Raw genomic sequence first — 57,671 nt, forward strand, 5'->3', positions numbered from 1 at the left:
ATTGAATCAGATGCATGGTCCGCTGACGATCAGTCTGCATGTCAAATAACCGTAAAAGCTGTTGAACAGGGGATGGGCATTTGTTTTTAGGCGTTGATATAGGCGGCACCAATCTACGAGTGGGCGTGGTGCAGCACCACGCATTGATTCATGAGCAGCGCGCACTGGCTGACTTTTCTGGTCTGTGTGCCCGGCACCCCCCGGACGAGGCATGGCGGCAGATTATTGCGACTACGGCGGCTACCTTGCGCCAGTGCCTCATGCAATATCCCCAGGCAAAGGCCGTTGGTATTGGTTTCCCAGGCTTTATTGATCCGGTGCACGGTACCGTAGCGCAGTCGCCCAACCTGCCTGGCTTGCGCAATGTGGACCTGGCTGGTGATCTGTCGGCCGCCATTGGTCTGCCAGTCGTGGTGGAAAACGATGCCCTGGCTGCGGCCTATGGCGAATATGTACTGTGTGATCCCAAGCCACACAGTCTTCTTTATGCCGGGCTCGGTACTGGTGTGGGTGGCGGCATGATCTATGCTGGCCGCCCATTTACCGGCGAGCACGGAGTTGCCATGGAAATCGGTCATTTGATTGTGGAGCCTGGTGGACGGTCATGCGGCTGCGGCAATCATGGCTGCATGGAGCAATATGCATCAGCCAGTGGCATAGCGCAGAGCTACCACATGGCGACCGGTCAGCGCGTGGAGGTCAATGCCATTGCCCAGGCCGCGCGCGAAGGCGGTCAGGCGGCGGTGGAGGCTTTTTCCCTTGCCGGTGCCGCACTGGCACAAGCGCTGGCGCATGTCGTCAAGAGCGTAGACGTCGGGCTTATCGTGATTGGTGGTGGCGTTAGTCAGGCCTGGGACTTGATGGCGCCTGCCTTTTTTACCCGACTGGAGCGCGACATGATTCCGGTGCTCCGCGACAGACTGCGCGTCCAGCCTTCCGCCAGTGGCGATCGCGCTGGCATTATCGGAGCGGCTGCGCTGGCTGAGATCATTCTCGCGTCATCTTCCTGACAAGGGTTTGCCTCAAAACTGCCAGCCAAACTCCGCAAATCTGCCACAAAACTGTCATCTACCGCTGTTAAGCTCGCCTCCGAAAAGGGGGCATCATGAGACAAGTTCATGTACAACAATCGCATTTAAGTGGCTGGGGCGCCAGGGTAGTACTGCAACCCGCACTTGCCGTTCGGGCGGCAGCGCAGGATGAAACAGCCATTTCATCACTGGAATTGCACAAGATACTCAAGCACCGCCAGCTAACGGCGGTCTTTCAGCCTATTGCAGATTTGCGCAGTGCCAGCATTTTTGGACATGAAGGCTTGATTCGTGGGCCTGCCGATACCCGCTTACACATGCCACTTGCCTTGTTTGAAGAGGCGGAGCAGCACCATCTGCTGCTTGAGGTGGAACATCTCAGCCGCCAGGTGGTGCTTGAGTCCTTTGCCCAGCAGGGGGCCAATGTCAAACTGTTCCTGAATGTCAGCCCGGCCTCTCTGCTACAGCCGCACGTCGCACGTGGCGCCACGCTCTCTTACATACATCAGCTTGGGCTGGATCCGCACGATGTGATTATCGAACTCACCGAAAACTCGCCTACCTTTGATTACGATACCCTGCGCCATGCCGCCGAGCACTACCGCAGCATGGGCTTTGAAATCGCCATGGATGACCTGGGCGAGGGCTTCTCCAGCCTGCGTTTGTGGTCCGAGCTGCGTCCGGATTACGTCAAGATAGACAAGCATTTCATTCGCAATATAGACCGGGATCAGGTGAAGCTCGACTTTGTGCGCTCCATTCAGCAGATTGCGCTCAACTCGGGCACCAAGGTGATAGCCGAGGGCATAGAAACCGAAGCCGAACTCATGATCGTGAAAGATCTGAAAATCCCGTATGGGCAGGGCTATCTGATCAATCGACCGCAAGCCTCCTTGCACACCGCATTAAGCCCTGTGGCAGCAGAGCTGATGCAGCGTAATGCCGTGCATGTCTACCAAAGCGCTGCCGTACCCGTGCAGGCGCGTTCCAACATCAGCAAGCTGATACGCTATGTGTCGCCTGTGAGCCCGCAGACCAGCAATGATGATGTGTATCAGATATTTGAAAAGCAACCCTCACTCTATTCGCTGCCCGTGGTGGCGCAAGGGCGCCCAGTGGGGCTGATCAGCCGCTACAACATGATTGATCATCTGGCGCGGCCATATACCCGTGAGCTCTACGGCAAGCGCTATTGCAGCATTTTCATGGATAACCAGCCCCTGATCGTGGACAACAGCCTGAGCCTGCAGGCCCTGAGTGACCTCATCATCAATATGGAGCCACATCACTTATCCAATGGCTTCATCATTACGGAGTCGGGCAATTACCTGGGCATGGGCAGTGGTCACGACCTGCTGCGCGAGATCACCCAGATGCAGATCAATGCCGCGCGCTATGCCAACCCCTTGACCATGCTGCCGGGCAATGTCCCGATCAACGAGCACATGGACAGGCTGCTGCAGGCAGGTATTACCTTTCACGCCTGTTATTGCGATCTTGATTCTTTCAAGCCGTTTAATGATGTGTATGGCTTCCGGCGCGGCGACGAGCTGATCCAGTACACGGGCAAACTTTTGAATGAACAGATAGCCAATGAGCTGGATTTTGTCGGCCATGTTGGCGGTGATGACTTCATCCTGATTTTTCAGAGTGAGGATTGGGAAGAGCGCTGCCTGCACGTTCTGAATACTCTGGCGCAGGCTATACCGGCTTTCTATGATGAGGCAGACCGGCAGCGTGGGGGTATTGCCGCCGAAGACCGGCAGGGGAATCCGCTGTTTTACCCTTTTGTCAGCATGTCTGTCGGCAGCGTCAAGGCGGACCCGGTGGGATTCAGAAGCCATCATGAAGTGGCGGCGGCCATGACAATTGCCAAGAAGCAGGCGAAAAAGATCAGTGGTAATAGCCTGTTTCTGGAGCGCCGTGGCAAATAGCCCATCGCCTGTTGGCGGCTGAGTACACAAAAGACCAACGCCCGGGAGATAATCTTCCCGGGCGTTGCTTTATCCATACCTTTGCCTGCGCGGCTTACACCGTAGAGCAGGCGAGGGGATTAATAACGGGTAGTGGTCGTCACTACCGTGCGGTTTGCACGGCAATTGCTACCGGCAATACCGCCCAGTGTTGCAGCCACAGCACCGAGCAGGAAGGCCAGAAAGCCCCACAAGGTCAGGTGTGCACCAACGCGTGCAGTCTTGTCTGCCGCTACGGCAGCTTTGTCACCCGCTACTTCAGCGGTGTGGTTAATGGCAGCCTGAGCATCCTTGGCAGACTTTTCCCATGCATCCAGCTTTTGCGCAGCTTCTTCCTTGCTGATGCCGGTTTTTTCGGCCATCAGGTCAACCACGGCTTGGCGATCTTCCGGAGTCGCATTGCTGCCTTTATCGACCAGGGTTTTTACCTTGGCATATATTTCGGCTGACTCGCTTTGATTGGCGGCATCCTGATTGGCAGCGGCCTGACCACTTTGATTGGCCGCGTGTGCCAACAGACCTTGCAACTCACGTTCTGCGGTTTCCCAGGAGAAATTGCTGTTGGCAGCTTCTTGCTTGCCTTTGTTGATCAGTTCAGGGGCTGCCGCAGCGGCACCATGTGCTGCACCGCTGACTGCCGAGCTGGCAAGATTACCAACACCCGCCAGCGTTCCGCCGATCAGGCTGCCAACCAGATAAACGCCAAGCAGGGTAGCGGTTGCCCAGGTAACGATGCCATGCAGTGCGCCATCCATTCTGGCCGGCAGGCCTGCCATTTCGCCCGCTACAATACCGCCGACGACCAGGGACAGGAAGAAGGACACGACCCACCATAAGCCAGCGCCCAGGCCAAATGCCTCAGCCGTTGGTGTGCCATTGGCTTGCAGGGGATCAAGCGTGCTGAGGCCGATACCGGCACCCAGCATGCTCAATAAAAACTGGACAGTCAGTGTTACGGCCACGCCTGCAAAAATGGCGGACCAGGAAATAGTTTTAAGGGTAGGTGCGTAGGGGTAGGGCCCGCTTCGTACCGTTGTGGTTTCATCATAGGTTTGTGTCGTTGCCATGGTATTCCTCCAGCTGAATATTGTTGATCTTGGAAAGCACGATCAGCATGGCATGCTGACACGTACCTCATGCAAGGCACTGATGACTCGGTGTTTGCAGTGGGATCATTCTATGATCAGCGCCCAATAACGCCTGTCAGCGTGCTGCTTGAAATCGGCTAGGCAATCTGGAGCCTGGCTATAAGCTGATTCTGACAGGCGCGTAGGTGAATATTGAGTCAAGGCGGGCACACCCCCATGAAAAAAGGCCCCGAAGGGCCTTGGGTGTAGCTAGTTTGCCGGAAGGGCTTCGGCTGGCGGTTCCGCCTTGTCTTTGCGATCAGGCATTTGCGCCAGAATCTGGCAGGCAACCGTGCTGAGGTAAGGCAGGGATTGCAGCGCCAGCATGGTGACCCATAGCTGGGCATCTGCATTTTCGATGCCACGCGAGTAAATCATGGCGGCAGCGGCGACAATCAGCGCCAGCAACAGCAGGATTTCTTCACGGATGGGGGTGATCAGGCTGCGCTTGCCGGTGCCCTTGCCTTTGGCGGTTGTCTTGAAAACGCCACGTTTTTGTACCAGCCCCGCAATAATGCCGCGGGCAATGGCATGCGAAAGACCCAGGCTAGCAAGCGAAGCGCCAAAAATATCCATCCATTTGCATTCCTTCATGGTCTTGCGATAAAGCACCGGCCCCAAGGCGCCCTTGACCACGAGGAAGCACAAGATCGGCGTCAGCATGATAGGCACCGGCAGACTGAAGGATTTGGGGAAGGCCAGCATGGCCATGGTCCAGCCGATGGAGCTCAGCGTGAATACCAATTGCAATGCATCGCCCAGCCAGCCAAACCAGCCGGTCAGGAAGTGATAGCGCTGACCAAAATTGAGGGTAGAGGATCCCAGCAACTTGGGCATGTGACGTTTCAGGATCTGCATGGCGCCAAACGCCCAGCGGAAACGCTGCGATTTCAGGGCGTTAAAATCGGAAGGTGTCAGGCCGCGACCAAAGGTTTCATCGATGTAGCGCAGCTCATATTGCTCTTCAAGCAGGCGCAGGCCGAGCTCGGTATCTTCACAAATGCACCACTCGGACCAGCCGCCCACGTCCACCAATGCCTGATGGCGCACCAGTGTCATGGTGCCATGCTGAATAAGGGCGTTACGCTCGTGACGATGGTGCATGCCAATGCGGAAGAAGCCTTCGAACTCCCAGTTGCTCATGCGGCGGAAGAAATTGTTTTCCCATTCACGGTGGGCTTGTGGCGCCTGTACCACGGCCACTTTTTCTTCGCTGAAATGCGGCACCAGCGCACCCAGCCAGTCGGGGGTGACGACGTAGTCAGCATCCACCACGCCGATGACTTCGGTGCGTGGATCGGTCTGTTGCAGGGCAAAGTTGAGTGCGCCTGCCTTGAACCCAGGCCATTGCGGCAGATGGAAGAACTTGAAGTTGTCCGGCATGTTCGCCATGTAGGCTTCCACCGGCTTCCACTTGCTTTCATCCTTGGTATTGTTGTCGACCACAATCACTTCAAAATTGGTGTAATCGAGCTTGCCCAGGCTTTCAATGGTGGCAATCACCATCTCCGGCGGCTCGTTGTAGCAGGCCAGATGCACGGAGACGAATTTTTCCTGATCAGCCGGTAGCGGCTTGGCACGTTTGAATGCACGCAGCCAGCCACCCTTGAACATCACCTCGCTGAACTCGACGCCGTAGATCATCAATACGGCGGAGGTGAGCGCCATACCCACAATCAGACCAATCAGCACGATAAAGTCACGCAGGCTATAGTAGTAGTCGCTCGGCAGGTTGTAGGCGATGACCAGCGTCGTGATACACGCTTGCAGCAAGATCGCCATGGACAAGCGGCCACCCAGGCCCCAATGCCGGAAACGGTAGGCAATGAAGAGGATAGGCAGGAAGCCCAGGAAGGTAGCCCAGCTGGCTTTGATCAGCCAGCGCGTATCGGTAGGTACGGCACCTTGCAGCGAGTATTTCATCTGGCGCTTGCCATCAAACATGCCCCAGTACGCACCAGCCCAGCCTTCAACCTTGACTTTCCATGGCTGGTCGATGGCTTCCATCAGGTAGTAGTCGTAATTCTGGTAAGCGCTTTTTGCCAGGAACTCGCGGACAAACTGCGCCTGATTCACCTTGGAGGCTACCGCAGCGCCAATGGCTGGACCTTCGCTCGGCCAGCCGATTTCGCCAATGACAATCTTCTTGCGCGGGTACTTCTCCATCAGCTCCTGATAGCGTTGAAATGCATAGTCAACAGCTTTGTCCGCAGGCACGCCCTCGTGGTAGGGCAGCAAGTGCACCGTAATGAAATCGACATGGCGCACCAGCTCGGGGTTTTTCAGCCAGACGTGCCAGGGTTCGGCGGTGGATACCGGAACATTGACGTTTTCACGCACCTCATCCAGGTAGCCTATCATTTGCTCCACCGTGAGGTCGGCGCGCAGCAGCGCTTCGTTACCGATGATCACCCGTTCGATTTGCGGATAGGTGGCAACCTGTGTTTCCAGAGCAGCAATTTCGCGACGATTATCACCGTCGTTGCCTTGCAGCCATGCACCCGCTGTTACCTTCATGCCCAGACGCGAAGCCAGTGCCGGGATTTCAGCCAGTTCCAGGGAGCCATAGGTTCGGATGCGATTGGTGTAGTTGTGCAGCATGCGCAAGTCGCGCATCAACTCGGCACTGCTGGGGTACTTTTTATCCAGCGGGCTTTGGTCAAGCTGGTAACCACTGTAGGCGAAGCCACGTACCAGTGGTGGGGCATCAATCAGCTCAAGCGTGCCATTGGTGGCAGCCCATAATCCGAAATGCGCAGCGGCGATGGCGGCTGCAAACAGCAGCGGGGTGACAAAACGTTTGGCAATAGTCATTAGGCGTTCAGCGTTTTAAGTTTGTGTAAAAGGGTAGTCCGCGGCCAGGTGGCATACGTCGTCGCCAGCACCAGTAGCAACCAGGCAATGGCCTGACGGTTTTCTGTTTCGAAGGCAATGCAGGCCACCATGGCGGCCAGTGCCAGCAGATTGATCGCCTTGTAAGGCCGCCATGTATTGCTGCGGCTGATGTTCAATATGGTCAGGCCAATGGCCAGCTGGATAACCGGCAGCGCATACAGCGGCAGCGGGAAATCACGATAGCGACCATCAATCTCGAACAGCCAGCGCGTGGCAAATGGATCGGTCAGCCCAAAAATATTCACGATCTGCAATGTCGGCAGGCTCAACATGCAGCAGGTAAATACGCCAATGGCAATCAGCCACATGCACAGTTTGATCAGCTTGTTACCACTGTCCGACTGCCGTTTGAACTGGGTCGGGATCGCAATCAGCAGCAGTATGCCGGCGATGGTGATGCCGCCTAGCAAGCTCCACTCCAGAGTGTTGCGACAGGCCTCGATCAGGTATTGCCATTGCAGCTTGGCACTCAGCCCGGCAAGTGCACCCAATAGGCCAGAACCAATCAAGGCTGGCAGACGACGTTCGTCAGCCAGCAAGGTAAACAGGATCAGGATCACAGCGCCAGCTGCCAGCCAGATGGCAAGCTCGGCAGGCTGGTCATGACGCTCGCTGACCGGGCCGTTAAACGGGAACTTGGGCTCAAGATCCGTGGTGTAAAGCCCCCAGTAGCCGCCGACCGCGCCTTCCAGTTCGCGCTTCCAGGGTTGATCCATGGCTTCAATCACATTGTATTGCCAGCCATTGTGCTGGGCGGTGCTGACAAAGGCGCGGATGTATTCGGCCTGATTAAGCAGGCTGGGCACCGAGCCATTGCGCTGACGCCCAACAGAAGGCCAGCCAGTCTCGCCGATCAGCAGCGGCTTGGTGAAGCTCGCCTGCAGGCGCTGCATCACGCCAGTCGCATGGCTGATCGCACGCTCAATCGGTTGCGGATCATCTTCCCAGTAGGGCAGCACATGCACGGTGACAAAATCTACCGAGCTTTCCAGTTCCTTGTGCTTTAACCAGAATTCCCACACATCCGCGTAAGTAATCGGCACATGCGTGGCGGCTTTTACCTGGTCAAAGTAAGCCTTGAGCTGCTCGGCTGTTTGTTCTTTGCGCAGCAGTACTTCATTGCCAATGACCATGGCGCGGATCGCCTGTGGATACTCATTGGCAAGCTTGATGGCCAGTGCAACCTCGCGATCATTCTCTATCTTGTCGGCGCCTATCCAGGCCCCCATCAATACTTTAAGACCCAAACGCGCAGCCGCTTCAGGAACATAATCCAGGCCCTGGCTGACTGAATAAATGCGTACACATTCAGAGCGCTTTGCCAGCAACTCCAGATCACGGTCAATTTGTTGACGGCTGATCACGGTGCCTTTGATGAAAGGCGTCTGGTCTTTGCCATAATACGGAGCATAGGACACGCACTGCAGTTTGCCGCTTTCCGGCAGCGTGGCTTCCGTCAGGTTCACTGGCTTGTTTTGTGACCACAGCCATGCAGCGAGTAGAACAAGCAGGCTTAAATTGAATATACTGTATATCCACAATCGTGGAGTGCTGACGTTAGGCATAGGTTCCCGAGCGGTAGGTGTTGGACTCTTGGTGACATCTAAATAATGAATGACTGACGCAGGGCGTGCAAATCCTTCCGAATGATAATGCAGGAGCCCGCTTTAGACAAAATGAAACCTGCAAATACCTGCTGAAGCGCGTGGCTTCGCGGTACAATAGCAAAGAATTGTAAATGACTGGTAGAGAAAACAACCCAATGAAAAACCTCATTTTGGCCATCGCATTACTGGGCGTTGCCAGTGTTGCGCAAGCAAAAATCCCTTTTTCCGGCAAGAATTACAGTGGTGTGTATGAATGCAAAGGCAATAATGATCAAGTAGGCGATTACACGGTTACCGCCACCTTGCGCCTCAACAATGTCAGCAGCTCCGGCACGTTTGGCGCATACCATTACGAAGTTGAAACCGAGAACTCGGTAACGTATCGCGGGCAGGTGGCAGCAGACGGCAATCGCCTCGCCATCAGCTTCAATTTCTCCGAAAAGAAAAACCTGGATCACAGCACTGGCGTGGCCTTAGTTAAAAAGAACGCGCAGGGTCACTGGACTTTCCGCCGTCTGTATTACGAAGGTGATGATAACGGTGGCGTATACGGTAGCGAAAATTGCGTACTGAAAGCACCGCTGGCAACCATCGTAAAACCCAAGGATAAAAAGAAATAATCAGTTCAGCATTCCTGATGCATAAATAAGGCGCAAGTCAGGCGCATAAAAAAAGCCCGGTATATCCGGGCTTTTTTATTGGGTATCAGCTTTTGAAAACAAGTGAATTGCCAAGAGGCGAATTTGAATCTATGTGGATAGGTATGCACTTCCACGTAGCGGCCTGATCGCAAACTGCTGGAGCAAGGCGGCAAAGCCAGCGCCGCCCAGCGCGCTAAACTCGGCGCCACGCGCGTGGGCAATGGGGTCGCTCGCTGGGGCTTTACCATCTGGCAGGGCAGGGTGACACATCAGCACTGGCATGCCACCAGCGTCTTGCGCTTGTTGCAGGCAGATACGCAGCCGGTCGAGGTAAGGCATTGCGGTGTCATGGAAGTCATAAACACCCAGCAGGCGACTGCTGCAATGCAGGCCTTGCTTGGTGGCGTCGCGCTGCAGTGCCTGCGCACCCAGGCCGCGAATGATGTGGCCTTTCAGACCATCAGCCGATGGCGGGTTGGAAATACGCAACCAAGGGCCGTGCTGACCGTAGCGCTGCTGGATGATCTCAAGCAGCGATTGGCGTATCTGCGGAAGCTGATGTACATGCTGATGACCATCGATATAGTCGGGTCTGGTACCCAGCGCCTCTTCAAAACGGTCAAGTTGTGCCTGAATGTTCTGGCGAATTGCAGGGGCTGACAGGCTATGCAAAAAGGTACGCAGGATAAGTCGGGAAAGAGGCTGACGCACAGGCGCGCCGAATTCCGTAAAGTCGAGGTGCAGGCCGATATCCGCTTTCTGCCGGATATCAAGAGTCAGCGCTTTGGCGGCCTCTGGCCAGCGCGGGCTCATGACCATGCACGATGTGGCAGTCAGCCTGCCCTGGCGAATCAGTTCCAGAATGCCATCATCAACTGCCTGATGGTAAGCATAATCGTCGGCGCTGATAACCAGGGGATGCGTCACAGCTTACTCGCTCGTGCCTGCAGTTTCGTTCTCGGTGGGCGACGACTGCGCTTTTTGTGGGCTTATTACCTCGGCCACGATGTAAGGCGGACGCCCTTTGACTTCATCGTAGATGCGGGCCAGATACTCGCCCAGAATACCGATGAACAGCAGTTGCACGCCTGAGAAGAACATGATGCTGGCGATGGTCGTCGGCCAGCCAGGGATCGATTCATGCATAAATAGCTTGTCGATAACCACCGTCATACCGTAAATGAATGCCAGCAATGCCAGTATGCCACCTACCGCGCTCGCCAGCCGCAATGGAATGACCGAAAAACTGGTAATGCCTGTCCACGCCAGGCTCATCAGCCGCAGGCGCGAAAAGGCACTTTCACCATGCAGGCGAGGCAGGGGCGTGTATGGAATGCCAATGGATTTATAGCCCACCCAAGCATACATGCCTTTCATGAAGCGATTGCGCTCGGGCAGCGCACGCAAGGCGTCCACGACTTTGCGATCCATCAGGCGGAAGTCACCTGCATCGCGCGGGATATGAATCTGCCCACCCAGGCTGATGGCGCGATAAAACAGGCGTGACCCCCAGCGCTTGAAACGTGACTCCACGGCGCGATCATTGCGCACCGCATAGACCATGTCGTATCCCAGTCGCCATTGCGCCAGCATCTCCGTTACCAGCTCAGACGAATGCTGACCATCCGCATCCATGCACACCACAATGTCGCCCTTGGCATATTCCAGCCCCGCGCTGATGGCGTATTCCTTGCCAAAATTCCGCGAAAAACGCACCAGGGTGGTGTTCAGGAACGGCGGCATATTGCGCACGATCTGCGCGGTGCGATCCCGGCTACCATCATCGATCACGACGATATCCCAGTTAGGGCTTAGCTGGTTCAGCTGATTGGCAATGTTTTCCAGGGTCAGGTGTATCGCGGCCTCTTCATTGAAGGCCGGTACGATCACCGTAATGTGTGGGTTAGCGCAGGCGCGGTCTAGTACCATAATTGTCGACTCATGAGTCCGGGTTAATGAGGGGCAGGGCGAGGGAAACGATACTTGGGATGCAGGTTACGCCTGTCCTTGACCACCGCCAGAATAGCGCCCATGCGTTCCACCGTGCCAATAATCTTGCCTTGCAACACTTTATCGCAGTTCATATTGGTGCTGGAAATAAAAAAGTCCGCACTGACCCAGTCGCTTGTGATCTGGAAGCGATGATCCAGATAGGCATCACCCTGTATGGATTCCGCGCATACCGCCACTTTGTAAGGTGCATGATTGAGGCCATCTCCGGCCTGCTTGTCTACAGCCTGCAGTTCAGGGAGCTTGTCTTCCAGTATCTCCGCGGCCTCGCGCAGGCTGCTTGACCAATAATCGCCTTCCCAATGGCTTTCTGCATAGGGCATCGAACCGGCCAAACGGTTGTAGTAGATATATTCATACGGGTGAAGCTGCACCATGGTGACGGTCGTTGCCAGCGTAAGGGCAGTCACGACACCGGCACCCAGCCATCTCAGCTTGGGTGTTTTTGCCAGTGCATCCCAGCTCATGCTGAGACCCAGGCCCGACAGAATGGCAAGCGGGGGAATCAGGAAGGTGAAGTGGCGCACGCCGTTATACAGGGCAGGTTTGTCCAGCAAAATGAACACCAGCGGGAACAGGGCTGCCACCGCGACCAGCAGCCATGGCAGGAATTGCCGGGATTTTGGGCGCCATTCACGCAGATGGAACAAACCGATCACCAGCATGGCGAGCAAGCCCAATAAAAATACCTCCGGGAGCCGCACCAGCAAATAGGAAGGCAAGTATTCGCGCGGCACTTCGCCTATCTTCATGACCTCACCATCCATCACGGTCAGCATGTTGAAAGCAAAATGGGAAAATGCCTCTGCCGCTTGCAGTGGATGGTCGGGCGACATCACGCCCCAGGGCCAGAATAAAGCCATGAGCGCAAAGGCCGTGATACCTGCTGGTAACAGGCGCCAGGCGGAGGTCAGCCAGTAGCGCCATTTTTCGCCAAAGCCAGGTCCGGCGATCCAGCCGCCGATCAATACAGCCAGCAGCAGATAAAACACAGAGAACACGCCACCAATGCGTAACCCCAGCGCACAACCGACGGCAATGCCCAGCTTGATGCACAAACCCAGGCTGGGGGTGGGCAGTTGACGAGACAAGCGCATGGAGTAATACAGGGCCCACACCATGCAGGTGGCAAACGGAACATCCTTGGTGTGGGTAAACATGGCGCCTGTCCATGCACCCGTAATGGCAAGAAGTACCGCTACGATAAACCCGCTGCGCTCATTGCCCAGCAAGCGGGCTGCCTTGTAGGAAGCAATGATGCCGGACAAGCCGAATGCGGCCGAAAGCAGATGGCGCAGATCCCAGATCCAGATCGGCACGAATTTTTCCAGCACGGCAGCTACCAGATCAAAGAAGCCGCCATACAAATAGAGATTGCGATAGTGGAACGCATCCTGATCGGTAAACCCGGAGGTATAGAAATCCAGCAGCAGGCGCCCATAAATATGCTGGACCTCTTCATCATTACTGATGCCGTATTGTTCAAAGGTCAGCAGAATAAAAAGCCCAAGGGCAATCAGAAGAATAATCGTCAGGCGACGGAAAACCGATGGATTAAACAATTGAGTTTATGGCACTAGTTGAGGTGCGGCATTATAGCGCTGCCGCCGATAAATGTTCATGCTGTTTTAACGCCCAGCGCACATGCTCGTTGACCAGTGGGGATGGGTGATCCAGCCGTTTCTTTAAGGCGCTGATCACCTCCGGGCTGGAGGGCGCATTGCCCAGGCCCACGGCAATGTTGCGCAGCCATTGTTCGTGGCCAATACGGTAAATGGCGCTACCCGCCATGCGCTCCTTGAAGGTGGCCTCATCCCAACCGAACAGTTCTACCAGGCTGGCATTATCCAGGCCATGGCGCACATGAAAATCCTCCTGCGCGGTCAGCTGGCCAAACTTGTTCCATGGGCAGGCCAGCTGGCAGTCATCGCAGCCATAGACGCGATTGCCTATCAGCGGCCGCAAGCTTTCGGGAATGCTGTCCTTGAGCTCAATGGTCAGGTATGAAATGCAGCGGCGGGCATCCACTTCATAAGGTGCCACAATAGCCCGGGTTGGGCAGATATCCAGGCAGGCGTGGCAAGTGCCGCAATGGTTCTGCCCAGGCGTATCCACCGGCAAGGGCAGATTGGTATAAATCTCCCCCAGAAAAAACCAGGAACCCGCATCGCGCGACAGCAACAGGGTGTGCTTGCCGCGCCAGCCGAGCCCGGCTTTTTGTGCCAGCTCAACTTCGAGTACCGGCGCGCTATCGGTAAACACGCGATAGTCAAAACTGTCGTCTGTCAGCGGGGCAATATAGGCAGCAATACGATCGCACAGCTGCTGCAGCCGGCTGCGCAATACCTTGTGATAATCCCGCCCCAGGGCATAACGCGAGATAAAGGCGCTTTCTCCATCGGCTATGACCTCCCAGCTGTCGCGCGTGGCGGGTGGCTGATAATTCATGCGGACTGACAAAATACGTAAGGTGCCCGGGACTAATTCCTGCGGGCGGGTACGTTTGCTGCCATGTTTTGCCATATAATCCATGGCACCATGAAATCCTTTTTCCAGCCAGGCCTGATGGGCAGGCTCAGCGGCGCTGAGATCGGTATCGGTAATGCCAAGCTGGCTGAACCCAAGCTCTTGCGCCCAGCGCTTGATATCCAGCGCCAACGCTGGCAGATCAATGGGCAACACAGGGCTGTCTGAAGTAAATTGCATATGGCACATGATATTACATTTGACCTGGCCGATGAGGCTGCCACCCTGCATTTCGGGGCGCAACTGGCAAAGGCCGTCACCCCAGGTTTAACCGTTTACCTGCATGGTGACCTCGGCGCCGGCAAAACCACGCTGGTGCGTGGCCTGCTGCATGCATTGGGCCATGCCGGCAAAGTCAAAAGTCCCACCTATACCCTGGTTGAACCTTATGTGCTGGATGCGCTAGCCGTATACCATTTTGACCTGTATCGTTTTGTTGATCCTGAGGAATGGGATGCGGCAGGCTTTCGCGATTACTTCAATCCGGCCACGATTTGCCTGGTGGAGTGGCCGGAAAAAGCCGGTGATCTCATTCCGCAACCCGATCTTGATATTCATCTCCAACCCAACGCTGGCGGCCGCAAGATAACCGTCAGCGCCAATAGTCAAACAGGGGAAGCAGTCGTTGAATCTCTTGCGCACGCTTAAACTGGCATGTTCATTCCTGCTGGTCTTTTTCAGTCTCCAGGCGGTAGCCGCGACTACCGTGACGGCAACTCGCGTCTGGCCCGCACCCGATTACACCCGTATCACCCTGGAGTCGAACAAGCCGATCAGCTATAACCTGTTGCGGCTCAAAGACCCGGAGCGGCTGGTCGTTGATCTGGTAGACGTGGACCTCGGCTCCAATCTCAAAAGTCTGAGCGATCGTGTATTGGCGTCGGATCCGTACATCCGCCAGATACGCGTTGGCAATTTCAAGCCTGGGGTGGTGCGCATGGTGATCGACCTGAAAACCGACATCCGCCCCGAGCTCGCCACGCTGTTGCCTGCCGGTGAATACCAGCATCGCCTGGTGCTGGATATTTATCCTGCGCTTGATCCCTTGATGGCAATGCTGGAGCAGCGTGAAACGCCAGCCTCCAGTGCGGAGCAGGTAATGAAACCGGATGTTAAGGTGCTGGCGCAACCAGAAACGGCGGCTCCACTGGATACCAGCAAGGCGCCAGAGATCAATCTGCCCGGCAAGCCTGAGCAGACCATGGCACAGTCCATGCCCGAAGCCGCCAAAGCGCCTGAGAGTGCCAAGGCGGCTCCCGTACTCAAGGCCGAACCCAACAAGAGTCGAGAGGGCGGGCGCGTGATTACCATCGCCATTGATGCAGGGCATGGTGGCGAAGACCCCGGTGCCAAGGGCGCCAATGGTTCCTACGAGAAAAACATCACGCTCGCCATTGCTAAAAAACTCAAGCAGGCAGTGGATGCTGAACCCAATATGCGAGGCGTGCTGACGCGCGATGGCGATTACTTTATTCCTTTGCATGGCCGCGTGGTCAAGGCGCGCAAGCTGCAAGCGGATCTTTTTGTCTCGATTCATGCCGATGCGGCACTCAGCTCTCAAGCCAAGGGATCGTCGGTATTTGCCTTGTCCGAGCATGGCGCCACCAGTGCCATGGCGCGCTTGCTGGCCCAGCGCGAAAACGAGTCTGACCTCATCGGCGGCGTGAGCTTTGATGTGAAAGATCCTTACCTTGCCCGTACCTTGCTGGATCTCTCACAAACCGCCACCATCAATGACAGCCTCAAGCTGGGTAAATCCGTGCTGGATAACGTGGGTAAAATCAACAACCTGCACAAGCAAAGCGTGGAGCAGGCTGGATTCGCTGTGCTGAAATCGCCGGACATCCCCTCTATCCTGGTGGAAACGGCCTTCATTACCAACCCGGAAGAGGAGCGCAAGCTCAATGATGAAAATCATCAGGACAAGCTCGTCGCCTCCATTCTGACCGGCATCAAAAAATACTTCGCCAGCAATCCAGCCCTGGCCAAGCCTAAAATGGCTGAAAAATAAGCACTAAAAAACAGGCTTCTGCTCATGAAAATAACCTTCCTCGGCGCCACTGGCACCGTGACCGGCTCAAAATACCTGATCACCAGTGGCAGCAAGCGCGTGCTGGTGGATTGCGGTCTGTTTCAGGGCTTAAAGCAATTGCGGCTGAAAAACTGGGCCAGGCTGCCGATAGACCCCGCCAGTATTGATGCCGTAGTACTGACGCATGCACACATCGACCACACCGGCTATCTGCCTTTGCTGGTAAAGAATGGCTTCAATGGCCGTGTGTATTGCAGCAGTGCCACGCGCGATTTGTGCGAAATCATGCTGCCAGATTCTGCGCACCTGCAGGAAGAGGAAGCCCGCTATGCCAACAAGCGCGGCTTTTCCAAGCATAATCCCGCCTTGCCCCTGTACACCCAGGAAGATGCTGCCCGCGCAGTAGCGCTGCTGACGCCGGTGGAGTTTGAAGAGACAGTGGAAGTGGTGCCCGGTGTGACCATCAAGCTGTCACCTGCAGGTCATATTCTGGGCGCAAGCTTGGTGCTGCTTAAGGATAGTGAGACTTCCATTCTGTTCTCTGGCGACCTGGGGCGCATGAATGATCCACTGATGCTGCCACCAACGCCGGTGGCTGAGGCGGATTATCTGGTGGTGGAGTCGACTTACGGGGATAGATTGCATGACCAATCCATGCCCGATGAGCGTCTGGCCGAGATCATAAACCGTACGGCGCGCCGGCGCGGTGTGCTGCTGGTGCCCGTATTTGCCGTGGGTCGTGCACAGGAGTTGCTGTATTACATCCACAAGCTGAAAAAGCAGGGGCTGATACCGGATATTCCGGTGTACCTGAACAGCCCGATGGCGGTGGATGCCACGGATATTTTCATGCGGCATGCAGGCGAACACAAACTCAATGCAACCGAGTGCCGCGAGATCATGCAGACCGCACGCATGGTCAACAGCGTGGAGGAGTCGCAGGCGCTGAATGAGATCAACCATCCAGTGATTATCCTGGCGGCCAGTGGCATGGCCTCAGGTGGGCGCGTGGTTCACCATATCAAGGCTTTCGGGCCAGACCCACGCAACACCATTCTGTTTGCTGGGTACCAGGCTGCTGGCACGCGCGGCGCAGCGATGATCAATGGCGCTACCAGCGTCAAGATTCATGGTGGCTATGTGCCCATAAATGCCGAGGTGGAATTCATTTCAAGCTTTTCTGCACACGCGGATTACAATGAGATATTGCACTGGCTGGATAATTTCAGCGCACCGCCCAAGCGCACCTTTATCACGCACGGCGAACCAATTGCGGCTGATGCCCTCAGACTTCGCATTGAGGAACGGTTTGCATGGAATGTGACCGTGCCTGAATATCTTGAGTCCGTGGATTTGTGATCCATAGCCACGACGCAAGCATGATGTCGATGTATCGTTAATTTGTAACACCTGACCAAGGATAGGAAATGAGTAAAACAGCGTTATACGTTCGTCTGGAGGCAAAACCGGAAAAGGCGAAAGAGGTAGAAGAGTTCCTGAAAAATGCGCTGCCTCTGGTGCTGGCCGAGAGCGAAACCATTACCTGGTATGCGCTCAAGTTCACTGATACCGCATTCGGTATTTTTGATAGCTTCAGCAGCGAGGATGGCCGTAACAGCCACCTGAAAGGCAAAGTGGCAGACGCCTTGTTTGCTGTGGCCGATGATCTGCTGGCGGAACAACCCGTGATCATCCCCGTAGATTTGCTGGCATCCAAAATTGGTGCTGAAAGCGAAGTAGCGGGTGCCCAGAGCGTGAACACCAAGAAATACGGCCTGCGCTTTATCGACGGTTTGTAAGCTCTAAGCTTTGTAAGCTGTTTGCACCCATGCGCTTGCTTGCTGCATGCTGAGCAAACCTCCCACCGATTTTGGCCACGCTTGATGGCTAAAATCGCATAGGTAATCATGGCCGGCTGCGGTTAAAATAGGCTTTCCATGATTACCCGGCCCCCTTTGTGCCCATGCATCCATGTCCCTGATTAAACTTCTGCCCGACCAGCTCATCAGTCAGATTGCGGCTGGCGAGGTAGTAGAGCGTCCCGCTTCTGCCTTGAAAGAACTGCTGGAAAACAGCCTGGACGCTGGCAGTTCGGATATCGCCGTGACGCTGGGGCAGGGCGGTGTGAAATTGCTGCGTGTGACGGACGATGGCAACGGTATTCCCCATGACGATCTCACCCTCGCGCTGACACGGCATGCCACCAGCAAAATTGCCTCGCTGGACGATCTTGAAAGCGTTGCCAGTCTGGGTTTCCGTGGCGAGGCGCTAGCCAGTATTGCCTCCATTTCGCGCACCTCCATTACCAGTCGCCACGCAGAAGCCAGCCACGCCTGGCGTATTGCCGCCGACGGCGGACTATTGGGTGATGCGGCACCCGCCGCGCTGGATCGCGGCACGATTGTGGAAGTGCAGGATATTTATTTCAACACGCCAGCCCGGCGCAAATTCCTCAAAACCGAGCAAACCGAATTCGGGCATTGTGAAGAAGCCTTCCGGCGCATTGCCTTGTCGCGCCCCGATGTCGGCTTCATGCTGCAGCACAATGGCCGCGCCCTGATGCGACTCGCGCCAGGCGAGGCCAAGCGCAGATTCACCGAAGTACTGGGGCCGGACTTCTCCGCTGAGGCGTTTGAACTCGATGAATCTGCCGGTGGTTTGCGCCTGTGGGGGATGGCCGCCAAGCCGACGTTTTCCCGCAGTGCGCGCGATACGCAATACGTATATGTCAACGGCCGTTTTGTGCGCGACAAGCTGATCAGCCACGCCATACGCCAGGCTTATCAGGATGTATTGCATCATGATCGCCACCCGGCTTTTGCCTTGTTCCTGGAGCTGGACCCTACGCTGGTGGATGTGAATGTGCATCCCAGCAAAACCGAGGTGCGTTTCCGCGAAGGGCAGGCGGTGCACCGGTTCATTTTCCATGCGCTGCACAAGGCGCTGGCGACCCCTGTTGGCTTGCCAGCCAATGGGCTGGTGCCACCGCCTGTTGCCGCACCGGCCACCAGCTATTCCTCCGGCATCCCGGCTGGTCAGCCTTATCCGCGCCAGCAGGGCAGCTTTGATCTGCGCGCCAATGAAGCGCCGGGGTTTTATCAGACCCTGTTCGGCGGCCTGCCTCGCGAGGCGGTTGATACGGCATCGTCATTTGTGCCCAGTGCTATTTCCTCTGCCGATTTGCAGGCAACCTTGTCGCCATCGCAGGCTTCTTCGAGTCTGAGTCCAGAGCAGGCAGCACAGGAGTACCCCCTGGGGTTTGCGCTGGCCCAGTTGCACGGGGTTTATGTGCTTGCACAAAACGCCCAGGGCTTGATTGTGGTGGATATGCATGCCGCCCATGAGCGCATCATGTACGAGCGCCTGAAAAACGCGCTGGATGGCGATAGCGTTCCCATGCAGCCATTATTGTTGCCCGTCAGTTTCAATGCCGACCGCTTTGAAGTCGCCACGGTGCAGGAGCAGCTGTCGACGCCAGAAGGCCAGCAAACCCTGCATCAGCTCGGGTTCGAAATTGTGCAATTATCACCATCGACCCTCGCGGTACGCGCCATTCCGGCTATGTTGCAAGACGCCGATGCGGTAGCACTGGCCCGCGATGTATTGCGCGACCTGCGCGAATACGGCGGCAGCCGCGTGTTGACCGAACGCCGCAACGAGCTGCTGGCCACCATGGCCTGCCATGCCGCCGTGCGCGCCAACCGTATTCTCAGCATCCAGGAAATGAACGCCTTGCTGCGCGACATGGAAGCGACCGAGCGTTCCGGCCAGTGCAATCACGGCCGTCCCACCTGGTTCCAGGCGACGATGGCCGACCTGGATAAAATGTTCATGCGCGGCAAGTAAGCATGCATCGCTTTCTCCGCGAGTTCTGGTTATTCGGCCTCAAGCAGGCATACGCATGCATGTTCGGGGGATATTTGCTCGGCTTGATTTTCCTTACCAATTACTGGTATCCATTTTCACTCCCTCGGTATGATTTCCTCTTTTTGGCTGCGGTAGCATTCCAGCTTTTCCTGCTTGCGTTCAAATTTGAAACGCCCAAAGAAGCTATTGTGATTGTGCTGTTTCATTGTGTGGCCACCGGCATGGAGTTATTTAAAACATCTGATGCCATAGGCTCATGGCATTATCCCGAAGCTTTTTATTTTGGGATCGGTAATTTCCCATTGTTTGCCGGGTTCATGTATAGCGCTGTAGGGAGTTATCTGGCGCGCATCTGGCGGATTTTTGAATTCAGATACTCGGCGTATCCTGAGGCATGGAAGCCTGTTGTTCTGGTTGTCCTGATTTATATTAATTTTTTCACCCATCATTATTTCTATGATCTTCGATGGATATTGCTGGCGGCCAGCGTGATTCTTTTTGGCAGAACTTACATTTATTTCAAGGTTGATCAGGTATACAGGCGCATGCCCTTATTGCTTGGCTGGCTATTGGTCGCTTTGTTCATTTGGTTTGGCGAAAATATCGGTACCTACAGCCGTGCCTGGGTTTATCCTGATCAATCCTCACAATGGCACATGGTGTCACCAAGCAAATTGCTGGCTTGGTATCTGCTGATGATGCTTAGTTTTGTGCTCGTTTCTTTTGTACATAAACCAAAATTTGTACGCTTAACAATACCGTCTGGGAAAGTTGAGCATGCAACGTCCATGGATACACCCCTGTGAAAACGCATTACACCTATCCCCGTATACTCTCCATCGCCGGCTCCGATAGCTGCGGCGGGGCGGGCATACAGGCGGACCTCAAGACTTTCTCGGCGCTGGGTTGTTATGGCATGACAGCCATCACCGCACTCACAGCGCAGAATACCTGTGGCGTGCGCGCGATTCATGGCGTGCCGCAGGATATCCTGCGCGCGCAAATTGACGCGGTGGTGGAGGATATAGGCGTGGATGCGGTGAAGATCGGCATGCTGCATGCGCCTGAAGTGGTCATCACAGTGGCGCAGGCGCTGGATGATCATGGCTTGTCGCAGATAGTGCTGGATCCTGTCATGGCGGCGGCGAATGGCGCCCGGCTGATTAGCGATGAAGCCGTGCAAACCCTGGTGCGTGAGTTATTCTCGCGTACCCGCGTGGTGACGCCCAATCTGGATGAGGCCGCCATGCTGCTGGGACGACCATTGCTGACGCAGGATGACATGCTGCAGGCTGCCTCCGATCTTTTGCAGCTGGGTGCACGCGCGGTGCTGGTCAAAGGTGGCCATATGCCGGGGCACGACGTGGTGGATATTTTTCAGGAAAAGGGTGGCGAGCCGCTGGTCATGCGCTCGCCCCGTATCATCACCTTGAATCTTCATGGCGCTGGTTGCACGCTGTCATCGGCGATTGCCGCCTTTCTGGGCTTGGGCGAAAGCTTGCCACAAGCGGTGGTTGCGGCCAGAGATTACGTAATGCAGGCCATTGCGGCCGGCGCAGCGGTGAAAATAGGCCAAGGCACCGGCCCCATGAACCATGGATACTCACCGGTTGAAATGAAAATAAAGTTAAATAAATAACAATAAGTTAAGAATTATTATTCATGTTGATTGTAATTAATAATCTGTCCTACATGGTTTTCTTTGATGCGCATGTACGCATGCGCAGATTGGCATGAGCGAGCCGCTCGTACTTCCGCCAGCCATCTTTCTGATGGGTCCCACCGCCAGCGGTAAAACCGGTCTGGCTGTTGCCCTTGCCCAGCAGCTGCCGGTGGAGTTGATCAGTGTGGATTCAGCGCTGGTTTATCAGGATATGGACATTGGCAGCGCCAAGCCGGATGCCGCGACTTTAAAGCAGGCGCCACACCATCTTCTTGACGTGATTAGTCCTTTGCAATCGTATTCCGCGGCGCATTTTCGCCATGATGCCCTGCAGTTGATGGCCGAGATTACGGCGCGTGGCCGCATACCGCTGCTGGTGGGTGGCACCATGTTGTATTTCAAGGCCTTGCAGGAAGGGCTTAACAACCTGCCGCAAGCGGATGCCGATCTCAGGCAACGCCTGGATGAAGAGGCCGCCGTGCTGGGCTGGCCTGCCATGCATGCGCGCCTGGCCGCCTTGGACCCGGAAACCGCCGCTAGATTGAAACCCACGGATTCGCAGCGCATACAGCGCGCCTTGGAAGTCTGCGAGTTAAGTGGTGGCCCCATGTCGGCCCTGTTTGTCGACGATAACGGCAGCACCTTCCCTTACCGCCTGCTCAAGCTGGCGCTGGTGCCGTCTGATCGGAGCGTGCTGCACGCGCGCATTGCCGAGCGTTTTGACCTGATGCTGCAACAGGGCCTGATTGCGGAAGTGGAGCATCTGCGCCAGAAGTATCCGGCTTTGCATCTCGGGCTGCCCTCCATGCGTTGCGTGGGTTATCGGCAGGTGTGGGAGTACCTGGATCAGCAGATCGACCATGCCACCATGCGTGAAAAGGGGATTGTGGCTACCCGGCAACTGGCCAAGCGCCAGCTTACCTGGTTACGTGGCATGCAGGATACGGTCGAGCTGGATTGCCTGGCCCCTGATCTTGAGGCCAAGGTATTTTCCACAATTAATCAGTTTCTTGCAGAGGGAACCTGATCCCGATTATACGGAATCAGGTAGGGTGCTTGGGGGCTAGCTGAGCGATTGTATGCGCTTGGCTGCGTCCAGGCACTCTTGCAAAGAGGCCACCAGCGCCATGCGAATGAAGCCCTTGCCGGGATTGATGCCATGCGCCTCGCGCGCCAGGAAGCTACCCGGTAGCACCGTGATATTCAGATCACGATACAAGCGAATAGCCAGGTCTGTATCGCTACCATCCGTTTTTGCCCACAGATAAAACGCGGCGTCTGGCCGCGAAGTTTCCATGACACCTTGCAGCAACGGGGTGACCTGATCAAACTTTTCGGCGTACAGGCGACGATTTTCCTTCACATGCACTTCGTCATTCCAGGCGGCAACGCTGGCGGCCTGCACCGCAGGGCTCATGGCGCAGCCATGGTAGGTGCGGTACAGCAGGAATTTCTCCAGAATGGTGGCATCGCCCGCTACGAAGCCCGAACGCATGCCCGGTACGTTGGAGCGCTTGGACAATGAGCTGAAAATCACCAGGCGGCTGAAATCACGCCCCAGCAGATGGGCGGCCTGCAAGGCTCCTAGTGGCGCCTCGCCTTCCGTGAAATAGATTTCCGAGTAGCATTCGTCGGCGGCAATGGTAAAGCCATAGCGATCCGAGAGCATGAAGGCCAGCTTCCATTGCTCCAGCGACATCACCTTGCCCGTGGGGTTGCCCGGCGAGCACAAGTACAAGAGCTGGGTACGCAGCCACACGCTTTCCGGCACGCTTTCCAGATCCATGGCAAAGTCGTTTTCGGGCAGCGTATTCAGGAAATACGGTTCGGCGCCTGCCAAAAAGGCGGCCCCTTCATAAATCTGGTAAAACGGGTTGGGGCAGACCACCACTGGCGCAGGCCGACTGTTATCGATCACCGCCTGGGCAAAGGCAAACAAGGCTTCGCGGCTACCGTTGACTGGCACGATTTCCGTTTCGGGATTCATCAGTGGGATGTCATAGCGACGGCTTAACCACGCCGCAATGGCTTCACGCAGGGCGGGCACCCCCAGAGTTGTGGGATAATTGGCCAGCCCGGCCAGATTGTCCACCAGGGCTTGCTGAATCAGCGCAGGCGTCGCGTGCTTGGGCTCGCCGATAGAAAGATTGACGGGGCTATAGTCCGGATTGGGCTTGATGCCGGCAAACAGGTCGCGCAGTCGCTGAAAAGGGTAGGGCTGTAATTTATTCAGGTTTGGATTCATTCGTATATTTTAACGCAAGTCCGCCGGGCTTGGGCTGCAGCAGCCAGCCAAATGGCGGGTTAACTTCAAGAAAAGACGTTCTGTGGTATCGCAAAAAACAACACAAACCATCGCCAGCGCAGGCTTGCTGTTTGGCGCTCTCTGCTGGGGCGTGGTCTGGTATCCCTATCGCCTCATGCAGGAGGCAGGCGTCTCTGGCGTGGCTTCCAGCTTTTATACCTATAGCCTGACGGTGTTGCTGGCGGCGCTCTTGTTCGGACGGCACTGGCGCGGGCTGTTCAAGCAGCCTGCCAGTATTTTCTGGTTATGCCTGGTCGCGGGCTGGACCAATCTGAGTTATGTATTGGCGGTCATTGATGGCGAAGTGATGCGCGTCATGCTGCTGTTTTATCTTTCCCCATTGTGGACGTTGATTCTGGCGCATTTCTGGTTAAAGGAGCGGGTGGATGCCAAGCGGCTGGCGGTGATAGCGGTATCGCTGACCGGTGCATTCATCATGCTCTGGCAGCCCGGAGAATGGCCGCTGCCGAGCAGTCGCGCTGACTGGCTGGGGCTGTCTTCCGGTATTGGCTTCGCGCTGACCAATGTCATCACGCGCAAGTCGGCACATTTGAGCATCGTCGCCAAGTCGATGGCGGTATGGGTGGGGGTGATCGGCATGTGTCTGGTGTTTCTGCCGTTTCAGCCGCTGGCATTCCCGACACCCGCAACATTCAGTCTCACCAGCTGGCTGATCATGGGCCTGATTTCGCTGTTGCTGATGGCGGCTACCCTGTTTGTGCAATATGGCATCACCCATATACCCGTTACCCGGGCGTCCGTGCTTTTCCTGTTTGAACTGGTAGTGGCGGCGGTGGCGTCGTATTACTGGGCTGGCGAAACCATGCAATGGAACGAGTGGCTGGGTGGCGGGCTGATTATCCTCGCTGCGGTGGCCGCAGCCCGGGCGGAGGCGGCATAGGGCGGCCATCGACACCCAGTGGCATGCTGAATCCATCGGGAGCGCCGACCTTGTCATCGCTCAAGTCTAGAGCCAAAGTGATGTTGGCGTGATAGCCATCCGCCTTTTCTATCGGCGACAACATTAGCTGGTTGCCATCTTTGCCATAATGTATGTCACGCGTATTGCGCGTGTCGCGTGGCTTGGGCCGTTTGTATGGCGCATGCTGAAAAACAGCATCGCTCAGCCTGTCATCAAAAAACAGTTGCGAAGTAAATTCGTAACTTGCCCCTGCGCTGTTCTGGGTACGTATCTTGAAGTGGACATGCACGGCCCGGCCAGAATACCAGCCGGGATAGATGGTTTTGAAGGTCACTCTCCCAGCTTGATCTGATACCTGATACCCACGCAAAAACTTCTTGCCCAGCGTATTCATGTCACTCACCCCTGAGTACACCCCCTGTGCGTCGCAATGCCACACATCGACGGTGGCACCCGCCAGCGGCTCGCAGCTGTGCTGGGCCAGATTCAGCAGGTCTATGCTCAATATCAGCGGTACACCGGGGCTGAACAGATGCGTGACAGGATCAAGGCGTATATCCCTGCGATTCAGCTGATGATCGACAAAATACGGGCCTTCCGTGCGCTCGGGCTTGGCGATGCAGGTGATATTGTTACTGGCGCTCGCCCATATGGCACGGCCTGCCATTGGCGCGGTCAGCAGAAAAGCAAGCAGTTTGCGGCGTAAGCCGGAGAAAGCGCGGGTAGTGGACATGCGTGGAATCGTCGGGGTAACAGAACGGCACCACTATAGCGCGCTCAGCGTGCCCCGATAGGGGCTCCACAGGCAAAAAAATGTAAAGGCTGATTAAGCTCAGGATTCCTCGGATTCATCCGCAAACCGGATGCGCAAGGACAAGTCATTGCGGGAATCGGCATTTGCCAGCGCATTTTCCTCGGTGATCCTGTCGTTGCTGTACAAGCGGAACAGCGACTGGTCGAAAGTGCACATGCCGATATCGTTGTTGTCCGCCATGACATCCTTGATCTCTTCCAGCTTGGATTTCTGGATCAGCTCGGAGATATAAGGCGTGTTGATCAACACCTCGATAGCCGCTGCGCGTTTGGTCAGCTTGCCCGGGATCAGGCGCTGCGAAACAATCGCCACCAGATTCATGGAAAGCCCCAGCAGCAAACCGGCTTTGCCCTCGGGCGGGAAAAAGGAAATGATGCGCTCAATGGCCTGGTTGGCGTTGTTGGCATGCAAGGTAGCCAGGCACAAGTGCCCGGTTTCGGAGTAGGCCATGGCGTGCTTCATGGTTTCCATGTCGCGAATTTCACCTATCAAAATCACATCCGGCGCCTGCCGCATGGCGTTTTTCAGGCCATTGTCAAAAGACAGCGTATCAATGCCGATTTCGCGCTGGTCCACGATGGATTTTTTGTGCTTGTGAATGAATTCGATCGGGTCTTCCAGCGTCAGGATATGGCCGGTGGTGTTTTCATTGCGGTAGTCGATCATGGATGCGAGTGTGGTGGATTTGCCAGACCCGGTAGAACCCACGACCAGCACCAGGCCGCGTGGCTTCATGATCAGCTCTTTCAGGATAGGTGGCAGCCCCAGCGCTTCAAATGTGGGAATCAGCGCCTTGATACAGCGAATGACGATGGCAACATCGCCACGCTGGCGAAAGATATTGACGCGGAAACGCGCATCTTCGATTTCATCCACGCTATAGGCAAAGTTCATTTCCAGCGTGGCTTCAAATTCCTTGATCTGCTCGGGGGACATCAGGGCATAGGCCACCTCTTTTACCATGCCCGGCGCCATCACTTGCGTGTTCACCGGCACGGTTTTGCCCTCAATCTCGATATGGATAGGGGTACCTGTGCTGAAGAAAAGATCTGATCCGTTTTTATCGACCATGAAACGCAAAACCGGCGTGATATCAATGGCTGCCATAGTCCTCCCCTGAGCGTGTAATCGGGCTACTTTACCATAAGGCGACGCCAGCGAAATTCGAGATGACAAAATGCAGTTGCGCGATAATGGTGCGCTATACTTCGCCATGCACGCGATGCTGGCAGACTGGCGATTCCCAGGGCCCATAAACGGGCATTCAGCACATGCCGGGGATGGCACAAGGCTTGCATTAACCAACCGGGATTTCACAACGACCTCATCTATGAAGCTTTATCTCAATACACATTATCAAACCCTGAATATCACGGGTGGCAAAGCCATTGCGTCCTTTGAATGTGCGGACGAAGCCGCCTTGCTGGCGCGGCTGGAAGCCATCACCAAGGAATACCCGGCCGCCGCACTGGATGAGGCGCTGGTTTACCTTGCCGAGAGCGATAATTCGGCCAGCCTGGAAGCTGCCTTGGCCGACATCATGCCGTTCCGCACCTTTTATGCGCGCCGGCGTTACCCCTGGTTGCTGGATGATCTTGAGCAGCATGTGCAGATGCATTTTCAGCCCATCGTCGACTTCAGCCAGAATGGCAAGATTTTTGGCTACGAAGCCCTGTGTCGGCTGCGTGATCCCGATGGGCACCTGCTGAATGGCGAAGAAGCCTTTCAGCTGGCACGGCAGGTGCGCCGCACCATGGAGCTGGATATTGTCTGCCAGCGTCTGGCACTGGCCGGCAAGGCAAATTCGATAGCCAAAGGCATCCCGGTATTCGTGAATGTACTCCCGCAAACCATCATGCGGGACGACTGGTTGCCACCTTTGCTGGAAACTCTGACACGGCTCGGCATCGAGCAGCGCGATGTGGTGGTGGAGATCGTGGAGAGCGAAGATGTTTCGCCCGAGCTTCTTGCCAAGTATTGCGACATTATCCGTACCCATGGCCTGCGCATTGCGCTGGATGACATGGGCTCAGGCTTTAACGGCCTGCGTGCGCTGGCTGCCGTGCGGGCCGACTTTATCAAGATCGACCGCGCCATTGTGCACGAGGCGCAGGGCAGCCGTGTACGCACGGTGCTGCTGGAAGCCATCATTTCCATGGCGCAGCGCCTGGGCTGCACGGTGGTGGCCGAGGGGCTGGAGCGGGTGGAAGACATTACCTACTGTCAGGATCTGGGGCTTACCTATGCCCAGGGCTATTATTTCGCCAAGCCGCAGCAACAGCCCGTCAGCACGGTAAATTCGCTGCCCACGCGCGATGAATCCCACCGCTCGCACATCCCGGATGAGTTCCGCATTACCGAATATGTGACGCGCGGCATGACCATGGACGTCAATACCCCGATAGACCAGGCCCGCCGGACCTTTCTTGAATTCCCGGATGTGGCTATGGCCGTGGTGCTGGATGGTCAGCGCCCGATTGGCCTGCTCAAGCGCGGCAAAGCTTTCAGTTATCGCAACCTGGCGCTCAGCAATTACTGTGATCCACTGCCGCGCATGGTGACCAACCGTATGCCAACCAGCATGCTGGCCCGCGGCTTGTATCTGGAGCGCGGTGAAGTCGAACCCTGGGTGATGGTGCACGAAGATGGCACCTACATCGGCATTCTGCAGCCGCTGGAAATCCTGTCGCAACTGATCAGTCGCAAGACCAGCACCGGCAGCCTGCACCCATTGAGCCAGCTCACCACCGGGCCTACGCTGCGCCAGTCGCTGGATATCAGCCTGCGTAACAATCCGACCACCGAGCTGGTATATATCGATCTTGATCACTTCAAGGCCTACAACGACCGCTATGGCTTTATCCGTGGCGATGCCATGATCCGCCTGCTGTCCGAAATCGTGCGCCAGGAATTCCAGGGCCGGGTTGGCATGCTGGTCGGCCATATTGGCGGCGATGACTTTGTGCTGATTCTGGATCACTACGATCCCGACTTGCCGCAAACGCTGCTGTCGGTCATCCATCATTTCCAGACCCTGGCGATACACCTTTACGACGAAAGCGACTTGCAGCGCGGCTTCTTCACGACCGAAGATGGCAAGGAGCATCCGGTGGCGAGTGTGTCGATTGCCGTGGTCAATGGCAAGCAGGGTCGCCTGTCCAACAGTGTGGCTGCCGCCGAGCGCGCGGCGACGCTTAAGAAAATCGGCAAGTCCAACATCGGCAGCATCATTGTGGTGGAAGATGAGCCGCCACAACTGATCCTGCCGGAAACCGAAGATTATTCCGACTGGCAGGGCCGGGCGCTGGAAGCCTTGCGTTCACTGCTGGCATGGCACCGCAGCGAAGATGCCCACTGCCTGGATAGCTGCTTCTCCGAATATCCGTTCTTTGAGGTGGTGTTTGAGCTGGATGACAAGGGCGTGCAACGCTATCCGAACTGGATCAACCCCAATATGTACGGCAAGATCAAGGCCGGTGGCGCCGGGGTAGACAGAAGCCCACAAGCCTACGCCAATGTCGTGCTGCAAAGCCTCAAGCCCTATATCTCGAGCATTTACCTGTCGACTGCCACTGAGGACTTCTGCCTGACGGTGTCGCTGCCCATGCTGGATGACACGGGCCGCTTGACCGGCATCCTGGTTGCCGACATCAGCATTGCCGCCATGGCCATGCTGAGCAGTACCTGATCGTTAAGTCATATCTGAATAAAAGCCGGGCGGACTCTGCATAAGGGCCGCCCGGCTTTTTACATCTTGAGGAATCGCTAGCGCTGCGCCCGCCAGATGTCCTGATATACCGCTTCCAGCTTCCGGGCAAAGTGGCGGGTGTCGAACAATGGCAAGTCTGCGGAGGCTTGCTGCAAGCGTTCGCGCAATCCCTCCAGGGTTGCAGCATCATGTCTCAGGCTGATCGCCATGGCCTCATAGGCCGCCATGTCAGGCGCAATCAGTTCGGGCAGATTCACCGCATGCAAAAGACTGCCCGCCACGCGCGAGGCAAAGGTATCGCCGCTGCAGGTCAGCACCGGCAGGCACATCCACAGAGCGTCGCTGGCGGTGGTGTGGGCGTTATAGGGCAAGGTATCCAGGAACAAATCGGCCAGCGCGTGGCGGGCCAGATGGTCGGCCATGGCAACGCGCGGAGCAAACACCAGCCGTGCCGGGTCTATGCCTGCCGTCTTGGCGGCCTGCTGCAGGTTGGCGGTAGCGGTGGCATTGCTCTCCAGCAGCCACAGCACGCTGTCGGGCACCTGCTGCAAGATACGCATCCAGCAGGCGAAAACTGTCGGGGTGATCTTGAAGCTCTGATTAAAGCAGCAATAAACGAAAGCCTCTTCAGGCAAGCCATAGTCAACCCGGGCAGGGGTTTTGCCGATAGGGCGGTTTCTGTCATTGGGCTGGTAGCTGCCCGGCAGCAACAGCAAGCGCTCGGCATAGTCCGGCTGGCTGGCGGCTGGGGTGATGTAGGCATCACTCAGCACATAGTCAAACAGCGGCTTGCCGTGCAGGCTGCCCATGCTGCCCGGGAAGCCCAGCCAGTTGATGCTGATGGGCGCAGGCCGCAAGGCGACAATGCCTGTGCGGCTGCTTTGGGTAAAGCCGGTAAGGTCAACCAGAATATCAATGCCATCGGCATGGATGCGCTTGGCAGCATCGACCAGCGAGAGTGCGCGAATGTCGACAAAGTGATCCACTGCATGCTGCAGGCGTTGCCGTTCAGGACTACTGTCATCCACGCCATACGAGTACGCAAACACCTCCAGCTGATCGCGATCATGCAGTTCCAGCAGCTCGGTCACCAGCGCCGCCAGTGGATGTCGCCGAAAATCTGCCGACAGATAACCGACGCGCAATGGCGTGTTCTCATGGCGGATATGGGTAAAGGCCAGCTCGCTGGCCTGGGCGGTCAGGCTGGCATAGCGATTCTCCAGCCAGCGCTCTGCGCAAAGGCGCTGCTCGGCGGCCGTGGTGCCCGGCATGGCCAGAAAGGCAAACGGCGAAATCTGCGCAGTGGGCGCGCTATGCAACCAGCCCCGCACTTCGTCTATCTGCTGCTCCAGCCCTCGCCAGTCGGCCGCATGTTGCTGCTGGTGTATCAGGTGAATCCGTGCATGGTAGAGATCAGGCTTTAGCGCCAGTGCGCGCTGGTAGCAGGCTATCGCCTCCGGCAGCTGGCCCAGCTCGCGCAAGGCGTTACCCAGATTGTTGTGGGCATCGGCATCGTCAGGAGATAGCGCAATGGCACGCTGATAGCTGGCGGCGGCCTGCGCGGTTTTGCCCAGCTCACGCCTGGCGTTGCCGAGGTTGAAATGCAGGGCTGCATCGTTGGGCGCCAGCGTCAGCGCTTCTTCGTAACAGCGCTCGGCCTCGGCATAGCGTCCAGCATCCTGGCAGGCATTGCCCCAGCCCAGCAGGCTATGGCCGAGGGCATCCCGCACTTCGGCTTCACCCGGATGCACACGCAATACGCGGCGGTAACAGGCGGCGGCGTCTTGAAAACGCCCCAGCTCCTGGTAGAGGTTACCCAGATTGTTTTGCAGCACCAGATCCTTGGGCGTCAGCAGCATGGCGCGCTCGTAGCTTTTCAGGGCCTCTTGCCGCTTGCCTGCCGCACGCAGGGTCAATCCATGGTTGATCAGCATATCGGCATTGCGCGGCTCCAATGCGACCGCTTGAGCGATCAGTTCGGCCGCCTCGGCGGCGCGTTCGGTCTGGTAGCAGAGGATGCCCAGCATATGCAGGCCATCGGCATGGCGCGGCGCATGTTGCAGCAATTGACGGTAGAGAAGTTCTGCCTGCTGAAAGCGGCCTTCACGATGGGCGCCGCTGGCCTGTTGGTAAAGTTGCGTGGGTGACATAAACCGATTTTACGAGGGATAGGCAGCGAGGCCAAGCACCAGGCGCTTCAAGCCCATGCTGCGCAGCAGAAAACGGTTGGGGTCCAATGCCGCGAGCAGTTTGCTATCGACCGGGGCAGGTTCACCCGCAATAGCACTCGCCAGCATCTCGGCGCACAGCGGGGCATTGATCAGGCCTTTGGAGCCGTGGCCGGTATTGACATACAAGCCCGGCAGCCAGGGCAAGTCCGCCGGGTTGGCGGTATGGCGCGGTGGCTGGGCTTGCAGGGCCTTCGCATCGAGTACCGGGCCTGCCATGGGCAGGTAATCCGGCGTGGCGGCACGAAATGCGGTGCGCCCCTCCAGGGTGTCAAGGTCCAGCGGTGGAAGGCTGGCGTGCATGGCGGGCAGAGTGCGCGCCAGCATGGCGAGATTGCTGGCATGGTCCTGTGCTTTGACGCTGGCATCGGCATCGTCCGCGTCAAAGGTGGCGCCCAGGCAATGGCGACCTTGCACGGCGGGGCTGATATAGCCATCGCTGCAGACGATATTATTCAGCGGGACATCCGTAGCGGTGGCTGGAAGCAGGGTAATCTGCCCGCGCACATTTTGCAGGGGCAAATGCGCTGTCAGGTCAAAGCGCGCGCTATCGGTGGCAGCGGCAATTACCAGCACCGGTGCAGTCTCCAGCAAGCCATCGACGCCGATGACCTGCCATTCATCGCCCACTCGCTGAATGTTGAGCGCCTGGGTGGACAGGCGCTGATGGATGTTTGCATGGTTCACCAATGCGCGACAAAAGGCCGGGGGATGCACCCAGCCGCCAGCGGGGAAATACAAGGCATCCTGCGCTACCGCCTGTCCGGCAAGCGCACTGGCTTCAGCACTGGATAACCATTGCACGAGATCTGGCGGCAAATCACGTGCGGCTATTGCCAGGCAGCGCTCGCGCTCACGTGCATCGTACGCCAGCTGCAGCAAACCGCAGCGCGCATGGTCCGCTGCGCTCAGTTGCAATTGTTGCAACAGGCGCAAACTGTGCAAAAACCCATGCTGGGCGAGGCGACTGAGAATGATGTCTTGCCCGGCCAGGCGCGGGTAAAGCACGCCCAGTGGATTGCCGGAGGCGGCCTCGGCAATCTGCGAGTGACGTTCGATCAGCGTGACCTGCCAGCCGCGTTGAGCCAAGGCGTGACTCGTTGCACACCCGGCAATGCCGCCGCCAATAACAATGGCCTTGCCTGAGGAGTGTGGGACAGGGCGCACAGGCGCTGCATGACGTTGCCTGGCGGTGGATGCTGGCCCAGAGATAGCGACGGATGCCGGAGCATCTTGCGCCGTTGCTTGATTAACGGATTCGCCAGGGCTTTGCTCAAGCGGCTTGCCGCCAACATGTCCAGCAAGCATCTCGCGCTTACGGCCATGGCCGGGCACCTTGCGCACCACAAAGCCTGCCGCCTGCAAACCGCGTTTGACGATACCGGCGCTGGTGAAGGTGGCAAAGGTGGTCTCGGCATGCGAGAGGCGGGCCATTTGCGTAAACAATGGTGCCTGCCACATCTCTGGATTGCGCGACGGCGCAAAGCCATCGAGAAACCAGGCGTCCACCGAGGCCCGCAGGCTGGGCAAGGTTTCAGCCACATCGCCAATCAGCAAGGTGAGTACCACGCGGCCATTCGCCAGCGAGAGCCTGTGCATGCCGGGCGCCAGCCATTGGTATTGGGCTAGCAGCTCCGCGCTGTAGCGGGAAAATTCCGGCCAGCTGGCCCAGGCCTGCTGCATGTCACTGAGGCTGAGCGGGTGTTTTTCGGTGCTGATGAAATGCAGGCGGGCATCATGCGGGGCGGTTTCTTCCCACAGTTGCCAGGCGCACAGCAGGTTGAGCCCGGTGCCAAAACCGGTTTCGGCGATGGTGAAATGGCGCGCCTGATGCACCTCATTTCCCTGGCCTGGCTGACTATGCATGGCAAGCCAGCGCTCGCGCAGCTGGTTGTGCTGCAGAAAGACATGGCGCGTTTCGTCCGGCCCGCTCTCACGCGAGAAATAGACATCCTGGTAGACCGTGGAGTAGGGCTCGCCATCGCGCCATTCAATCATGGGCGTACCTGCGTTTGGAGTATCTGACTTGGGCTTGCATGCTGAGGTATGAAATTCCGGATGGCTGTCTTGAACGCTGTCTTTAAAAGACTGCGCTGTATAATACGATATATGCGCACCCTGTACATCCCCATTCTCCCCGGCACGCTTGCCAGATGACGCCGCTACCGACCAATGAAGCCTCTGTCTGGCTGCGCCAGCATCTCACCGGCTTGCCAGCGGGTGCGCATGTGCTGGATGTGGCGGCGGGTTATGGCCGCAATACGCGCTGGCTGGCAGCCCAGGGCTTTCGCGTCGAGGCGGTGGATATTGATGCGACGGCTTGCATAGGCCTCAGCAAGCTCGCCAATGTAGAGGCGCTATGTGCTGACCTGGAGTCGGATCCATGGCCTTATGGCGTAGATCTTTTTGATGCCGTGGTGGTGTGCCGATATCTGCACCGGCCATTGTTTCCTTCGCTGTTATCCAGCATCAAGCCCGGCGGTCTCCTGATCTACGAAACCTTTATGCGCGGGCAGGAGCTGCTGGGACGACCGCAGAACCCGGATTTTCTGCTGGAGCCGGATGAACTGCGGCAAGTGGTGACGCCAGGGTTTGAGGTGCTCGCCTTTGAGCAGGGTTTGTTCAAGCAGCAGACACCCGCCATGATGCAGCGCATTTGCGCGCGCAAGCAGGCCAGCTGATTCAGGTTAAGCTACAGCCACCGGTGCCCGGCGGTTTTCCGGCTTGACCAGCAGCATGTGCACATCGCCCAGCGCACGCTCGGCAAAGCCACCCTCGCAATAGCACAGATAAAACTCCCACATCCGGATAAACTCATCGGGGTAACCCAGCGCCCGTATGGCGGCCTCATTGCGGAAGAAGTTATGGCGCCACTCGGCCAGGGTGCGGGCGTAATGCGGGCCTATGTCTTCCAGGTCAAACAGGCGCATATCAGTCGCCCGGGTAATGCTTTGCAGCATGGCGGTGACCGAAGGGATGCAACTGCCGGGGAAAATATAGCGCTGGATAAAATCCACCGAGCGGCGGGCCGCATCGTAGCGCTGGTCGGCAATGGTGATGGCTTGCAGCAGCATCATGCCTTCCGGCTTCAAAAGGCGGGCGCACTGTGCGAAGTAGGTATCGTAAAACTGATAGCCCACGGCCTCGATCATCTCGATCGACACCAGCTTGTCGTATTGGCCTTCCAGCTCACGATAATCCGTCAGCAGGATATTGATCTTGTCGCCCAACCCGGCTGTCGCCACGCGCTGTTGCGCCAGGTCATACTGCGCTTGCGAGATGGTGGTGGTGGTCACCTTGCAGCCATAGTGGCTGGCGGCATAGATGGCAAAACCGCCCCAGCCAGTACCAATCTCGACCACATGATCCGCCGGACTGAGCTGCAGCTTCTGGCAGATACGCTCCAGCTTGTGCAAAGAGGCTTGTTCCAGCGTCATGTCATCGCGCGCGAAGATGGCGGAGGAATACATCATGGTCGGGTCCAGAAACAGCTGGAACATGTCGTTGCCCAAATCATAATGCGCGGCAATATTCTTGCGGCTGCCTTGCTCGGTATTGCGGTTCAGCCAGTGCAGGCCTTTCAGCAAGGGCTTGAACAGGCTGGCAAAGCCGCCTTCCAGCGTGTCCATCACCGATTGGTTGATCGCCATGAGACGAATCAGCCCGGTGAGGTCATCGCACTGCCAGTAGCCTTGCATGTAAGCCTCGCCTGCGCCTATGGAGCCGGCAAAGGCAATGTCTGCATAGAAACGGGCATCCAGCACGGTGAGATGCACACGCAAGCCCGAGCCGGGTTGGCCAAAATGCAGCGTTTCCTGCTGCTCGCTCACGATCAGCTCGCCCCGGCTCAGGCGGGCCAGACGTTGCAGCACCAGTTTTCTGGCAAGCGATTGCAGCCAGCCGGCTTTTTGCGGCAAACGGGTGATCGGGCTAACGGTGGGCAGGGCAGGCTTGGATGTCATGGATTTCAGGCTCATGTTTTTCATGTGAAGACTCAGCGAGAGTTAAGGTTGCCGGGAGTCGGCGGGTTGCGGATGACTGAAAAAGGGCACACGCTTCAGCCACAGCCGTAGCGCTTGCCAGTAGATGGCACGAATCACGTTCAGCGTCATCAGTGGGTACTGGAACAGCAGCAGGTTAAGACGAACACCACTCAGAGGCTGTCGCTGCAATTGCAGGGTGGCATCAAACATCTTGCCGTCCGCATGCAGATTGCGCATATGCACATTCAACTCGGCGCCTGGCGTCGAAAAAAACCAGTCGTAGTCGATATCCATAGGCATGAACGGCGACACATGAAAATCCTTGCGCATGGCAAAGCGAAAGCCGCCTTTTTGCGGCTTATCGCAGTTCAATACATAGGCGTGGCGCTCGCCCCATGGCGTGTTGGTAATGTCGGCGACGATGGCGCGCAGGGTGGTGCCATCCGCATCAAAGCAATAGTAAAAACTGACCGGGTTGAAGCAATAGCCAAAATAGCGCATGTGCGTGAGCAGGCGGATGGGGCCGGTCAGCGTAATGCCGGTTTGCTCATGCACCAGTTGCTGCACCGCGGTCTTGAGCGACACACTCGGGTCGCCCAGATAATCACTGCGCTTGAACCAGGCCAGATTGCGCCGGCGCGATGACCAAAGCCAGCGCTGGCTGAACAGCGTAGGCAACTCGTCGAGATCGAGATACATCATGAACAGCCGATAGCGGAAGGCATGTAGCACAGGCATGAAGCGGCGATGCCGCACCACGCCGCTGTAGATCGCGCTCTTTGGCGTCTTCAGGCTGTTGCAGGTGTCAGAATGACGTGCGTCAGGCATGCTTGAAATGCTCCAGCGCACGCAGGGCGCTGACCACGCCATCTTCATGAAAACCATTGCGCCAGTAGGCGCCTGCATAAGCGGTGCGATTCACACCGCTGATTTCCGCATGGCGCAGCTGGGCTGCCGCCCCGGCAGTGGTGTATACCGGGTGATGATACGTGAGCTGCTTGATGATCTTGTCTTCGGCGATTCCAGCAGTGTGATTCAGCGTGACCAGCAATGGCTCGCGGGACTGCAGGCCCTGCAGGATGTTCATGTTGTAGGTGACCGCCACCCGGTCGGTCGGCGTTGGGGTTACGTGGTAATTCCAGGCGGCCCATGCCAGCTTGCGCTTGGGCAGCAGGCGCCGGTCGCTATGCAGGACTATGCTGTTTTCCTGATAGGGAATCGCCTCCAGCACTTCGCGCTCAGCGGGTGTTGCATCGGCCAGCAGGCGCAGAGCCTGATCGCTGTGGCAGGCAAAAAACACCCAGTCGTAGAGTTCTTCCGTGCCACCTGCCGGGGTAATGGCGACCGCGTGTTCCAGGCGACGCACCTGGCTCACCGGCGTGTTGAGGCGTATGCGATCTGCAAACCCGGCGGTCAGCGCCTCGGCATAGCTCGCCGAGCCGCCGCGTATCACGCGCCATTGTGGTCTGTCGTTAACCGTGAGCATGCCGTGGTGATGGAAAAACCGCACAAAAAACCGGGCTGGAAACGCCAGCATCTGGCGCGGTTCGGTTGACCAGATGGCCGAGCCCATGGGGATGATGTAGTAATCGATAAAATCCTGGCGGTAGCCGTGGCGCGCCAGATAATCACCCAGCGGGATTTCCTCGCCTTCTTCCAGCAGTTCCAGCGACTCGCGGTTAAAGCGCAGGATGTCATTGATCATGCGATAGAACGCGGGGCGCAGCAGATTGCGGCGCTGGGCAAACAGCGAGTTGAGCGTGGTGCCGTTGTACTCCAGCCCGGTTTTTTCGCAGCGCACGCTGAAGCTCATGTCGCTATCCTGCCAGCCCACGCCGATCTCATTCAGCAACTGGATGAAATTGGGGTAGGTGCGGTCGTTGAACACGATGAAGCCGGTATCCACCGCATAAGACTTGCCTTCGTGCTGGATGTCATGGGTATGCGTATGGCCGCCAATGTAGCTTCCCGCTTCAAAGACGGTGATGTCGTGTTCGCGATGCAGATGGTAAGCCAGGGTGTTGCCGGCGATACCGGCGCCGATAATGGCGATTTTCATAAGATGCTCTCGTTGCTATTCACGCGCCGGGCATTGCGTATGTCTGCGGGAATGCTGCGCAAGTCGCGAATCAAGCCCAGCGCCTGCAGGGCTTTCAGCCCATACCAGGTAATGTCGATTTCCCACCAGTAGAAGCCTTGGCGCGCGGCCCCGGGATAATGGTGATGGTTGTTGTGCCAGCCTTCGCCCAGGGTGAACAGGGCAATCAGCGCATTGTTGCGGCTCTGGTCGGCGGTCTGGTAGCGACGGCTGCCCCAGTGATGTGCCAGTGAATTGACGCTGAAGGTGGCGTGGTAAAGCAGCACGGTGGAGATGACAAAGCCCCACACCAGCATCTGCCAGCCATTGGTGCCCCATTCGGGCCGTATGCTCTCCAGCCATGCGCCCAGCGCATAAATGCCAGCAGCCAGCAGCAAGGGCACCACGACGTCAAAGCGGTCCAGAAAACGGAGTTCGGGAAAAGCGGCCAGCTCCTTCACACGCTCGGTGCGGGTGGCAAAATGTGCATCCGATAAAAACCAGCCCACATGGCTCCAGAAAAATCCATGATGGACGGGCGAGTGAGCGTCTTCCACCCGGTCTGAATTGGCGTGGTGATGGCGGTGCATGGAAGCCCACCACAACGGCCCGCGCTGCACAGCCGTCGCCCCCAGCAAGGCAAATACAAACTGCATGAAACGGCTGGTCTTGAAGGCGCGGTGCGAAAAATAGCGATGGTAAAACCCGGTAATGGCAAACATGCGCACCAGATAAAGCAGGCCCGCCACCAGCACGGCGACCGGGCTCCAGCCCACCCAGATCACCGCCAGGCAAGCGAGGTGCAAGGCCACAAAGGGCAGGGCGCGCAGCCAGTCCACTTGATTGCCAACATGGGCATCCACGTTTGCGGGCGCAATAGAGCTGTCTAGCCAGCGCAGCAGCCGTTGCTGTATCGGTCTTGCCTGCGGCATCAATCCGCCCCCTTGGCTGGCGTGGTCGGCAGGGCTTGCTGCGGCACCTTGCGCAAGGCGCGGCTATCGTAGCCCAGCGCAATCACCTCGGCGACCAGCTTCTGGTAGGTGTCTTCGCTGATCTGCGGCTGCCGCGCCATGATCCACACGTAATCGCGGGCATTGCGGGCAATGATGGTGTGCTGATAGTCGCTATCCAGATAGGCAATCAGATATTCCGCCTTGATCGGCCAGATAAACTGCATGCCCCATACGGCGTTATTGGTGCCCTCGCGGACAAAACCGCGTGGGTTATAGGTTTTGAGCGGGCCATCAAACGCCCCCTTGTTGAAGGTGAAGGTCGTGGCGATGGTGCCGTCTTTGTCCAGCTGGTATGACTCCACGGCGTTGTAGGCTTCGGTTTCAATCGCGGTGGGAATCACGGCGATGACATACCACGGCCCCATGAAACGGGCGAGATCAACCTCGGGTACCGGTGTTATGGGGGGCAGCTGTTGCGTCGCGCAACCGCCAAGCAGGCTGGCGACAAATGCGGCAACACACGCCAGGCTGCGGGATTTGAAACGGGAGTTTTGCATGATTAGCGTACCCTGTAGTTGATGATGTAGCCTTCCGGGGTGGTAGAGCGCAGTGCCAGCCATTGCTGATCACTGGAATACCACAGGTCTATCTTGAGTTTGGGCGCCTCCAGCCGGTAATGCTCGGCATCGGTGGGTTGGCCTTTCACGGTGATGCTTTCCTTGCCCAGGGCGGTAATTCGGGTGTCCAGGTACTCGCCGGTCTGCGGATTCAGCAAGCGCGTCTGCTTCAGCATGGCCGGATTCCAGTAGGCAAAGGTCATGACACAATCGCCCAGCGTTTTGGGCTTGGGCGACTGCAGCACAAAGGCGGCTTTATCCGTACTTTTGTCCAGGGCGCCCTTGACGATGGTGGTCTCGCGGTTTTCTTCGGTACGGGCCTCAATCGCGTTCAGGCAATTGCCATTCCACTGCTCTTTGGCCGTGTGGCGATAACGATAGGCATTGACGAATAAAAACTTCACATCAAAGCTGGCTTCGCTGGTAAGGGTACGCTGGGCGCCGTTTTCCTCCAGCGCAAAGCGATGCTGGCCTATGGGTTTTTCATCCAGGAAGACATTGAATTGCCACTCCTGCGCATGCGCACTGTGGCAAACAAAGGCCAAAGCAATCCCGCTGACGTGCCAGAACTTCATCTTATTTCTCCTCGGGCAGGCGAGATTCTGGAAACCAGGGAAAGAACGCCGGGGTGGTTTTTACGTAGTGGGCGTAAGCAGGGCGCCGGTCGGCTATATCTTTCTCCAGCAAGGCCACACCACTCACTTTTAGCAGCAGCAAGGTCATCAGCAATGGCCCGGGCAGTGCCCACCATGCACCAGCTGAAAGCGCCAGCAAATAGAAGCCCCACCAGATGCTGAATTCGCCGAAGTAATTCGGATGGCGGCTGTATCGCCATACCCCGCGATCCATCACGGCACCGGCGGGTGCACTGGCCTTGAAGCGGGCGAGCTGCCAGTCCGCCAGGCTTTCCCACACCAGCCCGTTCAACCAGAGCGCGACCCCCAGCACATCGAGCCAGCCAAGCGGAGCATTAGATAGCAGGCTGCCCAGCAAGGGCAGGGAAACCAGCCAGGCCAGCACCGCCTGCAAACCAAAAATGATGTAGAGGCTTTTTAGCCAGAAATGCGGCTCGTTGTTGCGGCGTATGGCCTGGTAGCGATGATCTTCATGCGGGCCGCGATTGCGCCAGCTGAGGTAAATGGTCAAACGTAGCGCCCAGATCGTGACCAGGCCGAGAATTAGCCAGGTACGTGGCTCGACGCCGCCCAGCCAGGCATAAATGCCGGCGCCGAGCAGGAAAAACAGGCTCCACATGCTGTCGATAATGGTGACGTTGTGCCGGTAGACACTGATACCCCAGCCCGCCAGACCAAATAAGGCCATGGCGGCCAGCCCTTGCAAATAAATGCTGCCGTCAAACATGAGACCACCCGTGCTGTTGATCTGCCGCCACGGCATAGCCATCAAAGCGGATTGAGAGCCACAATAACAGTGGCGTGAGGATTGCCCAGGCCAATGCAAGCACCAGCCATGGCAGGTAACCGGATGCCAGTGTCACAGCGCCTATCCGGCTTGCCGCCAGATATGCCAGCGGTCCACCGATCAAGCCGAACACCGCTGCCAATGGCATGGAGCCGCGCAGCCAGCGCAGGCTGACATTCAGCGTGGAAGCAAACAGCAACCACAGGCAAAGCATCCATAGCGGCAGCAAGCCTGCCGGCCATGCCGAGGCGGGGTAGCTCACCAGCTCAAGCGTCAGCAAAGCCTGGTCAAACAGGCCGCCCATGACCATGGCAAGCAGGAGCAGCCTGGTTTCCTGCCCGGGAAGCAATGCCTGGCGCAGATGCCAGTAGAGGATGGGCACCGTGCATGCCACGCCCAGCCAGGGCAGTCCATGGGCGCCGCCCCAGACACAGGCCATCCAGCCCAGCTGAAACAGCACGAAGTTGATTACTTTCAAGGACATGGGTGGTGACGATCTCAAGCCGCGGGGCGCTCAAACTGGTAGTGGCTGACCCACCACTCCTGGCCGTTGTTGTAGCCGAACAGCTCTGCACATGACATGAAGAAGATGCGCCAGCGATTGCGCCACATTTCGGTCTGTTGGGCGCCATAGGTGGCGGCCAGCACAGGTTCAATCGCCGCTGCATGCTCGTCCATATTGGCCAGCCATGCATTGGCCGTTTTTTCATAGTGGGTGCCATCCCAGCGCCACATCTGACGCAACTGCAAATGCCGCTGGAAGCGCAATGGCAGGTCGTCGCTAGGCATCATGCCGCCCGAGAAGAAGAACCGGCTCATCCAGTCGTCATCGCCTGCGACTTCAAAGGCATACGGCGTCAGCTTGTGCACGAAGATATGCATGAAGAAGCGCCCGCCGGGCACCAGCCAGTCATGCACATGCTTGAACATGGTGTCGTAGTTGCGCATATGCTCAAACATCTCGACCGACACAATGCGGTCAAACTGCATGCCGGGATTGAATTCATTCATATCGCAGGTAATCACCTGAATATTTGGCAAGCCGCGCTTCAGGGCTTCCGACATGATGTATTCACGTTGCGACTTGGAGTTGGAGACAGCCGTGATGCGGCTGGAAGGATAATGCTTGGCCATCCACAAGGTGAGGGAACCCCAGCCGCAGCCCAGCTCCAGTATGGAGTGTCCATCCTGCAGGTCTGCATGTTCGCAGGTCAGCTGCAGGGCCAGAGCTTCTGCTTCGTCCAGCGTGCGCGTATTTTTATCCCAGTAGCACGAGCTGTATTTGCGATGCTTGCCCAGGCAATGCTGAAAAAACTGGGCTGGAACCTCGTAATGCTGTGCATTGGCCAGCTCAGGCACCAGAGCAATCGGCGCTTCCCGCATGCTGTTGATGAAGGTGTTTTCAATGTCTGCGGCCGCGGCGCAATCTGCCGCTGCGATGTCCTGCAAGCGAACTTCCAGCAGGCGCCGTATACCGGCGCGTATCGCATAATCAGGGACCAGTCCGCGTTCAGACCAGTCAATCGCCAGTTTGGTGACTTGCATGAAAAATCCTTAATAAATACAGAGGTTAAACGCTTGCCACATTCAGGCTCTGCGCAAATTTGTTCTTGAATGACTCGGCTATGCGCTTGAAGCTTTGCTCGATCTCCATGCCTAGCGGCACGGCACCGGCTTCCTTGATGGCGTCATGCAGCGTGACGGAGGACTGGCCGCCGACAAACACCGGCACATTGGTCGCATTCACCAGATGGGTGAGCTGACGTTTGATCAGCGATGCATCGGTGATGAATGAGGCGGACAACACAATGCCGCGCGACTTCGATTGCACGACAGCGGCCGGCAGTTCTTCCAGCGGCATGTCCGTGCCCAGCAAAATGCAGCGATAGCCATGGTCATAAGCGCTAAGCGCGAAAAGCAGGATGCCGGCTTCGTGGCGCTCCCCTGGCATGCAGGCGGTCAACAGGGCAGGGCCATAATCGCGACGTTTGCGGTGATGAAAGCGGGCCCCCAGCTTGTTGCGCAGATACACCCCAAAGAAGTGTTCCTCGGCCACGGTGCCGTCGCCTCTTTCCCAGCGCTCACCCAGACGTATCAACATGGGCATCAGCAACATGTCGGTGACGATTTCAATGGAATAAAGCGACAGCGCTTCGTTGTAGGTGCTTTCCAGCACCACTTCATCAAAATTGGCCACGGCCGCAGTCATGCGGGTGATCAGGCGGTTCCAGAACTCTTCTTCCTGATTGCTGTAGGTATTGGCTTCGCCAGAAATCAGCGAAAAATTGATGCGGCTGATGGGGATGCCCTTATCCAGCAGATCCACCACCCTGTGCAAAATCGCGATCTGGTCTTTGGTATACAGACGATGTCCTTTGGGAGTGCGTACCGGCTCGATCAATCGATAACGGCGTTCCCAGGTCCGCAGCGTGACAGGATTGATCCCGGTTAATGCCGAGACGGTACGTATAGGATAAGCATCTACATCTGGATTGGGCATGACTGACTCCTGAAAAGGAAACACTGTTTTAATAGCGTGTGATTCATCTCACATCACTTTTGTTATATTTCGATTCAAATCTTATTCAAAAGTTTAATTTATTTATACATCAATAACTTATTCAGAAAATACCTATTCAATACTTATTCAAATTAACTTATGCAATTCAGCAAGGCTGTTTGTGATTCGCTATATGGCTATATACGTTGCAAGCTGAAATTTGGATTCAAGAAAATGCACAAGCAGGCGAATTGATTCCAGCGCAACGTGGACAGGCATAGCGACACCAGAGTGCCGTTGCCACGAAGTGCATAAACTCTGGCTGCACAAGCTGATACAGCAGAGGCTGAGTGAGAAAGCCTGGTTTGGCGGTTCGGGCTTGCTGAGCTGCCTGCTAAATTTGAGCGAGCTTGCCTTGATAGAGCACAGGGCCGGTAGGTGAACCTGATGGCGAGCCGCCTTGCGGTTCAAGAGTGACAGCCAGACCGCCCGTATCAAGCGCTGCAAGCAGCGTTGGGGGGATCGGCATGCTGCCTTTGCCTTGCTGCGGCAGAATGCCCAGCGAAACCGGGGCAGATTTATCCGCTGGCAATATCCAGAGTTCGAAGGATTTATCAGGGATGGCCTGGAGTGATGGCAAGGCTGCCGCGTGCATCTCGGCTTTGCCATCGGCGCTTCGGGTCAGGCTGAGCATCCACCCGGCCTTGGCATTATTATCGGTCAGCACCGCGACATTGGTCGGAGCGGGCGATGTCACACCGGCAGGCTGCTGGGCTTGCAGCACCATGAACACGGCCAGCACCACGACAAAACCGCTGGCAGCCAAGGCCAGACCGCGCCACCAGTTAAGTGCAGAGCGCAGGCGTTGTCCATACAGGCGGATCTCGATGTGCTGCCATACTTCCTTGCGCGGTGCGATGGCAGGCACCATGTCCGCCAGCAAATTCAGTCTGTGACGCCACCAGTCGATGGCTGCCTGCCATTCAGGCCGGGTTTCCACCAGCCGGAGAAAGCGTCGCCGCGCTCTGCCTCGCAGGGTGCCCAGCACATATTCTGCTGACAGCATGTCTTTCAGGTTGTCGTTGTCGTAGTTCATATTCTCAGGCCTTCGCAATGCAGTTTTTCAGAGACTGCAATCCCCGGCGTATCCAGGTCTTGATCGTGCCTAGTGGCTGAATCAATTGCTGGGCCAGTTGTTCGTGTGCCAGACCATGGAAATAACTCATGGCAATCGCCTGGCGCTGAAGGGGTGCCAGGGCTTTCATGCAGTTCAGCAGCACATGGGCTTCCTGTCCTGAAATAGCCTGCTCGATGGGACTGAGATCTTCCGATGCCCATTGGTCAAAATCCTGATCCTCCCCCAGTCCGTGCTCATGCGGCATGGCTCGTAACAGATCCAGGCAGCGGTTGCGCACGATAGTAGTCATCCAGGTCATGGCCGAGGCTTTGTCTTCATTAAAACTGCCGGCGTGGTGCCAGATACTGACAAATGCATCCTGCAGGGCCTCCTCCGCCAGATCGCGTCTGGTCAATATACGTACGGCAAGCCCGAATAGTTTCGCCGAAGTTGCGTCGTAGAGCTTGCTGAAGGCATGCCGATCACCCTGCGATGTTCTGGCAAGCAGCAATGAAAGTTCGGCGGGAGATGGAGGGGAGGTGGCCATTGTGCTTATTAGTCTGGTTAGTGGTATGGCGTTTGATAAGTCTTTATACTCCGGCTCATGCTAGAAACACTCCCGGCTTTAATCAAGAGGTGGATATGAGAACGACAGGCAAAAGCCTTGCTGCACAACTAGTTTCAATGATTTTTCTATGCATGCAGCTGGCTACGCCTGTCGCACAAGCGGATAGCGACAGCGAGCACATTCATCACCCACAAAAAGCCGAGTGGCCAAGTTTCGGTCGCGATTACAGCAATCAGCGCTTTGCGCCTTCCACCATCATCAATCGCCAGAACGTGAATCAGCTTGCTGAAGCCTGGCGCTTCAAGACTGGTGTGGTTGGCAGCTTTCAAACTACGCCTATCGTGGCGAATGGCGTGATGTACCTTTCGCTTCCTTACAACCATGTGGTGGCATTGGATGCGCGCACGGGCAAAGAGCTCTGGCGCTATGAGCACCAGCGCCGCCCGGAGTGGAAAATGTGCTGTGGCCCGGCTAACCGTGGCGTGGCGGTGGCTTATGGCAAGGTATTCATGGGCACGGTGGATGCGCGCCTGATCGCGCTGGATGCCAGGACCGGCAAACTGGTGTGGGATATTGATGCCGTGGACCAGGCGGTGGAAACCGAAGGCCAGGCATCCCTGGATAGCAAAGATCCCAACAGCCGTGCCAAGGTGTCAGGTGGCACCGGTATCGGCATCGCCATGGCGCCTATTGTGTACAAGGGCAAGGTGCTGGTCGGCATTACCGGTGTTGGTTACGGTTTGCATATTGATAATCCACGGGAAGATGCACCGCTGGGTGCGGTGATTGGCTTGGCCGGGCGCTATGGCAGGCCGGGGTTTATTGCGGCATTTGATGTCGATAGCGGCAAACGCGTATGGCAGTTTGATACGATTTCGCCGGAACACTGGCTGGGGCAATTTACCGTCAGGACCGCCGATGGCATCACGCTGGATCGCGATGTGGCGACGGAAAAAGCCCAGGCCAGGCAGCATCCCGATGCCTGGCGCTATGGTGGCGGTTCCGCCTGGAGCACGCCAGCGCTGGATACCGACTTGGGTCTGCTTTATTTTGGTACGGGCAACCCATCGCCTCAGATGAATGATATTGAACGGCCAGGCGATAACCTATACACCGTATCCCTGGTGGCGCTGGATATCGAGACTGGCAAGCTGCGCTGGCATTACCAGCAGGTACCGCATGACCTCTGGGGCTACGATCTTGCCAGCCCGCCAGTCCTGTTTGACTGGCAGCATGCTGGCAAAACCATTCCCGCGGTTGGTCAGGCCAGCAAAACTGGCTGGTTTTATGCCCACGACCGGGCGACGGGGCGTTTGCTGTTCAAGTCAGACGCCTTTGTGCCACAGAAAAACCTGTTCCATAAAGCCAGCAAAGAGGGCACCACGCTTTACCCGGGCATTCTGGGTGGCGCCAACTGGTCACCTGTCGCACTGGATGCGGCAGCCGGGCAGGTATATGTCGCCGCCATACACGCCCCTATAACGTATACCCTGCATGAATCGGTCGACGCCGACGGCAAACTGTTGCGCTACACCTCATCCGAACCGGCCGAAGAGCCGCGCTGGGGGCTGCTGTCTGCCATCAACCTTGCCGATGGCAAGATCACCTGGCAACACAAAACCGCCCAGCCATTGGTCGGTGGCGTGCTGGCCACTGCAGGCGGGCTGGTATTTACCGGCGAAGGTAATGGAAACTTTGCCGCCTATGACTCCTCCAATGGTAGGCTGCTATGGCAGGCAAAGGCGGATGCAGGCGTAAACGCACCCGCCATCAGTTATGAAATCGATGGCATTCAATACATTGCGGTAGCCGCGGGCGGCAACGCAATTTTCGGGTACAAACAAGGTGATAGTGTGCTGGTATATGCATTAGGCAAATAAACGCCAGGCCTCCTTGTGACTGCTGCCCGCATTAACAACGACAACAATAAGGAAGGCCTGCATGACAAGATTACCTTACCCGCTGGCGCTAGCTTTGGCGCTGGCATTAACCCCGCCAGCATTTGCTGCGGACACCTGGATACTCGCTAGCCAGGGAGAATCACTGACCACGGGCCAGACTCTGACGCTGGATGTGGTGAAGCCTGACAGCCAGAATGACTGGCCGCAAACCTTGCAACTGAAACTTTCAGGAAGCGGCATCAGTGAAACCCTGGACCTGACGCTGCAGCCTGCCGCCAACAGCACCAGCGCGCGGCGCCAATATGCAGGGCTAGTACGCTCGGCATACAAAGGCGTTGTGCGTGCTGACCTGGTGAACGCGTCTTCCAATCGTATTCTGCTGGTAGCAGCCGATGGCGACAGCAGCCCGCCCATGCAGGTGGTCAGTGCGTCACAGGCAAACCAGCCTGCAGCGGCCGATGCCCCGCCTAAACTGGTCATTGCCAAGCCAGGTGAGGAGCCTGCGCTCACGGCGAATGATCCCATCTACTTCCTGCTGGGCTCCAATGATGAGCGCGGTGAAGATGCCCGTTTCCAGATCAGCTTCAAATATCGTCCTTTCGCCCCCGATGGGGCAGTGGCTGATTTTGCGCCCTTCCTGACCAATCTGTATTTTGGCTACACCCAGACCACCATCTGGGATATAGGCGAGAAGTCCAGTCCGTTCCGGGATACCTCGTATCGCCCCAGCCTGTTCTACGAATGGGGTGGCAGTGGCCGCGGCCTGATGCCGGATGACTGGCGTGGTGGCGTCGAACACGAGTCTAACGGGCAGGGCGGAGTGGATTCCCGCTCTATCAATACCGCCTTTGTACGTCCAGCCTGGCATTGGGCCATGCCGAGTGGGCGCAGCCTGAGTTTCATGCCCAAAATCTATGAGTACCTCGACAAGGAAGACGGCAACTCGGACATACAGCGCTATCGCGGTTATGTGGACTGGCAGGTACGCTATGGCCGTGAAGATGGCTTGATGCTGAATGGCCTCTATCGCCAGGGCACCGCCGGATACAGCACGGGGCAAGTCGATGTGACCTATCCCATTAGCGACAAGATATTCAACCGCACCGGCGCCTTCATCCATTTGCAGGTGTTTTCTGGCTATGGCGAAACCTTGCTTGGATATAACCGGGATAGCGACACGCAAATACGGCTGGGCTTATCGCTCACGCGCTGATCAATGGGGCAGGTCAATAGTGTAGAGCAATGGAACACCTGTTGCGATACGGTACACCCCGGCATTGGTACCCGAAGGCAGGGTCTGGAACAATTTAAAATTAAGTTGTTGATTAAATGGTGTAATTTATTTTTTGTGTGGTGTGGCATGCGTCTTGCGCTATCCCAAGAAGGCGTCCGTCCGGACACCGGTCGAGGGGAGAGCTCACATGCTGTTAAATTTCAAATCCATACAAACGAAAATAGCCGTTGTTGCTGGTATTTCATTGCTGGCAAGTGCCGCCATCCTGGTGACCTTCGGCTTCATTTCTTCAAAGAACAACCAGCAAGTCGTGTCAGAGCAAGTCTCTGGCCTGGTTGACCAGAATACCCGGGAGAGCCTGAAAAACCTCGCGGGGGCCGAAGCTGGCAAAATCCAGGCCAAATTTGATGTGGCGCTAGATGCAGCACGCACCATGGCACATACCTTTGTGCTATCAAAAGACACGGCCGAAAACCTGCCGCTGGGCCGCGATCAAATCAACGCCATTCTGCTGAGTGTGTTGAAAAACAATCCTGACTTTAACGGCACCTATTCCTGTTGGGAGCCTGACGCGCTGGATGGACAGGATGCCCAGCACCGCACCGGCAAGAATGGCAACAATGCGATCACAGGCCGTTTTACGCCGTATTGGAACCGCGATGCCAAAGGCAATATTGCCGTGCAGCCGCTCGTGGAGTACGACACGCTGGACAAGCACCCGAACGGCGTCATGAAAGGGGGCTGGTATATTGGCCCGCATGACACCGGAACCGAAAGCGTGCTCGATCCTTTCCCTTACATCGTGCAGGGCAAGCAGGTATGGCTGACCACGCTTTCTGTGCCCATCAGCCTGCGCGGCAAGTTTTACGGCGTCGCCGGTACCGATTACAACCTGGCGTTTGTGCAGAAGCTGGCGGAAGAGGCCGACAAGCAGCTGTTTGAAGGCAAAGGCGAAGTCGCGATTGTCAGCAACATGGGCTTGATCGTTGGCGATAGCGAAAACCCCGGCCTGGTCGGCCAGGCGTTCAACACGCTGGTGGGTGATGGCGCGGCTGAGCAGTTAGCGAATATCCAGTCTGGCGCTGCCAATGTCAGTGTCAACGACAAGAGCGGCCAGATGCTGGCATTTGCCCCGATTAACCTGGGCCGCACCGGCAAACCGTGGGCCGTGATGATCAAAGTGCCAACGGCGGTGGTCATGGCCAAGGCACATGCGCTGGATCAGGAGCTGTCCTCACGCGCCACGCATAGCACCATACTGCAGGTAGCTGTCGGTGTCGGGGTGGCGTTGGCAGGCATTCTGTTCTTGTGGTTTGCGGCGGGTACGATTTCCCGGCCCATCCGGCATGCTGCTGATGCCGCACGCAAGCTATCCCAGGGCGATACTTCTGCCGTCATGTCGGTAAAAACCCGCGATGAGACCGGTCAACTGATGACCGCCATGCAGGGGATGTCCGATTCCATCAAGCGCTTGATCAGTGACACGACCATGCTGGCGCAGGCTGCGATTGAAGGGGCACTGGCAACCCGTGCGGATGGCCAGCAGCACCAGGGGGATTTCCGCAAGGTGGTCGAAGGCGTCAATGCCACACTGGATGCCGTGATCACGCCGTTGAATGTGGCGGCAAATTATGTGGACCGCATCTCGCATGGCGATATTCCGCCGCTTATTACGGACAGTTACAACGGTGATTTCAACAAGATCAAGCACAACCTCAATACCTGTATCGAGGCCATTCAGAATCTGGTGAGCGAAGCGGGGCATCTTGAACGTGCCGCCGTTGCCGGACAACTGTCGGTTCGCGGCGATCTGGAGCGTTACCAGGGCGAATTCCGCCGGGTGGTGGAAGGCTTTAATGCCACGCTGGATGCCGTGATTACGCCACTCAATGTCGCGGCGACCTATGTCGACCATCTGGCCAAGGGGCAGTTTCCACCCAAGATTACCGATGCTTATGAAGGAGATTTCAATGTCATCAAGAACAATTTGAATGATTGTATTGATGCAGTGAAGGGGCTGGTGCGCGATGCCAGCATGCTGGCCAACGCAGCTGCGGACGGCAAGCTGTCTGTCCGCGCCGATGTCAGCCAGCATCAGGGCGATTATCGCAAGGTGATCGAAGGCATCAACGACACTCTGGACAATGTGATTGGTCCCCTGAATGTCGCCGCGGATTATGTGGCCCGTATTGCCCAAGGGGACATTCCTCCAGTGATTATTGAACAGTACGCAGGCGACTTTGCCATCCTGAAAGACAACATCAATACCTGTGTGCTCGCCATCAACAATCTGGTGAAAGATGCCGACATGCTGGCGGATGCGGCGCGTCAGGGCCAAGTGACGGTGCGGGCAGATGCCAACCAGCATTCCGGGGACTTCCGCAAAATTGTACAAGGCGTTAATGCCACACTGGAAATGATTGTCACGCCTATTGTCACAGTAAAAGAGGCCACCGAGGCGATCAACACCGCGGCGAAGGAAATCGCCCAAGGCAACGTCGACCTGTCGCAGCGCACCGAAGAGCAGGCCGCCTCCCTGGAAGAAACCGCATCCAGCATGGAACAGCTGGCGGCGACCGTGAAGCAGAATGCCGATAACGCCATGCATGCCAATACGCTGGCCACGGCCGCATCCGGCGTCGCGGTCAAAGGCGGCGCGGTGGTAGCCGATGTCGTCAAGACCATGGCATCGATCAATGAAAGCGCCCACAAGATCGAGGCCATTATTACTGTCATCGATGGCATCGCATTCCAGACCAACATCCTGGCACTCAATGCCGCTGTAGAAGCAGCACGTGCAGGCGAGCAGGGCAGAGGCTTTGCTGTGGTTGCTGGCGAAGTCCGTACGCTGGCACAGCGCTCTGCTTCGGCAGCCAAGGAGATCAAGGAGCTGATTACGGATTCGGTGGATAAAACCATGGCGGGTACCCAGCTGGTGGAGCATGCCGGCACTACCATGAGCGAGCTGGTCAGCTCGGTAAAACGTGTCAGCGATATCATGAGCGAAATTGCCGAAGCCTCTTCAGAGCAGAGCGAAGGTATTGCTCAGGTCAACAAGGCAGTGACGCAGATGGATGAAGTTACCCAGCAAAACGCCGCACTGGTTGAGGAAGCGGCTGCTGCTGCCGAGTCACTCATGATGCAGGCAGATGAGCTGAAGTCAGCTGTCAGCGTATTCAAGCTGGAGCAATCCGCATCTGTCAGTGCAGTTCGCCTTGCTACCGTCAGCAAGATGAATGCGACGCGCAAGCCGCCTGTGCAGGCGCTGGTCAGCCGCAAGCCGGTACTGGCAGCCACTAATACGGATGGCGATGACTGGCAGACGTTCTAAAGAGGTTCGGGCGTATCAACAGGACTTTGCCCGCAAAACAAAAAGCCCCGCAAATGCGGGGCTTTTTGTTTACTGAACTGGTTTTACTGTATATGCCAGTTAAACGTAGTAACGACGTCTTGTAGCCATGAAGCCGATCAGGCCCAGGCCTGCAAACAGCATCATGTAGCTTTGTGGCTCAGGAACTGCCGATACTGGAATCGTGATATCTGCACCAGTGAAGTAATGGTTGGCGTTGATCTGAATGTTGGAATTCCAGGCGTTCACGATCACGTTGCCGTTGATCTGGCCACCACCACCTTGCACTGTTGCATATGGCGCCAGGATGGAGCCATACACGCCGACATTGTTGAAATTCAGTGTCGTGGCTTCATAGAAGTTGAACAGCACGTTGTAGTTGCTGAAGCCATTTGGCGTACCACCCTGGAAACCAGCCACGTCACCGCTTACATTGACGATGATGGTCTGATTGGATGCCAGTTGGGCAAAGCTGGAGTAGTTCACGGAATACAGATCAGCACCGCTCACATTGAATACTTGCACAGCGCTGGTGCCATCGCCAGTAAAGGTGACGCCGCCATATTGATAAGTTGCAGAACCGTTGGCACTCAGCTTGGAAAGCGAAGAGGACAGGGCGATCAACTCGGTCTTTTCATCCGAGAATGAAAAAGGAGCTGTGCCGCCACTGATCGTTGCACCGCCACCCAGGCTGGAGGTTGTGCTGGTGCCAGCCACATAGGCATTGCCATTATTAATGGAGCCGTTGGTGTAGTTGAGATTGCCACCGACAACCAGAGAGTAGCCGTTATATGGCTTGTTGTTGGCGTTAACACTGTAACCATTGACGGTTGTGTTTCCACCGACCGCTACTGCGCCTTCAGTATCACTATATTGGCTGTTGAATGTGGAAAATACGAACGCGTTGAATTTCCCCGCAACCCCCAAATCAACTGCAGCATTTGCCGATGCAGTAAGCGTCATGAATGCGAGTGCCAAAACGGCCTGCGTTGTTTTCTTAATCATGATGAATTTCCCCGGATTATTTAAGTTATGGGCGCATTCTAATGGCGGGGAACTGGCGGGTATATAGTACCTTAGTACTAGTGAAGGCTTTGAAACAGGAATTTGTCACTCATCGTATTTAAGACGATTTGCTGGCTTCGTTCATCAAAAAGAAAAAGCCCCAAGTTTTTCAACTTGAGGCTCTGTCTTTTTTGAATCTACCGGTCAACTTATTCAGCTAACCAGTGGACGCTTTATTGGCGTCCCCACGGGGATTCGAACCCCGGTCGCCTCCGTGAAAGGGAGGTGTCCTAGGCCTCTAGACGATGGGGACAAGAGAGGCAGTATTCTACACTACTTTTGCATTAATTCAAACTTCTAAATTAAGCATTTTTTTACTTTTCGTAACCCGGTCAATGAAGACTGGTGGAGGTAAGCGGGATCGAACCGCTGACCTCTTGCATGCCATGCAAGCGCTCTCCCAGCTGAGCTATACCCCCGAAAAAGTTGCGCCATATTAATGACCGAAGCCGCGCCTGTCAACGACTTTTAGCGAAATGACCTAAAAAACTTTGGCATGCCGATTTGGTGATCAAGCAAAACAAAAGCTAAGCCAATGATGAAAAACATGAATCCCGACCGCACCGGGATTTATCCGAATTTTTCCGATTCCAACCCCGTTTGTAACTATGCAAATAAGCTGGCATCAACGAAAAAAAAGCCCGACAAAAATGCTCGGGCCTAAGGGATTGAAGTTTGCAGTTTTTGCACTGCTCCTCACCATAGTCCGGCGTATGGCAAGGTGTAAAGCCTGAGCGGGCTTGCATAAGTAGTTGAAGATTTATTTGAATTGCTCTTCGCTAAGGTGAGTAACCGAGGCCAGCATGAAAGATGCTCGTCACTAAGGTAATTCTTACATGGTTTTGCTGCTTTATCTTATAGCCGATCCGGATGCATGCGGGGAAACTGAGTATTCATCCATTAATTAAAAACAAGGAGTTACGCTATGGATAACAAAGAGGTGATTTCCACACTGAATGATCTCATCGAAATCTCCAAAGACGGCGAAGAGGGCTTTCGCAATGCGGCTGAGAATGTAGAGGTAACGCCGCTCAAGGAATATTTTCTTGATCGCTCGCAACAGGTTGCCACCTCGGTTCATGAGCTTCAGGATCTGGTTCGCACCCTTGGTGGCCAACCTGAGACCGAGTCCAGCGTGTCCGGTGCACTGCACAGGCGCTGGCTGGATTTCAAAACAGCATTGACCAGCAATGATACGGTGGCTGTGCTGAATGAGACCGAACGTGGTGAAGATGTCGCCCTGGCCAAATACAAAAAAGCCATCGAGAAAGAATTGCCACCAACCGTCCGCAATGTGGTGCAACGTCAGCTTGAAGGCGTGCAGCGCAACCATGATCGCGTAAAACAGCTGCGCGATGCTGCCCGGGCAGAAGTGGGCTAATCATTAGCCTGTATTAAGGCAGAGGCTTAATCCCTTTGCCATAAATAATAAAGGCACGCCTTGGCGTGCCTTTATTATTTGCTGTTGGGGTGTTAACCGCGAATATTCGACTGGGCGTCAAACTGGCTGAGCTCGACTCTGGGCAGTGGCTGCCAACCTGGTTTGCGATGTTCGGCCACCACATTGGTGAAAATGCCGCCACGCACATAAAACTTGGCGGTCAGACGCATGAATTTGGGGTCTGTAGCGGCGACCAGGTCGTCCAGAATGCGATTGGTCACGGCTTCATGGAAACAGCCCTCATCGCGGAAAGACCACATATACAACTTGAGACTCTTCAGCTCCACGCACTTCTGATCGGGGATGTAATCCAGATACAGCACAGCAAAATCGGGCTGGCCGGTTTTGGGGCACAGGCAGGTAAATTCAGGGATTTCCATATGGATATGAAAATCGCGGCCTGGCTGCGGGTTGTCAAAGGTTTCGAGTGCTTTCGTGGGTTGACTAGACATAAGGGCTACCGTATAAATTGAATGGATTGGATGTGGACTCGCCCGGGAGAGTTCGGTTCACATCGCACAATCGCTTATTATACAAGCTCGCCCTCACGATAAAACACATTATAAAGTGCGCCTCACTCACCTTAAACTTGCCGGATTCAAATCCTTCGTTGATCCCACCACCTTGCATATTCATGGTCAGCGGGTAGGGGTTGTGGGTCCCAATGGCTGTGGAAAATCCAATGTCATGGAGTCCATACGCTGGGTGCTTGGTGAATCCAGCGCCAAGGAAATGCGCGGCGACTCCATGGATGCCGTGATTTTCAACGGGTCGGCCAATCGCAAACCTATTTCGCGTGCCAGCGTAGAGTTGATTTTTGACAACAGTCTGGGCGGCGCGGGCGGCGAGTGGGCGCAATATGCCGAAATCTCCGTCAAACGCGTCATTGAGCGCGACAAGGGTTCCAGTTACTACATCAATAATAGTGCCGTCAGGCGCCGCGATGTCGCCGATCTTTTCCTGGGAACAGGCCTGGGCGGCCGGGCTTACGCCATTATTGGCCAGAACACCATCTCCCGTATTATTGAAGCCAAGCCTGAAGAGATGCGTGTGTTTCTGGAAGAGGCCGCCGGCATCTCCAAATACAAAGAGCGTCGCCGCGAGACCGAGCTGCGCTTGCGCGATACGCGCGAAAATCTCTTGCGGGTGGATGATATCCGCCAGGAAATGGTCAAGCAGATTACCCGCCTTGAATCACAAGCGGTCGTCACGCTGCAATACCACGAGCTGCAAAAAACCCTCAAGCTAAGCCAGGGGCAGCTGTGGTTGCTCAAGAAACGGGACGCGAGCAATGCCTGGGAGAAAACCCAGCGCCAGGTTGAAAAAATGGTCAACGACCTGGAGGCGCAAATGGCAGCATTGCGCCATAGCGAAAGCGAGGTCGAAACCTTGCGCCAGCGCTATCAGGAAACCAACATCATCACCCAGCAAGTGCAGACCTTGTATTACGAAAGCAATGCCGAGCTGGCGAGGCTGGAGCAGCAGGTCAAACACACGCAGGAGGCTCGCGACCGCTTGCAGCAACAGCTGCAGCAGATTGAGGCCCAGCGTACCCGGCTGGAAAGCCAGCAAGCCGCGTTCAAGGAACAGCTAGCTACCTTGCAGTCACAACAGCAAACGGCATCCACTGGTGAAACAGAAGCGAGCGCAGCCCTTGCGACGCAAAAAGCCGCCATGCCCGACATCGAGCGCGCATTTCAGGCGGCCTTGCACACGCACTCGGCGGCTCAACGCAGCCTCAACGATGCCGAGCAATCCATACGGCTTGAGACCTCCGGCATTGAGCATATGGAGCGCAGCCTCGCCGAGTTGAGCCAGCGCGAACGCAAGCTGGAAACGGATCGTCAGCAGTTAAGTGTGCCCGATGAAAACGTACTTTCCCAACTGCAGGCCGAGCATACTGCTCAGCAGGAGGCGATCACCACCCTGGAGCAGGGTATCGCGCATCTGCGCCAGCGCGAGCAGGAGCAACAGGATGCCCTGCGACTCGCCCGCGAGGCTTTATTGGCTAGCGAGCGACTTTTCGCGCAAACAGAAGCCCAGGTCAATTCGCTGAGCAAAATCCAGCAATCGCTGGGGCGGGAGAGCCAGCTTGAGTCCTGGCTCAAAAATAGCGGTATCGCATCGAGTGAACGTTTGTGGCAACAGCTCAAGATCGCCGATGGCTGGGAAGTCGCTGTGGAAGCGGCTCTGGGCGTCAGGCTGAATACCCTGATGCAGAATGGCGGCAAGTCGCAGGCATTCCCATCCCGGCCACCGGCCGCCGTTACGCTGGGGGCGATGTTGGCGGAGGCCTCTGTACCTACCAGTGCCTCAGCTGCACGTGCCTGGCCGCGCCTGCTGGACCGCATAGATCTCAAGCATGCCGGAGCCGCTGGCGTGCTGGCTGACTGGTTAAGCCAGATATACATCGTAGAAGACGACAGCCAGGCTGAGGGCATGCAGGCGGAGTTGCAATCGGGCGAAATGTTGATCAACCGCCATGGCGATATCTATACACGTTACAGCGTCAGCCTGCATGCGGCTAAATCCGAATTGAACGGCGTGCTGGAGCGCCAGCGTGAGCTGGATGCCCTGAACAGCGAGCTGCCACAGCAGGCAGCCAAGGTAAGCGAAGCCAAAGCCGCATTGCTGGCACATGAATCCACCTTGCAAACCCTGCGCCAAGATAACCAGCAACAGCAACAAGCCTTGCGGATACAAACCCAGCAGCATCACCAGCGACAACTGGAAATTCAGCGCTTGCAGCAGCAACGGCAGCACGCACTGGAGCGCGGCAAGCAACTGGCGCATGAGCTGGAAACGCTGCGTGAGCGCCGCAGTGAGGTGCAAGCTCAGTTGCAGGAAAAACAGAATGGCATAAAAACCTTGCAAGCCTCGGTGGCGCAGCTACAGGAAGAGCGCCAACGCACTCAGCAGCAACGCTTTACCGCAGAAAACGCGCTGGCGCAGGCACGGGCCAATCTGCAGAAAGCAGAACGCGAAGCGCAAGAGCAGGTGTTTAACAACAAGTTAATCACAAACAATATCAATGATTTAAATAACAGACTTCAATCCACTTCAGAAGAAATGGATGCCCTGGTGGTGCGCCAGCAAGAAACAGATGCCATGCTGGCTGCCGCCAAGATGGACACCCTGAAATCCAATCTTGAGCAGGCCGTCAATGCTAAACAGGCGCGTGAAGCCGAGCTGGCTGCAGCGCGGGATGCGATGACCGTCGCCGAGCAGGGTTTGCAGGTGCAGGAACAGCAGCGCATGCAGATTGAACAATCGATGCACCCCATGCGCGACAGGCTTGAGCAGGCACGCCTGGCAGAGCAGCAGGCCCGGTTGCAATTTGAGCAATGCCAGCAGGGGCTGGAGGCCACAGGGCTTGACGAAGCCGTGCTCGGCGGAAACCTGCCGGCACAGATCAAGGCCAGCGATCTTGAGCGCAAGCTGGGCACGCTGCATGAAGAGATTGAGGCATTAGGCCCCGTAAATCTTGCTGCCGTACAAGAGCTGGAAAGCGAAAAAGAACGCAAACAGTACCTGGATAGCCAGGCGACAGACCTGGACCAGGCGATACAGACGCTGGAAGATGCGATACGCCGCATTGATCGCGAAACCCGCAGCCGTTTGCAGCAGACCTTTGATGAAGCCAACCGTCACTTTGGCGAGCTGTTTGCCTCATTGTTTGGCGGCGGGCAGGCACGTCTTGAGCTGCTGGGCGATGAGATACTGGATACCGGCATGCAGGTGTTTGCGCAGCCACCGGGCAAGAAAAACAGCACCATTCACTTGTTATCTGGTGGTGAAAAGGCCCTGACAGCGCTGGCGCTGGTATTTGCTTTGTTCCGGCTTAATCCGGCGCCGTTCTGTTTGATGGACGAGGTGGATGCGCCGCTGGATGACAGCAATACCGAGCGTTTTTGCGCGATGGTAAAAAAAATGTCGGAACGCACGCAATTCCTGTTTGTAAGTCATAATAAAATAACAATGGAGATGGCCCAGCAAATGATAGGGGTCACTATGCAGGAGTCGGGGGTTTCTCGCGTGGTGGAAGTTGACATGCAAATGGCGCTGCAGATGCACGAGTCGGCCGCATAAATCAA

46 protein-coding genes and 2 tRNA genes (1 of these 48 only partly in view) are annotated in these 57,671 nt (G+C 56.5%); 20 read left to right on the plus strand and 28 right to left on the minus strand.

The genetic code is table 11. The annotated features are described in order from the left end of the window. The 3 genes from MPQ_RS06615 to MPQ_RS06625 all read left to right on the plus strand — a co-directional run. A protein-coding gene (locus MPQ_RS06615) for an alpha-amylase/4-alpha-glucanotransferase domain-containing protein (RefSeq protein ID WP_013442132.1) crosses the window boundary here: on the plus strand, positions 1-49 show its 3' end. 1,958 nt of this gene lie to the left of the window's left edge; only the last 49 of its 2,007 coding nucleotides appear in the window; the start codon falls outside the window, past its left edge; it ends in the stop codon at positions 47-49. 31 nt (positions 50-80) lie between these two features. Beyond that, a complete protein-coding gene (locus MPQ_RS06620; protein ID WP_013442133.1) occupies positions 81-1,010 on the plus strand; it encodes an ROK family protein in 930 nt (309 codons plus the stop codon). Positions 1,011-1,105: 95 nt separating this feature from the next. Beyond that, positions 1,106-2,965: a GGDEF domain-containing protein gene (locus MPQ_RS06625; RefSeq protein WP_013442134.1), complete on the plus strand. Its 1,860-nt coding sequence runs from the start codon at positions 1,106-1,108 to the stop codon at positions 2,963-2,965. Between the two features lie 119 nt (positions 2,966-3,084). Here MPQ_RS06625 and MPQ_RS06630 read toward each other — a convergent pair whose 3' ends face one another. From MPQ_RS06630 to MPQ_RS06640, 3 genes are all read right to left on the minus strand, one after another. Further along, positions 3,085-4,071, minus strand: coding sequence for a hypothetical protein (locus MPQ_RS06630; protein WP_013442135.1), 987 nt, complete (start codon positions 4,069-4,071; stop codon positions 3,085-3,087). Between the two features lie 270 nt (positions 4,072-4,341). After that, positions 4,342-6,945, minus strand: a complete 2,604-nt coding sequence (locus tag MPQ_RS06635; protein ID WP_013442137.1) for a glycosyltransferase — start codon at positions 6,943-6,945, stop codon at positions 4,342-4,344. Next, on the minus strand, positions 6,945-8,591 hold the full coding sequence (locus MPQ_RS06640; protein ID WP_041362134.1) for a beta-1,6-glucan synthase: 1,647 nt from the start codon (positions 8,589-8,591) through the stop codon (positions 6,945-6,947). Before MPQ_RS06640 ends, MPQ_RS06635 begins: the two co-directional genes overlap by 1 nt. A 197-nt stretch (positions 8,592-8,788) precedes the next feature. Here MPQ_RS06640 and MPQ_RS06645 point away from each other — a divergent pair, with 197 nt between their 5' ends. Then, positions 8,789-9,253: a hypothetical protein gene (locus MPQ_RS06645; RefSeq protein ID WP_041362136.1), complete on the plus strand. Its 465-nt coding sequence runs from the start codon at positions 8,789-8,791 to the stop codon at positions 9,251-9,253. Positions 9,254-9,382: 129 nt separating this feature from the next. Here the strand turns inward: MPQ_RS06645 and MPQ_RS06650 are convergent, their stop codons facing one another. From MPQ_RS06650 to queG, 4 genes are read right to left on the minus strand one after another with little or no spacing between them, the layout of a single operon-like run. Then, positions 9,383-10,201: a ChbG/HpnK family deacetylase gene (locus MPQ_RS06650; RefSeq protein WP_013442140.1), complete on the minus strand. Its 819-nt coding sequence runs from the start codon at positions 10,199-10,201 to the stop codon at positions 9,383-9,385. Between the two features lie 3 nt (positions 10,202-10,204). Next, positions 10,205-11,203: a glycosyltransferase family 2 protein gene (locus MPQ_RS06655; protein ID WP_013442141.1), complete on the minus strand. Its 999-nt coding sequence runs from the start codon at positions 11,201-11,203 to the stop codon at positions 10,205-10,207. Positions 11,204-11,226: 23 nt separating this feature from the next. Next, a complete protein-coding gene (locus tag MPQ_RS06660) occupies positions 11,227-12,846 on the minus strand; it encodes a glycosyltransferase family 39 protein (RefSeq protein ID WP_013442142.1) in 1,620 nt (539 codons plus the stop codon). Positions 12,847-12,877: 31 nt separating this feature from the next. Continuing rightward, the gene (gene queG, locus MPQ_RS06665) at positions 12,878-13,990 is read right to left on the minus strand and encodes a tRNA epoxyqueuosine(34) reductase QueG (RefSeq protein ID WP_013442143.1); all 1,113 of its coding nucleotides are present in this window, start codon (positions 13,988-13,990) and stop codon (positions 12,878-12,880) included. Here queG and tsaE point away from each other — a divergent pair, their 5' ends adjacent. The 8 genes from tsaE to miaA all read left to right on the plus strand — a co-directional run bounded on the left by tsaE (position 13,991) and on the right by miaA (position 22,399). Further along, positions 13,991-14,458, plus strand: a complete 468-nt coding sequence (gene tsaE / locus MPQ_RS06670; protein WP_013442144.1) for a tRNA (adenosine(37)-N6)-threonylcarbamoyltransferase complex ATPase subunit type 1 TsaE — start codon at positions 13,991-13,993, stop codon at positions 14,456-14,458. After that, a complete protein-coding gene (locus tag MPQ_RS06675; RefSeq protein ID WP_013442145.1) occupies positions 14,436-15,821 on the plus strand; it encodes an N-acetylmuramoyl-L-alanine amidase in 1,386 nt (461 codons plus the stop codon). Before tsaE ends, MPQ_RS06675 begins: the two co-directional genes overlap by 23 nt. A gap of 24 nt (positions 15,822-15,845) precedes the next feature. Continuing rightward, entirely contained in the window at positions 15,846-17,201 is a 1,356-nt protein-coding gene (locus tag MPQ_RS06680) for an MBL fold metallo-hydrolase (RefSeq protein ID WP_013442146.1), read from the plus strand. 68 nt (positions 17,202-17,269) lie between these two features. Further along, positions 17,270-17,641: a putative quinol monooxygenase gene (locus MPQ_RS06685; RefSeq protein ID WP_013442147.1), complete on the plus strand. Its 372-nt coding sequence runs from the start codon at positions 17,270-17,272 to the stop codon at positions 17,639-17,641. 172 nt (positions 17,642-17,813) lie between these two features. Next, entirely contained in the window at positions 17,814-19,688 is a 1,875-nt protein-coding gene (gene mutL / locus MPQ_RS06690; RefSeq protein ID WP_013442148.1) for a DNA mismatch repair endonuclease MutL, read from the plus strand. Between the two features lie 2 nt (positions 19,689-19,690). Then, positions 19,691-20,515: a DUF817 domain-containing protein gene (locus MPQ_RS06695; protein ID WP_013442149.1), complete on the plus strand. Its 825-nt coding sequence runs from the start codon at positions 19,691-19,693 to the stop codon at positions 20,513-20,515. Next, positions 20,512-21,348: a bifunctional hydroxymethylpyrimidine kinase/phosphomethylpyrimidine kinase gene (gene thiD / locus MPQ_RS06700; RefSeq protein WP_013442150.1), complete on the plus strand. Its 837-nt coding sequence runs from the start codon at positions 20,512-20,514 to the stop codon at positions 21,346-21,348. The genes MPQ_RS06695 and thiD overlap by 4 nt, the downstream gene beginning before the upstream one ends. Positions 21,349-21,442: 94 nt before the next feature. Continuing rightward, positions 21,443-22,399 (plus strand): tRNA (adenosine(37)-N6)-dimethylallyltransferase MiaA, encoded by a 957-nt coding sequence (gene miaA, locus MPQ_RS06705; RefSeq protein WP_041362138.1) that lies wholly within the window; start codon positions 21,443-21,445, stop codon positions 22,397-22,399. Between the two features lie 36 nt (positions 22,400-22,435). Here the strand turns inward: miaA and dapC are convergent, their stop codons facing one another. After that, positions 22,436-23,617: a succinyldiaminopimelate transaminase gene (dapC, locus tag MPQ_RS06710; RefSeq protein ID WP_013442152.1), complete on the minus strand. Its 1,182-nt coding sequence runs from the start codon at positions 23,615-23,617 to the stop codon at positions 22,436-22,438. 82 nt (positions 23,618-23,699) lie between these two features. Here dapC and MPQ_RS06715 point away from each other — a divergent pair, with 82 nt between their 5' ends. Beyond that, positions 23,700-24,578, plus strand: a complete 879-nt coding sequence (locus MPQ_RS06715; protein ID WP_013442153.1) for a DMT family transporter — start codon at positions 23,700-23,702, stop codon at positions 24,576-24,578. On the opposite strand, the gene MPQ_RS06720 is transcribed toward MPQ_RS06715, so the two are convergent. Both MPQ_RS06720 and MPQ_RS06725 read right to left on the minus strand, forming a co-directional pair. Continuing rightward, positions 24,535-25,332 (minus strand): intradiol ring-cleavage dioxygenase, encoded by a 798-nt coding sequence (locus MPQ_RS06720; RefSeq protein WP_013442154.1) that lies wholly within the window; start codon positions 25,330-25,332, stop codon positions 24,535-24,537. The genes MPQ_RS06715 and MPQ_RS06720 overlap by 44 nt on opposite strands. 99 nt (positions 25,333-25,431) lie before the next feature. Next, the gene (locus tag MPQ_RS06725) at positions 25,432-26,520 is read right to left on the minus strand and encodes a PilT/PilU family type 4a pilus ATPase (RefSeq protein WP_013442155.1); all 1,089 of its coding nucleotides are present in this window, start codon (positions 26,518-26,520) and stop codon (positions 25,432-25,434) included. A gap of 223 nt (positions 26,521-26,743) precedes the next feature. Here MPQ_RS06725 and MPQ_RS06730 point away from each other — a divergent pair, with 223 nt between their 5' ends. Further along, on the plus strand, positions 26,744-29,101 hold the full coding sequence (locus MPQ_RS06730; RefSeq protein WP_013442156.1) for an EAL domain-containing protein: 2,358 nt from the start codon (positions 26,744-26,746) through the stop codon (positions 29,099-29,101). 77 nt (positions 29,102-29,178) lie between these two features. Here MPQ_RS06730 and MPQ_RS06735 read toward each other — a convergent pair whose 3' ends face one another. Beyond that, on the minus strand, positions 29,179-31,272 hold the full coding sequence (locus MPQ_RS06735) for a glycosyltransferase family 41 protein (RefSeq protein WP_013442157.1): 2,094 nt from the start codon (positions 31,270-31,272) through the stop codon (positions 29,179-29,181). 9 nt (positions 31,273-31,281) lie between these two features. Beyond that, entirely contained in the window at positions 31,282-33,348 is a 2,067-nt protein-coding gene (mnmC, locus tag MPQ_RS06740; protein ID WP_013442158.1) for a bifunctional tRNA (5-methylaminomethyl-2-thiouridine)(34)-methyltransferase MnmD/FAD-dependent 5-carboxymethylaminomethyl-2-thiouridine(34) oxidoreductase MnmC, read from the minus strand. 155 nt (positions 33,349-33,503) lie between these two features. Here mnmC and MPQ_RS06745 point away from each other — a divergent pair, with 155 nt between their 5' ends. Continuing rightward, a complete protein-coding gene (locus MPQ_RS06745; protein WP_013442159.1) occupies positions 33,504-34,031 on the plus strand; it encodes a bifunctional 2-polyprenyl-6-hydroxyphenol methylase/3-demethylubiquinol 3-O-methyltransferase UbiG in 528 nt (175 codons plus the stop codon). A gap of 6 nt (positions 34,032-34,037) precedes the next feature. Here the strand turns inward: MPQ_RS06745 and MPQ_RS06750 are convergent, their stop codons facing one another. From MPQ_RS06750 to MPQ_RS06805, 12 genes are all read right to left on the minus strand, one after another. Continuing rightward, positions 34,038-35,327 carry a cyclopropane-fatty-acyl-phospholipid synthase family protein gene (locus MPQ_RS06750; RefSeq protein ID WP_013442160.1) on the minus strand — a complete coding sequence of 430 codons (1,290 nt, stop codon included), beginning with the start codon at positions 35,325-35,327 and terminating at the stop codon, positions 34,038-34,040. Between the two features lie 27 nt (positions 35,328-35,354). Continuing rightward, on the minus strand, positions 35,355-36,161 hold the full coding sequence (locus tag MPQ_RS06755) for a DUF1365 domain-containing protein (protein WP_013442161.1): 807 nt from the start codon (positions 36,159-36,161) through the stop codon (positions 35,355-35,357). After that, a complete protein-coding gene (locus MPQ_RS06760) occupies positions 36,154-37,392 on the minus strand; it encodes an NAD(P)/FAD-dependent oxidoreductase (protein ID WP_013442162.1) in 1,239 nt (412 codons plus the stop codon). The genes MPQ_RS06755 and MPQ_RS06760 overlap by 8 nt, the downstream gene beginning before the upstream one ends. Beyond that, positions 37,389-38,342 (minus strand): acyl-CoA desaturase, encoded by a 954-nt coding sequence (locus tag MPQ_RS06765; protein ID WP_013442163.1) that lies wholly within the window; start codon positions 38,340-38,342, stop codon positions 37,389-37,391. Before MPQ_RS06765 ends, MPQ_RS06760 begins: the two co-directional genes overlap by 4 nt. Further along, positions 38,342-38,920 carry a lipocalin family protein gene (locus MPQ_RS06770; RefSeq protein ID WP_013442164.1) on the minus strand — a complete coding sequence of 193 codons (579 nt, stop codon included), beginning with the start codon at positions 38,918-38,920 and terminating at the stop codon, positions 38,342-38,344. Before MPQ_RS06770 ends, MPQ_RS06765 begins: the two co-directional genes overlap by 1 nt. A 2-nt stretch (positions 38,921-38,922) precedes the next feature. After that, entirely contained in the window at positions 38,923-39,555 is a 633-nt protein-coding gene (locus tag MPQ_RS06775) for a DUF6134 family protein (RefSeq protein ID WP_013442165.1), read from the minus strand. Position 39,556: 1 nt separating this feature from the next. Continuing rightward, positions 39,557-40,342 carry a DUF1295 domain-containing protein gene (locus MPQ_RS06780; RefSeq protein WP_013442166.1) on the minus strand — a complete coding sequence of 262 codons (786 nt, stop codon included), beginning with the start codon at positions 40,340-40,342 and terminating at the stop codon, positions 39,557-39,559. Continuing rightward, entirely contained in the window at positions 40,335-40,886 is a 552-nt protein-coding gene (locus tag MPQ_RS06785; protein WP_013442167.1) for a DUF2878 domain-containing protein, read from the minus strand. Before MPQ_RS06785 ends, MPQ_RS06780 begins: the two co-directional genes overlap by 8 nt. 14 nt (positions 40,887-40,900) lie before the next feature. Further along, on the minus strand, positions 40,901-41,947 hold the full coding sequence (locus tag MPQ_RS06790) for a cyclopropane-fatty-acyl-phospholipid synthase family protein (protein WP_013442168.1): 1,047 nt from the start codon (positions 41,945-41,947) through the stop codon (positions 40,901-40,903). Positions 41,948-41,972: 25 nt separating this feature from the next. Further along, complete coding sequence (locus MPQ_RS06795; protein WP_013442169.1) at positions 41,973-42,902, minus strand: MerR family transcriptional regulator; 930 nt, start codon at positions 42,900-42,902, stop codon at positions 41,973-41,975. A 394-nt stretch (positions 42,903-43,296) separates the two neighbouring features. Next, the gene (locus MPQ_RS06800) at positions 43,297-43,998 is read right to left on the minus strand and encodes an anti-sigma factor domain-containing protein (protein ID WP_013442170.1); all 702 of its coding nucleotides are present in this window, start codon (positions 43,996-43,998) and stop codon (positions 43,297-43,299) included. A 4-nt stretch (positions 43,999-44,002) separates the two neighbouring features. Beyond that, a complete protein-coding gene (locus MPQ_RS06805; RefSeq protein ID WP_013442171.1) occupies positions 44,003-44,566 on the minus strand; it encodes a sigma-70 family RNA polymerase sigma factor in 564 nt (187 codons plus the stop codon). A gap of 152 nt (positions 44,567-44,718) precedes the next feature. Between MPQ_RS06805 and MPQ_RS06810 the strand changes: the two genes are divergently transcribed. From MPQ_RS06810 to MPQ_RS06820, 3 genes are all read left to right on the plus strand, one after another. After that, on the plus strand, positions 44,719-46,467 hold the full coding sequence (locus tag MPQ_RS06810) for a PQQ-binding-like beta-propeller repeat protein (RefSeq protein WP_013442172.1): 1,749 nt from the start codon (positions 44,719-44,721) through the stop codon (positions 46,465-46,467). A 61-nt stretch (positions 46,468-46,528) separates the two neighbouring features. Further along, entirely contained in the window at positions 46,529-47,701 is a 1,173-nt protein-coding gene (locus MPQ_RS06815; RefSeq protein WP_013442173.1) for a phospholipase A, read from the plus strand. A gap of 208 nt (positions 47,702-47,909) precedes the next feature. Further along, on the plus strand, positions 47,910-51,053 hold the full coding sequence (locus MPQ_RS06820) for a methyl-accepting chemotaxis protein (RefSeq protein WP_013442174.1): 3,144 nt from the start codon (positions 47,910-47,912) through the stop codon (positions 51,051-51,053). 99 nt (positions 51,054-51,152) lie between these two features. Here MPQ_RS06820 and MPQ_RS06825 read toward each other — a convergent pair whose 3' ends face one another. The 3 genes from MPQ_RS06825 to MPQ_RS06835 all read right to left on the minus strand — a co-directional run bounded on the left by MPQ_RS06825 (position 51,153) and on the right by MPQ_RS06835 (position 52,555). Further along, a complete protein-coding gene (locus tag MPQ_RS06825; protein ID WP_013442175.1) occupies positions 51,153-52,076 on the minus strand; it encodes a choice-of-anchor A family protein in 924 nt (307 codons plus the stop codon). A 237-nt stretch (positions 52,077-52,313) separates the two neighbouring features. Then, positions 52,314-52,389: transfer RNA gene (locus MPQ_RS06830), tRNA-Glu, on the minus strand. 90 nt (positions 52,390-52,479) lie between these two features. Then, positions 52,480-52,555, minus strand: a tRNA-Ala gene (locus MPQ_RS06835). A 506-nt stretch (positions 52,556-53,061) separates the two neighbouring features. On the opposite strand from MPQ_RS06835, the gene MPQ_RS06840 reads away from it, so the two are divergent. Beyond that, the gene (locus MPQ_RS06840; protein WP_013442177.1) at positions 53,062-53,517 is read left to right on the plus strand and encodes a PA2169 family four-helix-bundle protein; all 456 of its coding nucleotides are present in this window, start codon (positions 53,062-53,064) and stop codon (positions 53,515-53,517) included. Positions 53,518-53,609: 92 nt separating this feature from the next. Here the strand turns inward: MPQ_RS06840 and queF are convergent, their stop codons facing one another. Then, positions 53,610-54,029, minus strand: coding sequence for a preQ(1) synthase (queF, locus tag MPQ_RS06845; protein ID WP_013442178.1), 420 nt, complete (start codon positions 54,027-54,029; stop codon positions 53,610-53,612). A gap of 115 nt (positions 54,030-54,144) precedes the next feature. On the opposite strand from queF, the gene smc reads away from it, so the two are divergent. Continuing rightward, the gene (smc, locus tag MPQ_RS06850; protein WP_013442179.1) at positions 54,145-57,666 is read left to right on the plus strand and encodes a chromosome segregation protein SMC; all 3,522 of its coding nucleotides are present in this window, start codon (positions 54,145-54,147) and stop codon (positions 57,664-57,666) included. Positions 57,667-57,671 lie beyond the last annotated feature (5 nt).

Origin of the sequence: Methylovorus sp. MP688 (genome assembly GCF_000183115.1) — a bacterium.
Lineage (GTDB): Bacteria > Pseudomonadota > Gammaproteobacteria > Burkholderiales > Methylophilaceae > Methylovorus > Methylovorus glucosotrophus.

What these genes read in the sequence shown, in the direction of transcription:
- MPQ_RS06625 (WP_013442134.1), top strand. Translation starts at nt 1,106, where the DNA reads ATGAGACAAGTTCATGTACAACAATCGCATTTAAGTGGCTGGGGCGCC.
- MPQ_RS06630 (WP_013442135.1), bottom strand. Translation starts at nt 4,071, where the DNA reads ATGGCAACGACACAAACCTATGATGAAACCACAACGGTACGAAGCGGG.
- MPQ_RS06635 (WP_013442137.1), bottom strand. Translation starts at nt 6,945, where the DNA reads ATGACTATTGCCAAACGTTTTGTCACCCCGCTGCTGTTTGCAGCCGCC.
- MPQ_RS06640 (WP_041362134.1), bottom strand. Translation starts at nt 8,591, where the DNA reads ATGCCTAACGTCAGCACTCCACGATTGTGGATATACAGTATATTCAAT.
- MPQ_RS06645 (WP_041362136.1), top strand. Translation starts at nt 8,789, where the DNA reads ATGAAAAACCTCATTTTGGCCATCGCATTACTGGGCGTTGCCAGTGTT.
- MPQ_RS06655 (WP_013442141.1), bottom strand. Translation starts at nt 11,203, where the DNA reads ATGGTACTAGACCGCGCCTGCGCTAACCCACACATTACGGTGATCGTA.
- queG (WP_013442143.1), bottom strand. Translation starts at nt 13,990, where the DNA reads ATGCAATTTACTTCAGACAGCCCTGTGTTGCCCATTGATCTGCCAGCG.
- tsaE (WP_013442144.1), top strand. Translation starts at nt 13,991, where the DNA reads ATGGCACATGATATTACATTTGACCTGGCCGATGAGGCTGCCACCCTG.
- MPQ_RS06680 (WP_013442146.1), top strand. Translation starts at nt 15,846, where the DNA reads ATGAAAATAACCTTCCTCGGCGCCACTGGCACCGTGACCGGCTCAAAA.
- MPQ_RS06685 (WP_013442147.1), top strand. Translation starts at nt 17,270, where the DNA reads ATGAGTAAAACAGCGTTATACGTTCGTCTGGAGGCAAAACCGGAAAAG.
- mutL (WP_013442148.1), top strand. Translation starts at nt 17,814, where the DNA reads ATGTCCCTGATTAAACTTCTGCCCGACCAGCTCATCAGTCAGATTGCG.
- MPQ_RS06695 (WP_013442149.1), top strand. Translation starts at nt 19,691, where the DNA reads ATGCATCGCTTTCTCCGCGAGTTCTGGTTATTCGGCCTCAAGCAGGCA.
- miaA (WP_041362138.1), top strand. Translation starts at nt 21,443, where the DNA reads ATGAGCGAGCCGCTCGTACTTCCGCCAGCCATCTTTCTGATGGGTCCC.
- dapC (WP_013442152.1), bottom strand. Translation starts at nt 23,617, where the DNA reads ATGAATCCAAACCTGAATAAATTACAGCCCTACCCTTTTCAGCGACTG.
- MPQ_RS06720 (WP_013442154.1), bottom strand. Translation starts at nt 25,332, where the DNA reads ATGTCCACTACCCGCGCTTTCTCCGGCTTACGCCGCAAACTGCTTGCT.
- MPQ_RS06725 (WP_013442155.1), bottom strand. Translation starts at nt 26,520, where the DNA reads ATGGCAGCCATTGATATCACGCCGGTTTTGCGTTTCATGGTCGATAAA.
- MPQ_RS06730 (WP_013442156.1), top strand. Translation starts at nt 26,744, where the DNA reads ATGAAGCTTTATCTCAATACACATTATCAAACCCTGAATATCACGGGT.
- MPQ_RS06735 (WP_013442157.1), bottom strand. Translation starts at nt 31,272, where the DNA reads ATGTCACCCACGCAACTTTACCAACAGGCCAGCGGCGCCCATCGTGAA.
- mnmC (WP_013442158.1), bottom strand. Translation starts at nt 33,348, where the DNA reads ATGATTGAATGGCGCGATGGCGAGCCCTACTCCACGGTCTACCAGGAT.
- MPQ_RS06745 (WP_013442159.1), top strand. Translation starts at nt 33,504, where the DNA reads ATGACGCCGCTACCGACCAATGAAGCCTCTGTCTGGCTGCGCCAGCAT.
- MPQ_RS06750 (WP_013442160.1), bottom strand. Translation starts at nt 35,327, where the DNA reads ATGAGCCTGAAATCCATGACATCCAAGCCTGCCCTGCCCACCGTTAGC.
- MPQ_RS06755 (WP_013442161.1), bottom strand. Translation starts at nt 36,161, where the DNA reads ATGCCTGACGCACGTCATTCTGACACCTGCAACAGCCTGAAGACGCCA.
- MPQ_RS06760 (WP_013442162.1), bottom strand. Translation starts at nt 37,392, where the DNA reads ATGAAAATCGCCATTATCGGCGCCGGTATCGCCGGCAACACCCTGGCT.
- MPQ_RS06765 (WP_013442163.1), bottom strand. Translation starts at nt 38,342, where the DNA reads ATGCCGCAGGCAAGACCGATACAGCAACGGCTGCTGCGCTGGCTAGAC.
- MPQ_RS06770 (WP_013442164.1), bottom strand. Translation starts at nt 38,920, where the DNA reads ATGCAAAACTCCCGTTTCAAATCCCGCAGCCTGGCGTGTGTTGCCGCA.
- MPQ_RS06775 (WP_013442165.1), bottom strand. Translation starts at nt 39,555, where the DNA reads ATGAAGTTCTGGCACGTCAGCGGGATTGCTTTGGCCTTTGTTTGCCAC.
- MPQ_RS06780 (WP_013442166.1), bottom strand. Translation starts at nt 40,342, where the DNA reads ATGTTTGACGGCAGCATTTATTTGCAAGGGCTGGCCGCCATGGCCTTA.
- MPQ_RS06785 (WP_013442167.1), bottom strand. Translation starts at nt 40,886, where the DNA reads ATGTCCTTGAAAGTAATCAACTTCGTGCTGTTTCAGCTGGGCTGGATG.
- MPQ_RS06790 (WP_013442168.1), bottom strand. Translation starts at nt 41,947, where the DNA reads ATGCAAGTCACCAAACTGGCGATTGACTGGTCTGAACGCGGACTGGTC.
- MPQ_RS06795 (WP_013442169.1), bottom strand. Translation starts at nt 42,902, where the DNA reads ATGCCCAATCCAGATGTAGATGCTTATCCTATACGTACCGTCTCGGCA.
- MPQ_RS06800 (WP_013442170.1), bottom strand. Translation starts at nt 43,998, where the DNA reads ATGAACTACGACAACGACAACCTGAAAGACATGCTGTCAGCAGAATAT.
- MPQ_RS06805 (WP_013442171.1), bottom strand. Translation starts at nt 44,566, where the DNA reads ATGGCCACCTCCCCTCCATCTCCCGCCGAACTTTCATTGCTGCTTGCC.
- MPQ_RS06810 (WP_013442172.1), top strand. Translation starts at nt 44,719, where the DNA reads ATGCAGCTGGCTACGCCTGTCGCACAAGCGGATAGCGACAGCGAGCAC.
- MPQ_RS06815 (WP_013442173.1), top strand. Translation starts at nt 46,529, where the DNA reads ATGACAAGATTACCTTACCCGCTGGCGCTAGCTTTGGCGCTGGCATTA.
- MPQ_RS06820 (WP_013442174.1), top strand. Translation starts at nt 47,910, where the DNA reads ATGCTGTTAAATTTCAAATCCATACAAACGAAAATAGCCGTTGTTGCT.
- MPQ_RS06825 (WP_013442175.1), bottom strand. Translation starts at nt 52,076, where the DNA reads ATGATTAAGAAAACAACGCAGGCCGTTTTGGCACTCGCATTCATGACG.
- MPQ_RS06840 (WP_013442177.1), top strand. Translation starts at nt 53,062, where the DNA reads ATGGATAACAAAGAGGTGATTTCCACACTGAATGATCTCATCGAAATC.
- queF (WP_013442178.1), bottom strand. Translation starts at nt 54,029, where the DNA reads ATGTCTAGTCAACCCACGAAAGCACTCGAAACCTTTGACAACCCGCAG.